Raw genomic sequence first — 57,671 nt, 5'->3', positions numbered from 1 at the left:
CGGCCGAGAAATATCAGGCCTATGTCGTCCTTACCTCGCAAGCAGAATCCGCTTGGGAAGATGCGAAGCATAACTCCGATTGGGCTTCGTTCCAACCATATCTGGAGAAAATCGTTGCTACTACTCAAGAATTTATTGAGCTGTGGGGCTACGAAGGCAATAAATACAACACCTTGTTGGATATGTATGAACCGGGAATGACCGTTGAGAAATTAGACGAAGTTTTCGGTGCGCTGCGTGAAAAAGCGGTTCCCTTACTTCAACGTATTCAAGCTTCAGCCAATCAGCCTAATCGATCCTTTTTGGATCAACAATTTGAAATTAGAAAGCAGAAGAAGTTCTCACTTTCCATTTTGAAGCAAATGCAGTATGACTTTGAAGCGGGCCGATTAGATGAAACGGTGCATCCGTTCGCAACAGCACTGAACCCAGGTGATGTTCGGATCACAACACGCTATTTGCCGAATGATATCACATCTGCTTTGTTCGGAACGATTCATGAAGGTGGACATGCGCTGTATGAGCAAAACATTTCCAAAGACTTAGTTGGTACGAATCTGTGCACAGGCACATCGATGGGGATTCACGAGTCACAGTCCCGCTTCTGGGAAAATGTGATCGGACGCAGTAAAGCGTTCTGGGATCGCTACTATGGCGAGCTGCAAACGACGTTCAGCGGGCAAATTGATGATGTGGACGCGGATTCCTTCTATCGTGCTATAAACCATATCGAGCCGTCATTAATTCGTATAGAAGCCGATGAATTGACTTACAACTTACATATTATGATTCGCTATGAGCTGGAAAAAGGGTTATTCAACGGTACGATTGCCGTAGCTGATCTGCCTAAAGCTTGGAATGCCAAATACGAAGAGTATTTGGGTGTGGTTCCAGCGAATGACGGCGAGGGTGTACTGCAGGATGTGCACTGGTCTGGTGGTGCGTTTGGTTATTTCCCGTCCTATGCACTCGGTAATATGTACGCGGCGCAATTCACGCATACCCTTCGCAAAGAGCTCCCGAATTTCGACAGCTTGATTGCTGAAGGCAATCTGGTACCGATCAAGGAATGGCTAACGGATAAAGTTTACCAGCATGGCAAGCTTTTGACGCCGAATGAAATCATTCGCCAAGTGACTGGTGAAGATTTGAATCCCGACTATCTGGTCCAATACTTGGAAGAGAAGTACCAAACGGTTTACGGTATTTAAAGTGAGTAAAGCAGCATCTTGAGGCAGGAATATTGCCTTGGGGTGCTGTTTTTTTATATAGCTGCACAATTTGCAGGTCATGCTCTCCAAAGCACGTTCGCACATAATTCTGATGCACAAAATGCATATAGTGTGGAATCAAAAAACAATATTAACCGACTTCTGGGCTCCTGCATAGGATACATTACTACTTTTATCGGAGGGACGTCCATGAACAATCGGAAAAGATGGGGATTCACATTATCCGCCGTCCTACTGCTCAGTTTAATCGTTTCGGCGTGCGGAACGAAAAGCGAAGAAACAACAAAGGTTCGTATTGGTGAAGTCACGCGATCTATCTTTTATGCTCCGCAGTATGTGGCTTTATCGCAAGGGTTTTTCAAGGATGAAGGGCTTGATGTTGAATTGACCACCACACCAGGCGGCGACAAAACGATGACAGCCTTATTGTCAAACGCTATTGATGTAGCTTTAGTTGGATCGGAAACTTCGATCTACGTATCGCAACAAGGCTCGGATGATCCGGTTATTAATTTTGCGCAGCTGACCCAAACGGATGGTACCTTCCTGGTTGCTAGGAAGAAAGTAGATAAGTTCGACTGGAACTCGCTCAAAGGCTCTGTTTTCCTCGGCCAACGTAAAGGCGGCATGCCTCAGATGGCTGGCGAATTCACATTGAAGAAACACAACATCAATCCTCAAAAGGATCTCCAGCTTATTCAAAATATTGAATTTGCTAATATCGCGTCCGCGTATGCATCGGGAACAGGGGAATATGTACAGCTCTTCGAACCGCAAGCTTCCATTATTGAAAAAGAAGGCAAGGGCTACGTTATGGCTTCCTTCGGTGTGGAGAGCGGACACCTGCCTTACACGGTATTTATGACCAAACAAAGCTTCTTGAAATCAAATGCAGGAACGGTTCAGAAGTTCACCAATGCGGTACAACGCGCTCAGCTTTGGGTTGCCGCGAAAAGTGTGGATGAAATCACGAATGCGGTTCTGCCTTATTTTAAAGATATCGATGTAGAAATTGTAAAAAGTGTTGTTAAACGCTATAAGGATCAAGGATCATTCGCGACGGACGGCATTGTTGATGAACAAGAATGGAACAATTTGCTAGATGTGATGACTTCCGCAGGTGAGTTGAAAGAAAAGGTAGCTTGGAAAAAGCTAGTGAACAATAGCTTTGCAGAGAAAGCGAAATCGAACGTAAAACCGTAGTAATCAGCATTAGGCATGTCGATGAATCGAACAAGAGGGGGGACGAACATGGATACAGCTGTGACTGTAAAAGACGTGACACAAGTTTATGTGACAGAGGAACGAGCTACACTTGCTGTTGAGCAGATTGATTTTGAAATCCAGCGTGGTGAATTCGTTAGTCTGATCGGCCCAAGTGGCTGTGGGAAGACAACTCTCTTGTCGATCATTGCCGGGCTTATTCGTCCGACAGTGGGTACGGTGACTGTTGCGGGAGGGATCGTAGACGGTCCATCGACAAGGGTGGGGTATATGCTTCAGCAGGATTATTTATTCCCATGGCGGTCGATTGAAGACAATGCTTGTATGGGTTTAGAAATTACAGGAACGTTAACCAAAGAGAAAAAACAGGATGTGCTTCATTTATTGGATGAGATGGGGCTGCTCGGCTTCAAAGATTATTATCCCGCTCAGCTATCCGGGGGCATGCGTCAGCGAGTCGCGTTAGTACGAACATTAGCCACAGAGCCTGAACTGCTTCTGCTGGATGAACCGTTCTCCGCGCTCGATTATCAGACCAAGCTTCAGTTGGAGGATTTGGTTGTAGAGACTCTTCGTGCGAAGAAGAAGACAGCACTCCTTGTGACACATGATATCTCTGAGGCAATAGCGATGAGTGATCGTATTATTGTGCTGAACCCTAATCCGGGACGAATTCGCAAAGAATTTATAATTCCGCAGGAAATTCGGTCCTCCGTGCCTTTCGCAGCGCGGGAATTGCCCGATTTCCATGTGCTTTTTCGATTGATTTGGCAGGAGTTTGGGGGCGTGCATCATGAGTGATGGTAAGCAGCAGGCGCGTCTCAACGAAAAAGCGGACGATATGCTTACACAGCAAGTTCATCAGCAATTTTTGGCTGAAAGGAAAAAGAAAACGAACTATGTAAGGCTTGTTCAACTAGCCATCCTGCTGTTGTTTTTTTCTTTCTGGGAAATGGCGGCCCGTTTAAAGTGGATCGATGTGCTGCTTTTTAGTTATCCAACGAAAGTTTTTAAGCTGCTCTGGGATAAACTCCTTGATGGCAGCCTCCTTCCGCATGTGGGCGTAACGGTCGTTGAAACCATTATCGGTTTTGTGTTAGGCACTTTGTTCGGTACGGCGTTAGCGGTTGTGATTTGGTGGTCGCCGTTTCTCTCCCGCGTGCTTGATCCCTATATTGTTGTGCTGAATAGTATGCCTAAAGTAGCGCTTGGACCATTATTTATCGTAGGTCTGGGTCCAGGCTTGCTTTCGATTATTGCAACTACACTTTCAATAACAGTTATAATCACAACCCTAGTCGTGTACGGGAGCTTCAAAGAGGTGGATAACAACTATGTAAAGGTCGTCACTTTATTTGGGGGTAATCAGCGAAAAGTGTTCTTAAAAGCTATTCTACCCGCTTCATTCCCCGCCATCGTCTCGACTTTGAAAGTGAATGTAGGTCTGGCGTGGATCGGTGTGATCGTAGGCGAATTTCTCGTATCGCAAAGGGGTCTTGGTTATTTGATTATATACGGTTTTCAAGTGTTTAATTTTACACTGGTTATCTCTACATTGTTCGTCATTGCGATTGTGGCTACCGTTATGTATCAAATTGTGTCCAATTTGGAAAAAAGAATGACAAAGCATCGATAAGCCTTGCCACTTTATGCCCAAAATGAAATAATGAGCCCATAGTTAAAACCAACAACGAGGTGAAAAAGCTATGGGCTTTCGTGTGCTCAAAACAGCGCTAGCGGTCGTAATAGCGATGTATCTAGCGCACGTATTCGGAATAAAAACGCCTGCGGCAGCGGGACTTCTTGCTATTCTGGGTATAGAAGTGACGAAGAAAAAAGGGATTCAAAGCGCATTTCATCGGATCTTAGCTTCCATGCTCGCGCTTCTCGCAGGCTCTCTACTTTTTATGGTATTGGGGTTCCATGTGTGGGTTGTCAGTATATTCATCCTCGTCGTGTTTCCCGTCCTTCATAGGCTGCGGATTACGGAGGGGGCGGTGACCGGGGCAGTTGTTATGCTGCATCTCTTCGCCTATGAAACTGCCGGATGGACGGCGGTTCTGAATGAAATGTATCTTCTGCTCATTGGATTGGGTACAGCGACACTCATCAATATCGCCTATATGCCTAAGACGGATAAAGCGATCGAGAGGCATAAGCAAAGAATCGAGGCGCTATTTTCGGATATTTTCGTAAACATGGCTAAGCATTTGAGAGATAATACCGTTGTGTGGGATGGCAAGGAGCTTTTGGAAGTTAGTGAAGAGATTGATCAAGGGGCAGGGCTGGCTAAACGTACGATGGAGAATACACTCATTTTCGGAGGAGACCCCTACTTGCAGGTATATTTCTTTATGAGAGGGGAGCAGTTGGAGTCGATCCACCGAATGATCGATCTGGTTGCCCAAGTGTATCAAACTTTGCCGCAGGGGGAGTGGGTGGCAGCGATTCTTGAAGATATTAGTCAAACCGTTAAGGAAGACTACTATACTGGTGAAGCGGAGAAAGAATTGCAAGTTCTAGATGCTCGTTATAAACAGCTGCCTTTGCCGGAAAGCCGGGAAGAATTCGAGGTGCGATCTGCCATTTTACAGCTTAACAGGGAGCTTATGCAATATTTATCTATAGCCAAAAAGCAAAAAAAACAGCGCCCAGAGGCGGGTTGACTCTTAAAGATATGAGTATTTTTATATCGTAAAAATAATATAAAATAATTGTCACTCTAGACTGCTGTCCTGCATACACTTGTAATGAATGATTGTATGGAGGAGGTTGAAAGGATGTCATTAGATAAAGATTTGCAAAGCAGAGAGATCATTACAAAAGCTGTCTGCGGTAAAGGTCGCAAATTTTCGCATGTAAGTCATACCGTGACTCCGCCCTTTTCTCCGACCAGTATATTGGGCGCTTGGATTATTAATAACCAATTCGAGTCGATCCAATCTGGAGAGGGCGTAGAGGTAGTTGGTACTTATGATATCAACATCTGGTATTCTTACGATCGTAACACCAAAACAGATGTAGCAAAAGAAACCGTTTCTTATGTAGAAATTGTTGGGCTAAGTTATCTGGACAAAAAACATAGGCCAACAACTGCTGAAGTATCTGCTGTCGCAACGCAAGAGCCGAACTGTGTGGAAGCAAGTATCTCTTCTAGCGGCGACAGCGTAGTCATTCGGGTGGAACGGGAGTTCCAAGTTGAGTTGGTCGCTGAAACGAAAGTCTTCGTCATTGTTAGCCCCTACGGCCCCAGTGACTTCGACGACAAGCATGTAGATTTCGATGACAACGGCGATGGAGATTTCGAGGATCTGGACGCCGATCTGCTTGAGGATGATTTGGATTAAGGAATCTTATACACCAGTGTATGCGGGTGAAAGAGGTTCGGCAGAGGGCATTTGCCCTCTTTTTTGTTTTATTTCAATAAATGGGCTTTTTGATCAGATGCACGGACTGTGAGGATGGAATGAGAACGGAGAAGGGGCAAAATGGATGGAAACATTCTTACTGCACGCACAGGAAAAAGAAGCGCTGGAGCTAGCGGATCTCATCCGCATACCCAGTGGTTCAAGGCTGCCGGCCGATTGGCGAGGTCAGGTCATCATCCATTGGGGAACTGCTCATGATGAGTGGCCGTTGAAGCCGGCGCTGCAGCCGATCAGGGCGATTCTTAGGGCTCAGATGCGTTCGAAACGGGAAGAACTGCTTCATTTGCACGGCATCAAGACGGTAGCTTGGCAGAATGGCCGAAGTGCCAAAGATGAGCGATTAGCATTCACACATAAATATAAGGTAGCTGTATTTCATTTACAGACATTGGCTGTTTATGAGAAGAAGGAGACGCTTCTGTTGTCGGAGAAAGCTCTCTATGATCAAAGACAATTAAATGCCAGTTCGGCATACATAGAAGTTACACCAGATCGTGCCAATTTTCATGTTCGAAGGGCTAGCCGTGAGTCTGTAAAAGCTGTCTATGCACTCGGCCTAGACTATGGCCTTGTCACCATAGGTGTATTGCCTAGCGGGCACACCTTGGTATTGGATGTGGATCCCGTTCCTAAGCTGAACGGGAAGCTGGCGCAGTTGTTCGCGCAGGCGATCGATCGCTATGAGATCGCTATCGCGAAGGAGCTGCGGCGCAAGGAGCGGGCGATGCTCGGCAGCGACCCCGAGTTCCTGCTGCTCAGCCCGCAGGGCAAGGTCGTCTTCGCCGACCGCTTCCTGACGCGGGACGGCGAAGTCGGCTGCGATGCCGTCGTGCTCAGCGGACATCGCCTGATCTTGCCGCTGGCGGAGCTGCGCCCGCAGCCGAGCACAGACCCGCGCGAGCTGGCGAGGAACCTGCGATCTACGATGCAGCTCGCCGCGCGGAAGATCGACGACGAGAGCCTCTCGTGGCTCTCGGGCGGCATGCCGGTGGGGGGCTACCCCCTCGGCGGGCATATCCACTTCAGCCGCTGTTGGCTGAATGGGCATTTATTGCGCGCGCTCGATAATTACCTCGCGCTGCCCTTGATCTTGATCGAGGGCGACACGACGCGAGAACGCCGCCCTCGGTACGGCTTCCTTGGCGACTTCCGCAAGAAGTCGCATGGGGGCTTCGAGTACCGTACTCTGCCTAGCTGGCTGCATTCGCCCGATATCACGCGCGGTGTGTTCGCGCTAGCCTCGCTCATTGCTGATAACTACTGGCTGCTGCCTCGGCAGCCCTTGCAGGATCCGGAGATTCAAGCGGCCTACTATCGTGGGGATAAGCAGCGGCTTCAAGCTACAGTTGCGAAGCTTTGGCAGGATCTTGAGCAGCTGAAGGGCTATGACGTATTCGCTGCCGTTCTGGAACGTCTCCGAGAAAGAATCACGTCAATGGAGCCATGGAACGAAAGAGCTGATTTTCGTAAAGCTTGGAAAATTACACCCTACCATCGTAAAGAAGCTTTTGAAGAACAAATCATGTTATAATAGTGTATCTATAAGAGATTTGAAATGGTTTTAATCTGTGCATGGGGACACATTTGGATGGTGCATTTACAGTTGGATAAGAGCCTTCATAAGCTGCTATTTTACATAAAAGTGTTGCTGTTTGATGGATAGCGGTCTTTAGAGGCTCTTATTTCGAGAAATCATTGGAAAATGAAGCGTATCTGATAAGATAAGAGTCTTTAGAAGCTTCTATTTTCGCTAAAGGTAATAAAAGTGGATGGATAGCAGTCTTTAGGGGCTCTTATTCCAGGAGTTCATTGGGAAAAGGTATTGAATAGCAGTCTGTTAGAGGCTCGCCCTCTGACATTCTTTTTGCACACATATGAAAATGAAGTTTGCTAGTTTCATAGATTTTGACAATGAATATAGTGATTGGTTGGAGGAACGCAAGGTGGCCCAATATACGCCGATGATTCAGCAATACTTGGCCGTGAAGGCGCAAGTCCCGGATGCTTTTTTGTTTTTTCGTCTGGGTGATTTCTATGAAATGTTTTTTGATGATGCGATTAATGCTTCACGAGAGTTGGAAATTACGTTAACAGGTAGAGAAGGCGGCGGCGACGAGAAAATCCCGATGTGCGGTGTCCCTCATCATGCGGCGGACAATTACATGTCTCGGTTAATCGAGAAAGGGTATAAAGTCGCCATTTGCGAGCAAGTAGAAGACCCTGCTGAAGCCAAAGGTGTCGTGAGACGTGAGATTGTTCGTATCGTTACGCCGGGGACCGTTATGGATAGCAAGCTTCTAGGCGAATCGAGCAACAATTACATCGTTTCCCTAGTGAGTCAGGAACATGGTTATGCTTTTACGGCATGCGATATTTCAACGGGGGAGTTATATACAACACGGCTTTCTAACTCATGGGAACTCGTCGTTGATGAACTCAATGTGTACAACCCTTCGGAGATTATTACGGATAAAGGTTTATTAACAACAATTCGGGAAACAGGCCTCACTTGGGGACGCAGTACGGTGCTAACGGAATGGACGCAAGTGGATGAAAAACTGCTGGATGAGCATTTTGCTGAGGATGCCGCACTGCCTACTTTATCCGCTTTGAACCGTCAAGGCGTTGCCTTGCTGCTTGCTTATTTGAAAGAAACCCAAAAACGAGCATTGACTCATGTGAAGCATATCCGGGTATATGAGCCCGATCAATTCATGACGATGGATCCTTTTACGCGTAGAAATCTTGAACTCGTTGAAACGGTACGTGAACGCGCGAAAAAAGGTTCTTTGCTTTGGCTGCTCGACAAAACAGTAACAGCGATGGGCGCCCGTATGCTGCGCCGTTGGATCGAAAAGCCGCTCATGAGCGTATCACGCATCGAAGAGCGGCTGGAAGCTGTCAATCTGCTCTACAATCAGCTCATTGTCAGAGAAGATGTGAAGCAAGCGTTGAAGGAAGTCTACGATTTGGAGCGTTTAGTTGCTCGTATTTCCTACGGGAATGCGAATGCTCGCGATATGATCGCTCTCAAGCACTCTTTGCAGCAGGTTCCGCTGCTTCAAGAAGTATGTGCAGCTTCCGGTTCGGAAACGCTTCGCAAACTCGTCGAAAATATGGATGCCTGTGAAGATGTGATGTCGTGGATTGCTAGCGCCATTGAGGACGAGCCGCCTGTATCCATTCGGGATGGCGGAATGATCCGTGAAGGCTACCAGCCATACTTAGATCAACTCCGGGAAGCCAGTAAGAACGGGAAACAGTGGATCGCGGAGCTCGAGCGTCAGGAGCGGGAGGCGACGGGCATCAAGTCGCTCAAAATCGGCTACAACAAAGTGTTCGGTTACTTTATTGAGGTGACCAAAGCGAACATGTCCGCGCTGCAGGAAGGCCGCTATGAACGCAAGCAGACGCTTGCGAATGCCGAGCGCTACGTAACGCCAGAGCTCAAAGAGAAAGAAGCGCTCATTCTGGAAGCGCAGGATAAAATGGTTGATCTGGAGTATGAGCTGTTCACGGAGCTTCGCGACCGGATCTCTGAGCATATCTCCAGATTACAGAAGTTGGCGGAAGTGATCGCTACCGCCGACGTGTATCAGTCGCTGGCCACGGTCAGCGCGGCGCATCACTACCGCAAGCCGGAGATCGGCGAAGGCTTCGATCTCGAGATTGAAGAAGGCCGCCACCCTGTGGTGGAGGCGGTCATTCAAGACGGCTCGTTCATCGCGAACGAAACGAGCCTGCTGCTAGATGAGGGCCGCATTCTGCTTATTACCGGACCGAACATGGCCGGTAAGAGTACCTATATGCGGCAGGTCGCCGTGATCTGCCTGATGGCGCAGATCGGCTGTTTCGTACCTGCCAGATCTGCGCGTATTCCGGTCACCGACCGAATTTTCACGCGGATCGGCGCTGCCGATGATCTGATCGGCGGTCAGAGTACGTTCATGGTTGAGATGATGGACATCCAAGTGATGACCGAGAAGGCGACGAGCAAGAGCCTCGTCATCATCGATGAGCTTGGCCGCGGCACCTCGACCGGGGAAGGGATGGCGATCGCGCAAGCGGTCATCGAGTTCCTGCATGACCGGATCGGCTGCAAGACGCTCGTTTCGACGCATTTCCACGAGCTTGCGCATCTGGAAGAAAGCCTTGGGCATCTGCGCAATCACTGCATGGCTGTGAAAGAGAGCGGCAGGCAGGTGACCTTCCTGCGCAAGCTCATTCCCGGGGCAGCGAGTACGAGTTACGGCATCTACTGTGCCGAAATCGCGGGGCTGCCCGAGGACATCATTCAGCGCTCCTATGAGCTGCTGAATGGGTTTGAAGAGCGGGCTGCGGGCGCTGCGCAGATCGCCGCAACGACAGCTGCCGTCCCGCAGGCGGCAGCTCCCATACAGCAGCTGTCCCTCTTCGAGGAAGACAGCACGGCAAACACGGCTGTCAAGAAGAAGCAGCCGGACGGCAAATCTCAGCTGGTGCTCGACCAGCTGAAAGGGATCGATCTAATCAATATGACGCCGCTGCAGGCGCTCAATTTAGTATACGAATGGAAGCAAAAGCTGCAATAAGCTTGTTGTGTAAGTTTTTATTGTTTCGCAGTTCCATTTTTGCAACATTTCAGCCTAATCATATATTCGAGGAGAGACGCACATGAAACAACCAAGAATGAAAACAATGAAGGTTACACTAGCACTGGCGTCGGCTCTTATGACGGTTCTGCCCTTAAATGCGTTGGCACAAGAAGATTTGCAAACACAGCAAGTCAGAGAAATCATTGGGAAGCTGCATGTAAGTGGTGTAACAGAAGAAGCGCTAGCTAATCAAAGCATTAAGCAAATGGTAGAAGGTCTGAAAGATCCATATACCGTATTTTTCAGCCAAGAAGAATACGGTCAGTTCTCCAGCTCCTTAGAAAATAATTACGTCGGCATGGGCGCTCGAATCGGGATTGATGACAAAGGTGTGTATTTATCCGAGGTTTTTGCAGGTTCATCAGCTGAATCAGCCGGCTTGCAGCGTGATGACTATGTCCGCGCGGTGGATGGCGTCCCAGCTTCTACAACCTCTATCGATGAAGTCAGAAACAAAATTGTTGGTGTAGCGGGGACGAAAGTAAAAGTTACCATACAACGCGGTGACAAAGAATTAACCGTTGAGATTACTCGTAAAGGGATCAATGTACCTGAAGTGTATAGCAAGAGCTTTGCGAATGGTGTTGGTTACATTCAAATTACGGATTTTTCAAGCGATGCGGACGAGGATTTTGGTAAACAGCTTACGGATCTACAGGCAAAAGGTTTGAAATCTTTGATTCTAGATGTTCGTAATAATCCAGGAGGTCTTGTGGATACCGCTCAGAACATTGCCAAGCATTTTGTTAAAGAAGGCGTTCTGATTCATACTAGAGACCGCAATGGCGTGGATGATCCGGTGTTGATCACGGGCGGAACGGAATTGTCTATTCCTTTTTACATTTTAGCCAATGAGTATAGCGCAAGCGCTTCGGAAGTGCTGTCGGGCGCTTTGCAGGACTACAATGTTGCTAAAGTGATCGGCATGCAAACGTATGGCAAAGGCAGTGTACAACAGCTTTATCAATTGGATAACAACAGTGCGTTGAAAGTGACCGTTGAAGAGTACTTAACGCCGAATAAGCGTAAAGTGAACAAAGTCGGAATCACTCCGGACATCAAAGTGGACGGAGCTTCTGCACAATTGATTACCGCTTTACAGACAGTGGGGATTACAGATATTAACGTTGAGATTTCCAAACACAGTGTGACTTATAACGGCGTGGAAATAGGAAGCGGATTCGGTAATTTCCGTGAAAATGGCAAATTATATGCATCAACACGCGGCCTGGCTGCACTTGTTGGAGCTACGATTACATGGAACGAGATGACGCGTACAGTCGATATTTCCGATAATAAAGGAACGCATGCCATTCCTGCCCAGGCAGACAAGCTAATCATTGAAAACGGGACTAGCTACGTCAATGTTGATCTTTTCGATGATTATTTTCCGCAGCTGGAAGTGAAGGATCAAGGGGAGAATGTTTCCATCCGCGCTGTAAAGGGGAACTAAGAATTATGGGTAAAATCCAACTCTTAAGCGAACATATTGCGAACCAAATCGCCGCAGGGGAAGTAGTGGAACGACCTTCATCTGTGGTGAAAGAACTTGTCGAGAACTCGGTGGATGCCGGCAGTACTCGGATTGATGTGACGATTGAAGAGGGCGGTCTTCAGCTGATTCGGGTGTCCGATAACGGCTCCGGTATGGCTTTGGAAGATTGTGAATTAGCCTTTCAGCGTCATGCGACGAGTAAAATCGCGACAAGCAAAGACTTATTCTCGATACGAACATTAGGCTTCCGCGGCGAGGCTTTGCCGAGTATAGCGTCCGTGTCTAGGCTAGAGTGTGTGACTAGCTCTACGAATGATGGACTGGGGCGGAAAATCTCCATTGAAGGCGGCACGATTCGCAGTGTCGAAGAAACGGCTGCTTCACGCGGGACTGAAGTGTCGGTGAGGGAATTATTTTATAACACACCGGCACGGTTGAAATATATGAAAACGATCCAAACCGAGCTTGGCCATATCTCAGATTATTTGTACAGATTAGCGCTGGCTCACCCTGGTATCGCCTTTTCGTTGAAACATAACAGCAATCTCCTGCTGCAAACGTTGGGCAACGGAGACTTGCTTCAGGTCATCGCCGGCATCTACGGCACAGCAATCGGCAAGCAAATGCTTCCTCTCCAAGTGGAAAGCTTGGATTATTCCATCACGGGCTTCGTGGCGAAGCCCGAAATGACCCGCGCGAACCGAGGCGGCATCTCGACCATTGTGAATGGTCGTTACGTGCGCAACTTCGCGCTGAATCAAGCGCTGCTGCAGGGATATCATACCCTGCTGCCGATCAACCGCTATCCAGTGGCTGTGCTGCACATCGGGATGGACCCTGCCTTAGTGGATGTGAATGTGCATCCATCTAAGCTCGAAGTCCGCTTTAGCAAAGAAGCGGAGCTAACCGCATTAATCGAAGCCGAAGTGAAACGGCTATTTGGAAGGCAGGTGCTGATTCCGCAAGGGATGAAGCCAGCCGCACCTAAGGGCGCATACGTACAGGAACAGCTGGATCTTACTAGAACGGTTGAGCCAACAACTGGATCAAGCTCATCCACGCCGGCAGCTTCATCTGCGATACCTACACCGCTTCCTGATTCTACAATACAACGTGTATCCGTGGATTCGGACAGCATGGTTTTGCCGCAAGTGAAGGAGGTCGGTACAGCTTACCGACCAGAATCGGTATCAACTTCCCGGCCACCTATTGTTGAGCCGCTGAGAAGCTCGATAGCTTCCACAGCTTCTGGAACTTCCGGAGCTTCATATTCGAGCCGTCCGACATCACCATCCAACAACAGCTACTCGTCTGCTGCTGGAAGTAATCCCAGAAGTACGTCCATTCAGCAGCAGCGCCGGACGAACGAAGCGTTCATGGACCTACTGCCCTCCAAACAGGAAGGCGAGGCTCCCATGCTTCCCGCTTTTCCAAGATTGGACCCGATCGGTCAAATGCACGGCACTTATTTGGTCGCCCAAAACGAAGAAGGCCTGTTCCTGATTGATCAGCATGCTGCGCATGAACGAATTAATTATGAATATTATTACGAGCGTTTTGGCAATCCTGCTGAGGCAAGCCAAGAATTAATCGTTCCTATTACATTAGAGTTTACACCGTCTGAAGCAGGTATTATTGCCGAGAAACTGTCGCTTTTTGAGCAGGCAGGCGTGTATATGGAGGCTTTCGGAGGGAATACGTTCCTAGTCCGTGCGCATCCACACTGGTTTCCGTCAGGAGAAGAGAAGGGGATCGTCGAAGAAATGTGTGAGTGGGTCCTCAGCGAGAGAAAGGCTGTAGACATCGCCAAACTCAGAGAAAAGGCAGCTATTATGTGCTCTTGCAAAGCATCGATCAAAGCGAATCAAGGACTAAGTGTTCTTGAGATGGAAACGCTGATCGACCGACTCTCAGGCTGCCGTAATCCTTACACGTGCCCGCATGGACGGCCGATTGTCGTTAGCTTTACGACTTATGAACTGGAAAAAATGTTTAAGAGAGTGATGTAAACCCGTGCTAGTGACAACTTCGTATAATCCGTCCAGTGATTTATTGGACAAAGCCGTGCGATTGGCTGCTGCGTATGACGGCCGAGTCGTACCCCGAAGGAAGTATTCTTTGGAACATCTTAGGAATAATTATAAGGATGATTCCCTTCTGCTTGTGACCAGAGATGAGATCAGGTACTATGGAGAAGACCAACCTGCGTACTTTTTTCATCCCAGTATGGCCCTCGTTCGAGTCAAACGTATGCAGCGAGGCGAAGCCGATTTATTAATTGAGGCTTCTGGTGCAGCTTTTGGCGATGATATCTTGGATTGTACAGCAGGTTTAGCGTCGGATTCTATCGTGTTCTCCTTTGCTGTTGGCCCCCAAGGAAGCGTCATGGCACTCGAAAGCGAAAAGATTCCAGCTATGCTGATACAAGAAGGTTTAGCCGTTTATGAATCGGAAATTCCCGAGCTAAACGAGGCTATGAGGCGCATCATGGTTAGAAAGACACATCACCTCGCGTATTTGCAGCAATTAGAACCGCAAAGTGTAGATGTTGTCTATTTTGATCCGATGTTTCGCAGTCCGATTGAGGAATCTCAAGCGATTTCTCATCTTAGACGCAATGCGAACGATGAAGCTATCAGTATGGCATCTATCGAAGAAGCTAAAAGAGTTGCACGCAAGAGCATTGTGCTCAAAGAAAACAGAGACAGTAAAGAATTTGCCCGGCTCGGTTTCGAGCATGTATTACGATCGACGACCAAAACAACGTATGGAGTGATTCGACTGTGTTAGCCCCATCAGCCAAGCCGAAATTACTCGTGCTACTAGGTCCTACGGCAGTTGGTAAGACCAAGCTAAGTTTAGAAATCGCTCAGAAGTTTGGCTGCGAAATTATTTCCGGAGATTCCATGCAGGTGTATCGAGGTATGGATATTGGTACAGCCAAAGCGAGTGAAGCTGAGCAAAAGCTTGTCCCGCATCATTTGATTGATATTCATGATCCTTCCTATCCCTTTTCGGCGGCTGAATTTCAAGAACGTGTAAAGGCTTTGATTCTGGACATTCATTCGCGTGGAAAGCTTCCATTTATTGTAGGAGGTACAGGCCTTTATATCGAGTCTGTATGTTACGATTATCAATTCACAGAAGTCAGTATGGATGAAGCGTTCCGCCAAGAACAGGAAGCCTATGCCACTGAGCATGGGGATGAGGCGCTGCATCAGAAGCTGCGTGATATTGACCCTGAGAGCGCTAATCGACTTCATGCCAATGATCGTAGACGCGTAATACGAGCTCTTGAGATTTACTATATCTCAGGTGAAACGATGACAAACCATTTGGCGTCCCAGAAAAAAGAGTCTCCTTACGAACTATGTATCATTGGATTGACGATGGATCGTGCACTGCTGTACAAGCGTATTGAGGAACGTATCGACGCGATGATGCAGGAGGGACTTATCGAGGAAGTTCAATCGATCCTTGCCGCAGGCTGTCCTAAGCAAGCGATTTCCATGCAGGCTCTCGGTTACAAAGAAATCGTCAGCTATCTGGAGGGTGAGTTGAGTTTAGAGGAAGCGGTAACGCTGCTCAAGCGTGATACGCGCCGATTTGCGAAGCGCCAATTGTCATGGTTTCGGCATATGAAAGACATTCATTGGGTGGATGTGACGGAATCAGCAAATTTTTCTGCCCATTTCCAAATTATTAATGATATACTAGCAGGAAAGTTTGTACATAAAATTGAATATAATTAACAAATACACCAATAGAAAATAGCGCCTTCTGGCGATAGTTTCATTCCATTAAGGGGGACCACTGATGAACAGATCCATTAATATCCAGGACAATTTTCTTAATCAACTACGTAAAGAAAGCATTCCCGTTACCGTATATTTAACCAATGGGTTTCAAATCAGAGGACTAATTCGCGCATTTGACAACTTCACGATCATCATTGACAGTGAAGGCCGTCAACAAATGGTTTACAAACATGCCATCTCCACCTTCACGCCGCAACGAGCTGTTTCTTTGATGGCTGCCGCTGAAGCTTCGGAATAATCCGTACTCGTACGTTTTGTTTTGCAACTTTTCTATGGACTGAATCGTCTAACCGAATAGAAACTTGTGGGAGCAACCTTGTTTAAGGTTGTTCTTTTGTTGGTTACTACTAGAGAAATGAACAGCGAGGGAGTCGATGGATTTGGAGAAACCTACGGGCAAGAAAACAGCTGCGAATGCAAAGACGAAACCACAAGGAAGCAATAAAGGCTCTAAGAAAAAGGGGTTTAATGTTCGCCAATTTATTATGGGTTCAATTATTGCTGCCATTTTGGCTATTATTTGTGCAATGGGTATTTATATCGTCGTTATTATGAACGGCTTTAAGATTCTCGATAACAATATTGATAAGATTGATACGGCGAGTGAATCTACACTCATTTATGCGCAAGAAGAAGGAAAAGACAAGGAAATTGGTAAAATCTATAAAGGTGAGAATCGAGAGAGTGTGAACATCAAAGATGTTCCCGAGCGATTAAGGAATGCATTCATTGCCACGGAAGATCGTCGGTTTAACGAGCATTCGGGTGTTGATTTAAGATCCATTGGCAGAGCGCTTGTCAAAGATATTATTCATATGAGTGCTGTAGAGGGTGGAAGTACCATTACCCAACAGTTAGCTAAAAATGTGTTTCTAAGTTCCGAGAAAACAGCTTTTCGTAAAGGGACGGAAATGTCAATCGCTTTTGCTTTGGATGAACGGTTTAGTAAGGAGGAAATACTTGAAAAATATTTAAATCGTATTTACTTTGGCAGTAATGCTTATGGCATTAAAGCAGCAGCGAAGGTGTATTTCGGTAAATCCAACCTGAATGAATTAGAGGTATGGGAAATTGCGACGCTAGCTGCCTTGCCGAAAGCTCCGTCGAGATATTCGCCACTAACGCATCCGGACTTATCGAAGGAACGTCGTGCTGTCGTTCTTAAGCTAATGACGGACCAAGGCTATATTACAGAGGCCGAGCGTGCGAAAGCAGAAACAGTGGATTATGTACCGCCTGCGGCGTCTAGTCAAAGCACGAAGGATTACGCGAGTTTCTTGGATTATGTTGTAGATGAAGCGGAAAGTATGTATGGCATCGAAGAAGATGAGTTGCTCACCAAAGGTTACCGCATCTATACAACAATGAATAAGAAAGCGCAACAAGTGATGGAGCAGACTTATGCAAATCCAAGCTTTTTCCAGAAGGACGCTTCTGATGGTCAAAAGATTCAAAGTTCAATGGTTATCGTGGATAATAAAACAGGCGGCTTGATGGCGTTGATCGGCGGTCGAGATTACAAACAAAAAGGCTTCAGTCGTGTATATTCCAAAAGACAACCAGGCTCTTCGTTCAAGCCGATAGCGGCTTACGGTCCTGCACTTGAGAGCGGGAATTATACGCCGTATTCCATTCTCGATGATACGCAGACGAGTTTCGGTAACGGGACTTACTCCCCGCGTAACTATGACCGTGTGACGCATGGGCAAGTCACGATGTTTGAGGCAGTTAAAAAATCGTACAATTTGGCTCCTGTTTGGTTATTAGATCAAATTAAAGTGAACTCAGCGATTGATTTTGCCAAAAAAATTGGCGTTCCTCTCAATGAACAAAAGGACAAAAACTTGTCCATTGCGCTGGGCGGACTTACGGATGGCGTTTCTCCATTACAAATGGCTACGGCGTATACAGCTTTTGCTAACCAAGGGCTCCAAAATAAAACGCATGCGATTCTACGCATTACAGATGCGCACGATAAAGAAATAGCCGTTTATAAACCAGAGAAGAAGCAGGTTATTCAACCTAAAACTGCTTATTACATGACGCTGCTGCTTCAGGGGGTTGTAGAAACAGGCGGTACAGGGACCAAAGCGAAGTTCAATCGTCCTGTAGCCGGCAAAACGGGTACAACTGGACTAGACATCAAGGGCATTGAACAATATGATCGTGATGTGTGGTTTGTCGGCTATACGCCGGAGTGGACAGCGGCTGTTTGGGAAGGCTTCGATAAAGTGGATGCGAAGCACTATGTTACAATCGGCAGCGGAAGTCCGTCAGCTATCTTTAAAGAAGTGATGTCAAAGTCGCTGGATGGCCGACCTGTGACGAACTTCGTGAAGCCTGATAGCGTGCCTAATCTTACGGAACCGCCAAAAGGGATTACGGATTTAGCTGCGGTGTATGTACCAGAAACGAAGTTGGTTAAATTAACTTGGTCTTCACTGGGTGAGAAGATTGCTTATCAATTGTATCGCAAAGGTGCTAGTGAAACAGAGCCAAAGATGCTGACTCAAACAGCTTTACCTGGGGTGAATGATACTACAATTAGCAGTGAAGAGACGTATCAATATTACGTTGTACCGATTAATTTGGACTCAAATACAGAAGGCGCCAAATCCAATGTAGCTTCTGTCGAAATACCGAAGGATGGCATACTTCCTGACGGTACCAAGCCGTCACCTTCACCATCGGTCTCGCCGTCTGCATCACCTGGCAAGAATCCGCTAGAGCCAACGCTGTCACCGGGGACGAAGCCTACGCCATCGCCCGGAAGCACCAATAAGCCTGGCACAAGTCCAACGCCAAGCATCAACCCAAGTCCAAGCCCAAGCCCTACCCCATCACCGGCGAATAAGCCGGTTGATGGTTCCGAGGAAAAGCCGAAGGATGGCAAGCAAGACGGGGGACAGATTATTGTGCCGAAGATATAGTAACTTGTTGCTTGACCGGAGGTCTTTTGGACCGAAATGGTCCGAAGCCACAATGGTCGTTAGCGATGATTTTCATGCATATATCGGCAATAGATGCCTATTTTGAAGCTGTAAAGATGATAAACAACCTTATGGAACACGGTTTGATCTTAAGTAGAGATGAACATGCTAGTTAGGGATGAATATCATCCTTAAAGTCCATAGGTCTAGCCTAAAATCCTATTTTAACGATGAAAAGCAGCTTTATGAGGGAACAGCAGACCCGCATTTCGCGGGTCCCACACTAAACCTACATCCTATTGACGGAGGAATTTTCAATGAACTTGCATTTCAACATGCTTAAATCAACTAAGCTATTACCGGTAACGTTGATCGCGTTAACTTTAATCGCGTCGGCCTGCGGCAACAAACCTACCGAATCTGCTGGCGGCACAGCAACGCCTAAGAGCGGCGCAACAGCACCTGCTGCTACTTCAGCAGCATCTCCAGCGGCATCGCCAACTGCAGCTCCTAAACAATGGAGCAAAGCGCCGGATATGACGATTGATCCGAACAAAACCTATCAAGCTGAAGTAACAACGTCCAAAGGAACGTTTACCATAGATCTTTTCGCTAAGGAAGCTCCGAAGACCGTTAACAATTTTGTGTTCTTGTCCAAAGAAGGCTTTTATAACAATGTGACGTTTCATCGTATTATCAAAACGTTCATGATTCAAACAGGAGATCCGCTTGGAACAGGCAGAGGCGGTCCCGGCTACAAGTTTGCGGATGAGCTGAAAACATCGCATACATATGAACCCGGCATTGTCGCAATGGCGAATTCCGGTCCCAATACGAATGGCAGTCAGTTTTTCATTTGTTCAGGAGAAGACTGTGCAAATCTCAATAAAAAGCCTGACTATTCGATTTTCGGCAAAGTAACGGCCGAAGGCATGGCAACAATATCTAAAATTGCTGAAACACCTGTTGAGATGGGTGGCGAGTCCTCACCGAGCAAGCCAAAAGAAAAAGTAACGATTAACGCAATCGTCATTAAAGAAAAATAGATTATCATATTCTAAAAAGTGAAGGATGGATAGGAGAGAAAACCGCGTGAAACAACCATGTTTATTGTTCCATGGATTCACCGGTGGACCTTATGAGGTTGAGCCGTTAGCACGGCATTTACGTGAACGCGGACAGCTATGTGAGGTTCCGCGACTTCCATGGAACGGAGAATCCAGTCATCAATTAAAAGTAGGACATTGGGAAGATTGGGTACGCGAAGCTGAAAAGCATGCTGAGAGAATGACGATCCAGTATGGATCATTTGATATGGTAGGCTTCTCGATGGGAGGTCTGCTGGCCGCTTATTTATCCGTACGATATCCAGTTCGTAGACTGATTCTTTTGAACACGGCAGTCATTTATGTCAGCCCTAGAAGGATGCTGGATGTCATTCGAGATGAGTGGAAATATCAAAGAAAAATCAGCTTTAATAAAGCGAAAACCACGCCGCTGCGAGCTACCTGGCAGTTTACGCGACTTGTACGCCATTTGAAACCAGAACTAAGTCAGGTAAGCATACCAACACTCATCGCTCAGTCTGAAAAAGATCAAGTTATTCATCCGCAAAGTGCGCGATACATCTACAGTAAGCTAAAAGGACAGCGTGAGCTCCATTGGCATTCCAGATCTAATCATTTGATATGTCTGAGTGAGGATGCAGGCACGTTGTTTCGTCAAGTTAGTGCATTTTTGGATAAGGAGTAGCAAGGATGACTGTACAGCCAAACATGAATAAGAAACAACGAGCCATCACTCCAACACCGAAAAAACGCCGACGAACTGGGCAAAAATCTACGTTTAACCGTATGCTTGTGAAAATGTTCCGAATCGTGGTTACCGTGTTCATCTTGCTTGTCGCTTGGATCGTCTACATCCAGTGGAAGGTTCAAATCGCTCCTGATCAAACACTGCCTAAGCAAGTTGACGTGGGTATCGTTCTTGGTGCTTCTTTACGCCAAGATATCCCGAGCCCTGGTCTCCAGGAACGTCTAGATTTGGCTGTTGATCTTTATAAAGAGGGTCGGTTCAAACAACTGATCGTCTCCGGAGGTCTGGATCATAACGGCTCCAAGCTAACGGAGGCAGAGGGAATGCGTAATTATTTAGTTAAAAAAGGGCTTCCTGCCAAAAGCATTTTGTTAGAGCCGCGGGCGACAAGTACCTATGAAAATTTGCTTTACAGTAAGCAAATTATGGACGAGCAAGGTCTTGTAAGTTCGATTATTATGACCCATCAATTTCATGGTTCTCGTTCACTCGATATTGCAGAAACGATCGGCTTGAAGCAGCCTCTCATTTCCTCAACGAAGTCAGAGGTCCTTTTCATGCCTTACCATGAAGCGAGAGAAACGTTAGCTTATACGAAGTGGTATTGGACAAAGCTATTGTTGATGGCAGGCATATGAGATAACAAAGAAGCATGACCTGTAAGCGGGATTTTCCCACTTGCTGGCCATGCTTTTTTTGATTGTTCCTTGGTTATCCGTTTACAATGGCTCCACCGTTCACATGTAAGATTTGACCAGCCATATAGGATGAATCCTCACTTGCGAGAAAAACATAGCTGGCAGCGAGTTCACTTGGCTGACCGGCACGTTTCATTGGTGTAGTTGAACCGAACGTGGCAATTTCCTCTGCGGTGAATGTAGAAGGAATGAGTGGCGTCCAGATCGGACCTGGAGCTACGCCATTCACTCTTATGCCTTTTGCGTTCAGTTGAAGAGATAGGGAGCGTGTGAAGGTGACAATGGCCCCTTTCGTAGCGGAATAATCGAGCAGCTGCTCATGGCCGTGATAAGCCGTAATAGAAGCTGTGTTGATAATTGCGCTTCCGGATTTCAGGTGGGGTAGTGCAGCCTTGGTTAAATAAAAGAAAGAGAAGATATTGGTTCGAAATGTCCGCTCCAACTGCTCCGAAGTGATGTTCTCGATGCTAGGCTGAGGATGCTGTTCTGCTGCATTGTTAACTAAAATATCGAGTTTGCCAAACTTCCCGACAGCTTGCTCAATGATTTGCTTGCAGAAATTCTCGTCTCCAATGTCTCCCGAGACATGCAGACACTTGCGCCCTGCCTTTTCCACATGACGCTGTGTCTCCTCCGCATCGGTATGTTCGTTCAAATATACCAATACAACATCAGCACCCTCTTTGGCATAGGCAATCGCGACCGCGCGGCCAATTCCGCTATCGCCACCTGTAATCAGGGCGACTTTATCCTTTAGTTTGCCGGCTGCTTTATACCCAGCTTGCTCAAAGACAGGAGGAGGATTCATCTGTGACTCAATGCCTGGCTGTTGGTTCTGATGCTGTGGCGGGAAAGCTGGTTTCTTTTCTGTTGCTGTTGCCAAGTGTTATTGCTCCTTTCATCCTAAGCAAATTCTTTGTTAGGATGATACAAGGGGCTGCAAATCATACTTAATTCGGTAATGATAGCCATATCTAGCTTCGTAACCAAGCTTTTCATACAAAGTTACCGCGGGTATATTGGAAGTAACAACCTGCAAATATTGTTTGGTTGCACCGTGCTCCAGACTCCATTCCGTCAGTGCGTGCATGAGGACGTACCCAAGTCCTTTGCCTCGATGGCCTTCATGGATAACGACGTTTACAAAACCTGCCCATTCGCCCTCTACAATAGCTGTACCTAACGCGATGATTTGGTCATTTAGTTTCAGCTGGAGAAACCCTTTCTGAGCTGGCATTCGCTCAAAAAGACCGCTATAGAAACCTCTGCGCTCTTCGGGAAACTGTTCAAGCATAAGGAATGCGTCAAGCCACTCCGCATCTGCTGCCTCTGCCCATTCCAATTGAATGGGAGACTTATTAAGTATCGTCTTATTGCTTGCGCTATCGCAGACTTGCTGACTTGCTGCAGTCATCATCAGACATGGCGTATCAATCGCATATCCTTTTGTTTGAAGAAATCCATCTAAACCTTCAGGAGAAGCATCGCTAATATGAAAAATTGCGGGTAGACCTAATTCTTGATAGAATTGCTCAATCCTTGCAAGCCAATTAGGATCATTTGGATATTCGCCAATGGCAAGCACACTGTTTGCACGTTTAGTAACCCCACGGGAAGTCCGTAGGAGCCAATTGTCCATGGAAGTAGATGACTCGGCAGGCCACGTGTTTGATGCCACCGTATCAATGGTGATATAAAAGTCTGTTTTTTCGTTCATTTCTAGCGATCTCCTCCTCAAGTAAGTTTCCAATATTATAAATAAAATTATAGAGTTATGTATATAAATAATCGCGCTCCGCCAAAGTGGAAAAATATGATCCTTTGATGTAAGCTATGAAACAACAGGAGGAGGATTTTTTCTTGGAACTTATCATTCGTACCGCAAAATTAGAAGATTACGAGGCCGTTAATGCCATCATTCGAGTAGGGCAGGAAGAACATGCGGATGCTTTGCCGGAGCGTTTTGCCAGGTTAGATCATGTTGTGGCTATGGGTTGGTACCGAAGCTTTTCAGACCAACAGAACAAAGTGATTTTAGTCGCGGAGAAAGAGGGCTTGGTCGTTGGGGTAGCTATGCTGGAGATGAAGAAATCTCCTACCTATGAAGCGTTAGTTCCTCGTACTTATGCGTATTTAAATGAACTAGCTGTCTCACCGGACTTTTTGCGTCAGGGCATTGGTACAAAGCTATATGAAGCTTCTATAGCCTGGGCTAGGGAGCGTTCTGCTGCTTCACTAGAATTAAACGTGTGGGAATTTAATGAGCGTGCCATTGCCTTTTATAAATCCTTAGGGATGCTTACCTTAAATCGCACCATGACGACACATATATGATCATTAATGAAGGAGCATGATTATGCTATTTATCGATAATGAAGGAATCACAGATCCCCGGATTAATTTAGCCATGGAGGAATATGCCCTAAGACAACTCCCGAATGATGAGAGTTACTTGCTTTTTTACATCAATGAACCGTCCATTATTATTGGCAAAAATCAAAATACAATCGAAGAAATCAATCCCGAATATGTCAAAGAGAATAACCTTCATGTGGTTCGCAGATTATCGGGCGGCGGAGCCGTGTATCATGATTTGGGAAATCTGAATTTCAGCTTTATTACACGGGATGACGGGAACTCTTTTCACAATTTTCAAAAGTTTACTGAACCCGTTGTTGAAGCACTTCGAAAGCTTGGTGTTGAAGCGGCTTTAACGGGCCGCAATGATATCCAAGTCGGTGTGCGCAAAATTTCGGGCAATGCACAGTTTGCAACTAAAGGCAGGATGTTCAGTCACGGAACACTACTCTTCGATTCAGAAATCGAAAACGTTGTTTCTGCCCTTAAGGTTAATCCCGATAAGATTCAGTCCAAGGGCATTAAATCGATTCGCAGCCGGGTCGCTAACATCATAGAGTTCCTGAGCGAGCCTATTACGATGGAGGAATTCCGAAATAAGCTGCTTGCTTCTATTTTCGGTGCCGAGGAATCCGAAGTTCCTATGTACAAGCTTTCTGAGGAAGACTGGGTTCGTATTCACGAGCTATCTAAGGAGCGCTATCAGAACTGGGACTGGAACTACGGAAAATCCCCCAAAAGTACCGTGCAAAACTCTAAACGCTTTGAAGGCGTTGGTACAATAGATGTGCGATTAGATATTGAAGAAGGCCATATTCATGATCTGAAAATATATGGGGACTTCTTTGGAGCAAGCGATGTAGCAGAACTGGAGGAGACGCTGCGTGGTTTGCGGTATGAGGAGTCTGCAGTACGAGAACGGCTATCAGGTGTGGGATTGCAACGTTACTTTGGCGCGCTGGATTTGGAGTCTTTTGTAGCTTTAATGATGTTAAATTAGTGCAAGGAGGGGGGATTCTGGCTATGACAAAGCTTTATTTAATTCGACATGGGGAAACGATGTGGAATGTGGAGCGCCGAATGCAAGGTCACTTGGATTCACCACTTTCAACTTTAGGGGAGCAGCAAGCCTCCTGGTTGTCAAATGCTTTGAAGGATGTTCATTTTGATGTTCTATATGCGAGCAGCAGCGGTCGTACTTTGCAAACGGCGAATATCTTGAAAGGCTCGCGTGAATTAGAGATACATACCTCGGATGAATGGAAAGAAATGAATCTAGGTGCTTGGGAAGGACGGGTATCTTCAGAAATTGCGGATTTGGATCCTGATAACTTCCATGCCTTCTGGCATGCGCCTGATCTGTATAGACCAACGCAAGGTGAATCCTATGCTGATTTACAGGCTCGCGTCATACCTGCAATTGTGCAGCTGTTAGAGGAACATGAAGGGAAAACAATTGGCTTGATTTCACACACAGTCACGTTGAAAATCATCATGGCTTACTTTGAACGAAGAGCTTTAGCAGACCTGTGGAAACCCCCGTATTTTCACCCTACATGCTTAAGCCTTGTTGAAATGATTGATAACGAGCCTCATATCCGGCTTCACGGAGATACGTCCCATTTTCAAGAGGAAGCATTCGGTTTCTAAAATACGATATCAATAGGAGGAATTATTCATGATCTTAGAAGTAGCCATACTTCCTGTAATTGCAGGAAAAAAAGCGGAGTTCGAAGCGGCGTTCCGCCAAGCGTCATCCATTATTTCGTCGATGAAAGGTTATATTTCTCATGAGCTGCAAACGTGTATCGAGGATAGCAATAAATATTTGCTGCTCGTTCACTGGGAAACACTGGAGAATCACACTATAGGCTTCCGCGGCTCTGAAGAATACCAGGAATGGCGGAAGCTGCTGCACCATTTCTATGACCCATTCCCGGTGGTCGAGCATTATACGCTGTCACAAAAGTATCATTAATGGCTGTTGCGGTCTAAAATGCATCAAACGAGCGTAGGATGGATTGATACGAACCATCAAACCATCCTGTAAACGAGGTGATCCTCATGAGTGGTCGAAGCTTGCCATCCAGACAGATCAACATCGTCTTACGGCAGCCAGAGCCTGGCATGCAAAGGCGAGCCGTTGATGGAGTAGGCAGCCAGAATCACGCTTCGCCGCTAGCCGATGCCGAGCCGCAGCTCACAGGAAAGAAGACGCCTCTCGAGGGTCCGCTTTCGGATGTTTTCAAAGAGCTGAATCAACTGATTGGCCTTGATAATGTCAAAGAGTTGGTGCATGAAATCTATGCGCTCTTACAAATTTCGCAATTTCGCGCAGAAGCCGGCCTGCTCAGCAATGCGCACGTGTACCATATGATTTTCAAAGGAAGTCCTGGAACTGGTAAAACGACAGTGGCTAGACTGATGGGTCGTATGTTTCATGCCATGGGTGTTCTGAGCAAGGGTCATTTTATTGAGGTGGAACGTGCAGATCTGGTAGGAGAATATATTGGACATACTGCTCTTAAGACTCGTGAGTTGATGAAAAAGGCGATGGGCGGCATCCTTTTTATCGATGAAGCCTACAGTCTGGCACGTGGAGGAGATAAGGATTTTGGCAAAGAATCCATTGATGCGCTGGTCAAAGGTATGGAGGATAAGAAGAATGAATTCATCCTTATTCTAGCAGGGTACAGTGACGAAATGGAGCAATTTCTGGCTACGAATCCGGGACTCCCTTCTCGATTTCCTATCCAAATCGATTTCGAGGACTATCCGATTGAACAATTGATTCAAATTACCGAGCTCATGGCTAAGGACAGAGAATATGTTCTTCTTCCGCAAACGATTGTGAAGCTGAAGCAGCATCTAACCGATGAGAAAGCCGCTACATGGCGTGCATTTAGTAATGCGAGGTATGTTCGAAACATTCTGGAGAAAGCGATGCGGCATCAAGCGGTAAGGTTACTTAGTCAATATGTAAACGCACCTTCTAAATTAGAATTGATGTCAATAAGGCCTGAAGATATGAAATTTAAATGAAATTTAAAAAGCCATTTAACTACGAACAGTTAAATGGCTTTTTTTTCTTGAATAAAACAATTGACAGATTGCTTGAACGTAGTAAAATAGACAGAGTGATTAAATGATTGATAATGATTATCAATATTAACTTGGTTGAATTTGGGTTTATTTTTCTATAGGGAGTCGTGATTCATGCGCAAAGTCATCATAGTGAGTTGGATAGTGCTGCTAATGCTGCTATCTCTTCCTTTAACAGTAGGTGCTAAGGCAGAAGATGATCTGGCCAAAGCTGATGAAGGTATTGTTCGCGCCATTCAAGCAGCAGAAAGCGGGCAGTTGGAGGATGCCTCCAAGATGTTCGAAACATTTCAACTAAATTGGTTGTCCTATGAAAGTGGTATTAAAGAGCGCTCATTGGCAGCCTATCAGAAGATTGAGCAAGCGATGGGTGAAGTATCCTTCCAAACGCTCAAGCAGCCAATTGATTCGCAGAAATTGGTTGCTGGATTGAATAATCTTCACAATTTGAACAAGAGTTTTATAGATGGCAACATGGATGCTTTCGGTAAAGTGGTTCAGGGCAGTGGGGATATTACTGTGAGTTCATTGGTTGAGTTGCTGGAGAAAGCGGCGGATCAAATGAAGCAGAATGATATCGAAGGTGCTTCCGCAAGTATCCAAAAGCTTCGAAATTCCTGGTTGCAGATCGAAGGTATTGTGCTTACACAATCCTCATCCGTCTATACGTTGATGGAAAGAGACATGGTTACTGCTTACGCACAGCTGACTGCTGTTCCTGCTCAATCAAGTGAGGCTTCCGCTACAATTGCGCGAATGCACGCTGAATTGCAGCCGTTAGCGGCCAAAACAAGCTACTCTATGCTGGATGCCACAACTATTTTGCTCAGAGAAGGTTTGGAAGCTTTGTTAGTCGTTATTGCTTTACTAGGTTTCCTTAATAAATCGGGTCATGGCGATAAGAAACAATGGATTTGGTATGGCGTACTCGGAGGTTTGCTCGTCAGTATGGCGCTTGGTGTTGTCGTTCAACAGTTGTTTTCTACAAGTGCATTTGGGAACAACAATTTCTTAATTGCTGGATGTACGGGGATTTTCGCCGCTATCATGCTGCTTTATATGAGCTACTGGCTGCACAGCAAATCAAGTGCCTCTAATTGGCAGAAGTACATACGGGACCAGAGCGTAAAAGCTTTGGCTACCGGAAGTCTAGTTTCTCTTAGTTTGCTTGCTTTTCTTGCTGTTTTCCGTGAAGGGACAGAAACCGTTCTTTTCATGATTGGAATGGCATCCTCAATCTCCTTAAGCTCACTGCTTGGAGGTATAGGAATTGGAGTGGCCGTCCTACTCATTGTAGCCTTCTTAATCCTAAAAATTGGCCTGCGTATTCCAATGCGTCCATTCTTTCTAGTTTCAAGCTTCTTCGTATTTTATCTTTGCTTTAAATTTGCGGGGATGGGTGTGCACGGGCTTCAATTGGCAGGTTATTTGCCTGCAACGACAGCTTCCTGGCTGCCAAGCTGGGACTTTATCGCGCTATATCCAACGTTAGAAAGTGCTATACCGCAATTTATTCTCCTGTTATCCGCGTTGTTCGCGGTCATTTGGGACCGTCGTAAAACGATCCAAATGCGAAATATGGCATTATCCAAATAATATTTTTAGAGAAAAGCGGAGGGAACCATCCCATGAAGAAACGTCAAAACCTTATAATTCTAGCAGCTGCTACAACACTTATTCTCGCAGGGTGCGGTAAAACAGAAACAACAGAAACAACGGAAGTAACCAAAGTACCAGTCAAAGAAGGCTCAGCAGCGCTTCTTACAAGTCTTGATCAGTTGAAGGGTCAACTGGACACAAGTAAAGTTAAAGATCCGAAGAAGCAATCCACCCTACTTGAGAATCAGTGGGCCAGCTTCGAAGATGAAGTAAAACCGAAATTTCCAGAGCTGTATTTTAAAGTAGAGAAATTTCTGACGCCATTAGAAGCAGGATTGAAACAAGACAAGCTGGATTATGCGACATTAACTGCACTCAATAATAATTTGAAAGCAGCAATTACGGAGCTCAGCACCTCACTCGCTGATAATAAAGGTGCGGTTAATAAAGATGTCATCACCGCATCCAAAGAGCTGCAAGAGGCTGCTAAAGCTTATAATAAATACGTTCAGGAACAAGGGAAACAATTAGTCGCTGGACTCGAACAGCTGGATGCTGCTGTGAAGAGCGGCGATCTGAAAAAGGCACAAGATTCCTATGGACAATCGCGGATGCCTTATGAGAGAATTGAGCCTATTATTGAGACTTTTAGCGAGCTTGATGGTGTAATGGATGCTCGTGTGGATGATTTTAAGAATGAAAAGGATCCTGAGTTTACAGGGTATCATCGTATAGAGTATTTGTTGTTTGTTAAAAAGAATGTGAAGGAAGCTGAAGCTTTCTCCACACGTTTACTAGAAGACGGCAAGAAGATGCAGCAAGCAATCGCGGCAACTACCATTGAACCTTCTGATTTTATCGCGGGTGTCGGCGAATTGATGGAAGAAGCACAAGCCACCAAAATAACAGGCGAAGAAGAACGCTGGAGTGGAGCTACTATACCTGTTATCCGAGCTAATGTGGAAGGTGCGCAAGCCATCTATGATCTTGTCAAAGGTGAGCTGAAGAAGAAAGACGCGGCGCTAGATGAGAAAATCAGCAAAAGCTTAACTGCGGTAATCGAAACGATGAACTCACTTTCACCTCTTGGTGTTACTTGGAACGATTTCAGCAAAATAGAACAAACCAAACAAATCGATTTGAAAAATAAACTGGAAGCACTTGCTGAGCCATTAGTGAAAATGCCAGGAACGCTAAGTAAATAAGGGAATGGAAAGGAGAACAACGGTATGGGTGATAAAATGAATCGCCGTGCTTTCTTAGGAATGACAGCGGCAGGTGCTGCAGGCGTTATCGTGGGGGATCTGCTTGGGAAAGCACAGAAAGTGATACCTACCGCTTCCAACAATCAACTAGGTACTGCAACAGCAAGTGCAGCAAATGAAACCATCTCATTTTATGGTGCTCATCAGACCGGTGTTGTGACTCCGGCCCAGAACTTTGCGAATGTGGCGGCATTTGATGTAACCACACAGGATGTGAAGGAGCTAAAGGAGCTTCTGCAGCAATGGACCGAGATGGCAGCGTCTCTCATGGAAGGCAAGCCTCTTGCGGCTGAGCCTCAGGAAGGGAAATTTCCGCCATTGGATACAGGGGAGCAAATCGGCCTCGAGACGGGTAAATTAACGATTACCTTCGCTGTTGGTGCGTCTTTGTTCGAAAAAGATGGTGTCGACCGCTTCGGACTTCGTTCTCGTAAACCATCTGGCCTTACAGAAATGCCTATTTTTCATAAAGACTCGCTGCAGGAACAATTGACTCATGGAGACATCATTATTCAGGCTTGTGCGGATGATCCGATCATCTGTTTCCATGCGATTCGTAACTTAGCTAAAGCGGCACGCGGCGTTGCCCATTTGCGTTGGCAGCAAACCGGACAGTTGGGCGTGAAGTCTCAAGGGACAAAGAGAAACTTGTTCGGCTTCAAGGACGGTACGGCTAATCCAGACTTGCAAGATGAACAATTTATGAAAAAAAATGTTTGGGTCGAGGCGGGCGACGGCGCATCTTGGTTTGCTGGAGGCACTTACATGGTTGTTCGCCGTATTCATATGCGAATTGAGACCTGGGATCAACAACCATTTTCGGATCAAGAAGAGATTATCGGGCGCCAGAAGGTTTCAGGAGCTCCAATGGATGGACAAAGTGAATTCGATAAGCCGAATTTTGCCGGGGATGTGAAGGGGGAGGTTACTGCCCTCGATTCTCATATCCGCCTTTCAAATCCGCGTACGGGAGAGAGTTCAGAACGTGAGCGTATTTTGCGCCGCGGGTATAATTTCATGGATAACCTCGATAACGTTGGACGAATCAATGCTGGTCTGTTATTCGTTTGTTTCAATCGGAACATCCAAACGCAGTTTGAATCCATTCAGAAAAGATTGACGAATCCGAAGCTTCCCGACAAAATGCTTTCCTATACGGACACAACAGGTGGCGGTTATTTCGCTGTGCTGCCGGGTGTTCCTTCTAAAGGTTCGTTTTTGGGACAAAGTTTATTTACTTAAAATAGGTGGAAAGCTACCGAGAGGCCTTTGGTCTTTCGGTATTTTTGTGTCTGCAGATGGGAACACCGTTATAATCGAATTATCCGCTCTTGTAAATTGACTTTCCCAAGCATTTCCTACACAATGATGAAGGAATAAGCCCACATGGGGGCTATTTCGATTGTCTGAATGCAGCGTAAAGGAGACACTTATGAAAACAACTTCACATATGGTTGAGAAAGAAATCGATGACCGCGCGGTGCTCGTTAGTCTAGTCACTCAGAAACAGAAGAAAAATGAATTGTTAGCGGAATACTCATTGCAAGAGTTGGTTAAGTTAGCGGAAACAGCAGGTGTGCTTGTTTTGGAGACAATGACACAGAACAAAGAAACAAAGGATTCCAAATGGTTTATTGGTAAAGGGAAAGTTGAAGAGCTAAAGTTGCGTTTAGAGGAGCTTGACGGGAATACGGCCATCTTTGATCAAGAGTTATCGGGTGCACAAGTGCGTAACTTAGAGGCTGCCTTAGATGTGAAAATCATCGACCGGACGCAGCTGATCCTGGATATTTTTGCGCAGCGTGCCAAAACACGGGAAGGTATTATTCAGGTTGAATTGGCGCAGCTTAGCTACTTGCTTCCAAGGCTATCGGGACAAGGTAAGAACTTATCACGTCTGGGTGGCGGTATCGGGACGAGAGGTCCCGGGGAATCGAAGCTGGAGACCGATCGCCGGCACATTCGCGGCCGTATTGACGAGCTGAAAGCGCAGTTAGAAGAGGTTGTTCGTCATCGGACATTGCATCGTGAACGCCGTAAGAAGACAGGTGTATTTCAAGTTGCCCTTGTTGGTTACACGAATGCAGGAAAATCAACCTTATTGAAACAATTGACTCAAGCGGACGTCTATATTGAGAATCAATTGTTTGCAACACTAGATCCGACTTCGCGGACAATGGAATTGCCAAGCGGCAAAGAGATCGTTTTAACCGATACTGTAGGTTTCATTCAGAACCTGCCGCATGATCTTGTTGCATCGTTCCGTGCAACGCTGGAAGAGGCTAATGAGGCTGATTTGATCCTTCATGTTGTAGATAGTTCAACAGATATGAGGAACGAGCAAATGCGCGTTGTCGCTGAAGTTTTGGAAGAACTGGGTGCTCATCAGAAGGAACAGCTAACCATTTTCAATAAAATTGATCTTTGTTCGCAAGAAGATAAGGAGATGCTTTCGACCGAAGGTGAATTTCTGAAAATTAGTGCTTACACCCCTGATGATCTTGAACGTCTGCGGATCGCTATTCAAGAGAAGCTGATGGGTGAGAGCAAAGAGTTTCGCATTCCGGCTGACAAGGGAGACATCATTTCCCTGATGTACCGAATTGGCGACGTTCTGGAGACGGATGTAGACGGAGAAGATATGCTGTTCAAGGTCCGCGTGAATAAGGATGATTACGTCAAATTGGCTTATCAATTGGTCGCTTATGATCAACATGCACAGCAAGAGGCTCAAGATAGTGAGGGAGAGATTTACTAATTATGCAATTCGGGGATAAAGTTATTTCATTAATGGAGAGCGCAGAACGCCAGGTAGAGAGCGCTTTTCGCCAGATTGAGAAAACGATTGATCTTAATCAGTGGAAAGTGATTAGGGCTTTCCAAAAACATAAGGTAAGCGATTACCACTTTGCTTCCTCGACAGGCTATGGCTACAATGATCGTGGCAGAGAGGTGCTCGATCTTGTCTATGCGGATGCGATGGGAGCAGAAGCAGCACTCGTACGCCCGCACTTTGTCTCAGGAACACATACGATAGGCACAGCTTTGTTCGGTGTTCTGCGACCAGGGGAACATCTACTTTACATAACGGGTAAGCCTTATGATACGTTGCATAAGGTCATTGGTAAGCCTGACGACGGTATGGGGTCGCTGCAGGACTTTGGCATCGCGTACAGCGAGGTTGCGCTGACTGAGGAAGGCGCGCCGGACTGGTCGGCCATTGCGGCTGCCATACAGCCGAACACGAAGGTGATCGGCATACAGCGCTCGCGAGGCTACTCGTGGCGGCCTTCGTTCACGGTAGAACAAATCGGAGATATGGTCCGATTCGTCAAGGAAGTGAACCCGGCGCTGATCGTCTTCGTCGATAACTGCTACGGCGAGTTCACCGAGCTGCAGGAGCCGACGCAGGTTGGCGTTGATCTCATGGCCGGCTCGCTCATCAAGAACCCCGGAGGCGGTATCGCCCCATCCGGGGGCTACATTGCCGGGCGGCGCGACCTTGTGGAGCTAGCCGCCTACAGACTGACCGCCCCCGGTATTGGGGGCGAGGTCGGTGCCATGCTCGGCGCCACGCGAGCGATGTTTCAAGGGCTTTTCCTTGCCCCTCACTTGGTGGGGCAAGCTGTCAAGGGCTCGGTCTTCGCCGCCGCGGTGTTCGAAGAGCTGGGCTTCGAGAGCCATCCGCGCTGGCAGACGCCGCGCACGGACTTGATCCAAGCGATCCGCTTCACGTCGGCGGATCACTTGATCACGTTCGTGCAGGGCATCCAGAAGGCGGCTGCCGTGGATTCGCACGTTGTGCCGGAGCCGTGGGATATGCCCGGCTATGAGCATCCCGTCATTATGGCGGCCGGGACGTTCATTCAAGGCGGCAGTCTGGAGCTGTCCGCAGATGCGCCGATTCGTGAGCCCTATATCGCCTATTTGCAGGGCGGGCTTACCTACTCACACTGTAAGTTAGGGGTACTTACAGCAATCCAACATATGGAAGACAAGGGATTGTTGTGAAAAATAAGACTGTGAACAAACCTGACACTCCTTGACACATTCTTGTTACAAAGGTACAATAAGATAGAGGTATTTACTGACCAGGAGTGATTAGCATGAGTGATGAAATACGTAGAAATATGGCGTTATTCCCAATCGGGATCGTCATGAAGCTGACTGATTTAACCGCAAGACAAATTCGTTATTATGAGCAGCATGAACTTATTATTCCAGCTAGAACGGCTGGTAATCAACGACTGTATTCGTTTAATGATGTAGAACGACTTCTTGAAATTAAAGATTTAATTGAAAAAGGTGTAAACATCGCTGGGATCAAGCAGGTTCTTATCCCTGTCGATAAAGATTCTGAAGATGCAACAATACTGAACGAGCACACAGAAGTTAAGCGTAAAGAATTAACCGACTCCCAACTGCACAAAATGCTTAAGCAGCAGTTGATTGGCGGAGGTAAACGCCCTGATCAGGTTTCCCTGATTCAAGGTCAGCTTTCCCGATTTTATAAATAGCATTTCTTAATCGCTCGTAAATTGAGAGGAGACTGCACACATGAGCTACAACAACAATTTTTCCAAAGAAGATATCTTACGCATTGCCAAAGAAGAAAATGTTCGGTTCATTCGTTTGCAATTTACGGACTTGATGGGAAGCATCAAGAACGTAGAAATTCCTTACAGCCAACTCGAAAAAGCACTCGACAACAAGATGATGTTCGATGGTTCTTCCATTGAGGGTTATGTGCGTATTGAAGAGTCTGATATGTATTTGTATCCTGATTTGGATACATGGGTTATTTTCCCATGGGTTACCGAAAGCAAAGTAGCACGCTTAATCTGCGATATTTATATGCCAGACGGCAGACCTTTCGCAGGAGATCCGCGTGCTATCTTGAAAAATGCATTGAAACAAGCTGAAGAAATGGGCTTTACGGCCATGAACGTAGGTCCTGAACCAGAATTCTTCTTGTTCAAAACGGATGAAAAAGGCAATCCAACAACGGAACTAAATGACCAAGGCGGTTATTTCGATTTGGCTCCGATGGATTTGGGCGAAAACTGCCGCCGCGATATCGTGTTGACGCTTGAAGAGATGGGCTTTGAAATTGAAGCATCCCACCACGAAGTGGCGCCAGGTCAACATGAAATCGACTTTAAATACGCAGATGCGATTAAAGCGGCTGACCAAATTCAAACCTTCAAGCTCGTCGTCAAAACCGTTGCTAGACAACATGGTTTGCATGCGACCTTTATGCCTAAACCTTTGTTCGGTATGAACGGTTCTGGTATGCACTGTCACCAATCCTTATTCAAAGGTGATGTAAATGCCTTTTATGAAGAGAACGATAAATTAGGTTTAAGTAATGTAGCTAGACATTATATGGCGGGTGTTCTTCGTCATGCACGTTCTTTTGCTGCGATTACAAACCCTACTGTTAACTCTTACAAACGTCTTGTGCCTGGTTATGAAGCGCCTGTATATGTAGCATGGTCCGCAAGTAACCGTAGTCCAATGATCCGTATTCCAGCATCCCGCGGGTTAAGCACTCGAGTTGAAGTACGTAACCCGGATCCGGCTGCTAATCCTTACTTGGCTCTTGCTGTTATGCTTGCTGCCGGACTGGATGGCATTAAGAACAAAATGCAGCTTCCTCCTCCTACTGATCGTAACATCTATGTGATGACTGAAGAGGAAAGAGAGAGCGATGGTATTCCTACTTTACCATTGAACTTGAAACAAGCGTTGGACGAGCTGCTTCGCAATGATGTGATTTGCGATACACTTGGCGAACATGCTCTGGCTCATTTCTATGAACTTAAAGAAATTGAGTGGGATATGTACCGCACACAAGTTCACCAATGGGAAAGAGATCAATATCTGTCCCTTTATTAATCGCCTAGCAAGTTGATATTAAGCAACAATTAGATATGAAAAGCCCGTCAGCCTTCAGGAACGATTCTGAACTGATGGGCTTTTTCACGCGAAGGAGATCATAAGTATGTTGGACAACTTTCAAATTAATTTGGAGAAGTACGCTGAGCTTGTAGTTAAGGTTGGGGTTAACCTCCATAAAGGCCAGGATCTGATGATAGAGTCGCCGATAGAATCCTTAGATTTAACTAGACTTATCGTGAAAAAAGCCTATGAGGAAGGGGCAAATTTTGTCCAAGTGCACTGGCAGGATGATGTGATAACTCGCAGCAGATTTGAATATGCCAATGATGAAGCTTTTGATTATTATCCAGAGTGGTATACGAGTATGTTAGAACGCTTTGTAGAAAATGGTGGAGCTTTACTGAATATCAAAGTACCGGATCCTGATTTGTACGCAGGTATTGATGCAAGCATGATTTCTAGAGCATCCAAATCGATGGCTACGGCTAGAGCAAAGTATCAACACTATGTGAGAACAAGTAAGTTCAGTTGGTGCTTAATCAAAGCGCCTACGGTAGCGTGGGCATCCAAAGTGTATGCCGATTTGCCTGAAGAACAGAGGGTAGATGCGATGTGGGAGGCAATTTTCCGGATAAATCGCGTTTATGAAGAGGATCCGGTAGCTGCTTGGCGAGTTCATATGGATCAATTGAAGCGCGTTCGCAGCGTGTTAAATGAGAAGCAATACGAGGCGCTTCAATATCGAGCGGCAGGTACAGATTTACGTGTCGAATTGCCGGAGGGTCACATTTGGCTTGGCGGTGATGCGGAGAACGCAAGTGGAATACGATTCGTGGCGAATATGCCAACCGAGGAAGTTTTCACGATGCCTAAGCGAACAGGTGTTCATGGGACGGTGTCGAGCACCAAGCCATTAAATGTGAATGGGGCGCTTGTGGATCGGTTTTCGTTCAAATTCGAGGACGGGAAAGTTGTGGATTATCAGGCAGAAGTCGGCTATGAGCATCTAGCAAGGTTGCTGGATATGGATGAGGGCGCACGCTATTTGGGAGAAGTTGCGCTCGTACCTTTTGATTCGCCGATCTCTAATCTTGACCGCATTTTCTACAATACGGGCATCGATGAGAATGCATCCTGCCATCTGGCCTTAGGCAGCTGCTACCCGATCAATTTGCAGGATGGCGTATCTTTATCAAGTGAAGAGCTGAAAGCTCGAGGTGGGAACACCAGTTTGATTCATGTGGATTTCATGATTGGGACGGCTGATCTTGAGATCGATGGTGTTCTTGGTGATGGTACAATTGAGCCTATTTTCCGTCGTGGAAATTGGGCGCTTGCATTTTAGTTGTATTTATCTGATTTGTTAGCTTAATTCCAAAGGTGTGAGTACTCCTGGGTTTATCAAGGGGTTAGATAGCAGATAGCAGATAGCAGATAGCTGATGAAGACCGCAGAAGGAAAAAGGAAGCTAGAAGCTAGAAAATAGAAAATAGAAAATAGAAAATAGAAGTCTCTAGAGACCGCTAATTTGTTCAAAAGTGTGGAAATATTAAGAATAGAAGTCTTTAAAGACTCCTATTCCTTAAAGTTGAATCAAATAGGGCCAAATATTACCGAATAGAAGTCTCAAGAAGCTTCTATTTCCGCAAAATTTGATCATAATGACGTAATAGCAGTCTCTAAAGGCTCTTATCTGAATCCACAGTTCAGCCTTTTTGGCTATGACGGGATTAAAGCCCATTTCATTAACTTTGAAATATCTATACTTGGATCGATTGCCTCACTATCTTTTAAGTTCCTCAATTTGCCCCATTGCTCCATGTAATTTAAGGCTGTTTACATCCAAAAGAACCGAGGGACTATTGTCCTCTCGGTTCTTTATCATTGGCATTGTATGTAGAATAAGGGCTGTAGTGCTATTACATATCCCGGAACAAACCAATGACACGGCCAAGAATCGTAACATGTTTCAAAAGGATTGGCTGCAAAGCCGAGTTCTCCGGTTGAAGACGAATATGATCCTTCTCCTTGTAAAAGCGTTTCACCGTTGCTTCATCATCTTCCGTCATTGCTACAACAATGTCCCCGTTATTAGCGGTTTGCTGCTGCTTTACGATGACATAATCGCCATTATGAATACCGGCTTCGATCATACTGTCACCCATGACGCTAAGCATGAACACATTATTATCTCCTACCATGCTGACAGGAAGAGGGAAGTAGTCTTCGATGTTCTCTGTTGCTGTAATAGGCACACCGGCTGTAACTTTACCAACGAGAGGTACACGAGCTACAGAAACTGCAAAATGCGTTTCCGCACCGTCAAGTCCTAGAATTTCAATAGCACGCGGCTTTGTAGGATCTCGACGAATCATACCTTTCTTCTCAAGACGCTCCAAATGTCCATGAACTGTAGAACTAGAAGCTAGTCCAACTGCCTCGCCGATTTCTCTAACGGAAGGTGGGTACCCCTTATCTTTCACTTCATTCTTAATGAATTCCAATATAGCTTGTTGACGCTGCGAAATCTTACTCAATAGTTATCACTCCAATACTGGGAATCATTACCCAAAGTATAACATAGAACCCGAGTTCGTACAAACATAAGTTCGAGAGAAAGGGTTGACTCAAACATGTGTTCGTGTTATTCTAATACCAGAACAAATGTTTGGGAGATGATTATTCATGTATATGGCTTATACAAACACTAACACAACAAACGCACCTCATAGATCTGCTAGCACATCCAAAGGGATGACATTTCATTCTAGTTATACAAAAGCAATTGTTCGCTTCATTTTATTAGCAGTTATTCTTGGTACTGTGTTTTCATTTGGTGCTATGGTTCAAGCCTATGCAGGGGATGGGGCTGCAACTGCAAAGACCGCAGTTTCCATGACACCTATTAACATCACTCCGAAAGCTGTCGTACAAGATCAAGTCGTTATTCAACGTGGAGACACACTCTGGGATATTGCTTCCACACATAAAAAAAGCGATGAGAACGTTCGTTCCTACACACATAAATTAAAGACAATCAATCATTTATCCACCAGCTCCTTGAAAGAAGGACAGGTTTTATTGCTTCCTTAAATTCACTCTGCTATTTTTAATAGACTCTAAATATGATGAGGCTTGGACACATGTTCCTATGCCTCTTTTTGTTGTCTCTTGACATTCCTTAATAGGGATGGCAAAGTAGTACTCATATTGAATTTTTGACTGGGAGGATCATTATGAGTGACAACATGGAAGAGAATATCGAACGTATTAATGAGCTTGCTCGTAAAGCGAAAACTGTTGGCTTAACAGATGCGGAAATCGATGAACGCAACGAACTCAGAAAGAAATATATTGAAGCATTCCGCGGCAATCTTAAAGTTCAACTTGATTCCATCAAGTTTACGGACGAAGAGTAATCGCTGCTCATATAGATACAACATTCAAAAGGGGAAATGAATGATGACGTTGAAAGCTGTGCTTTTTGATTTAGATGACACGCTTCTGTGGGATGATCGCAGTGTGCAGGAAGCATTCGAAGCGACATGTGCTGAAGCTGCAAAGCACGTTGCGGTGAATCCCGCGGAATTGGAAGCCTCTGTTCGCAAGGAAGCGCGTTCTTTATATGAATCTTTTGAAACCTTTGCGTTTACGAAGATGATTGGGATTAATCCCTTTGAAGGCTTATGGGCTAATTTCACACAAGGTGAGAATGAGAATTTTCGTAAGCTTGAGAAACTAGCGCCAGGATATCGTACGGAGTCTTGGACAAGAGGGCTTGCGGCGTTGGGGATAGAGGATCGTGAGCTCGGGTATAAGCTTGGAGAACTATTTCCAGCAGAACGCCGACGCCGTCCTTACGTATATGAGGAAACGTTTCGAGTATTGGACGCTTTGAAAGGCAGCTATCAATTACTGTTATTAACGAATGGCTCGCCAGATCTGCAAAAGGAAAAATTAGCAGGTGTCCCAAATATCGCACCATACTTTGATCATATTGTGATCTCGGGTGAATTTGGCGTAGGTAAGCCAGCGACATCGATTTTTAACCATGCTCTGGGACTACTTGGGATAGAAGCTGAGGAAGGAATCATGATCGGAGATAAATTGACAACCGATATCCTTGGTTCTAGCAGCGTAGGTATGCGCAATATTTGGATTAATCACCATGGGCTTCAAAGTGGAGATGAGATCGTTCCTGTATATGAGGTTTCCCGTCTTCAAGATATTTTGCCGGTTATTGCTAACGGATAACACAGAATAAATAAAAACCCAACGGCTGCATAGGAGGTTAAGTCCAGCGCTGTTGGGTTTTTGTTTCATATAATAGAATTAGGCTTTGCTAAATTCTGGATCATCAATGTTATAAGCCACCCAGCCATCTTTTTCGATGAAGAGACGAACGGCAACGATTTCACGATTATCCATAAGTGTGAAGAAATGGTTCGTGTTCTCAGGAACTGAGATCACATCGCCTGGTTCAAGTTCAACATCAAAATAGCCAACTTCGCTTTCGGATTTGATAATGAAAATTCCTCGTCCAGAAACGATTGCACGAATTTCATCTTCCGTATGTGTGTGTATTTGTTCGAATTTCTTCAGAAGCTCTTCGATGTTAGGCGTTGAATCGGAAAGCGCGATTACATCCCAAATTTCATAACCGCGTCTAGCAGCCAAATCACGAATTTCTTCTTCATAAGTACTAATAATTTCAGCTTTCTCTTCATCACTTAGAATGAATTTCTCACGTAGTGCTACCGGAAGCTTGTTAGCATCCCAGTGTTCATATACAACATTTTGACTATCCAAGAAGGCTTTGACCTGCTCTTCGCCTTCAATACGTTCATTCGTATTGCGAATTCTAATTTGTGCCAAGCTGCATCCCTCTTTCTGAGTAAATATAATATAGGGATCTTTGACTTACGATCAAAGTCTCTCCTTTGAATTATAGTGGAAATACAGTTAGCTGTCGATGGTTGAACATAAGTATTTCCGATAAAACCTATAGGTAATTGTGATAATTCAAATTCTTTTCATAGAAGCCGGATTCTGTTACACTAAAGCATAACATAATTTGTCGTTTTTTTTATTCTCAATTGCTTTAGGATAAGTTGAAAGGGAGTCATGCAATGACCAAAACACCAATACAAGAGCAGCTTAAAAAGAAAATCATGATCCTAGATGGTGCCATGGGTACAATGATTCAGCAAGAGAACTTAACAGCTGAAGATTTCGGGAGCGATGATCTGGACGGTTGTAATGAAATTCTTTGCGTTACACGGCCAGATGTTATTCGCAAAATTCATGAAGCTTACTTCGCCGCTGGCGCTGATATGATAGAAACAAATACATTCGGGACCACGAGCGTGGTACTAGCGGAGTATGATTTGCAAGATCGTCATCGTGAATTAAATCTTGCGGCAGCCAAACTGGCTATCGAAGCAGCGAATAAATATTCGACACCGGAGTGGCCTCGTTATGTTATCGGAGCCATGGGTCCAACAACCAAAACGTTGTCGGTAACCGGTGGAGTCACATTCGCTCAGCTAGAGGAGAGTTATTATGAGCAAGCATTAGCTCTGGTTGAAGCGGGCGTGGATGCACTACTATTGGAAACTTCTCAAGATACTCTGAATGTAAAAGCAGGCAGTATCGGAATTCGCAGAGCTTATGAAACATTGGGTGTTGAACTTCCAATAATGATCTCGGGTACGATTGAGCCGATGGGCACAACATTAGCAGGTCAAAATATTGAATCCTTCTATATTTCTTTAGAACATTTGAAGCCTATTTCAATGGGTTTGAACTGTGCTACAGGACCTGAATTTATGAGGGATCATATCCGAACATTGTCTGATATTGCTGAAACAGCAATTAGTTGTTATCCGAATGCCGGTTTGCCGGATGAGAACGGACATTACCACGAGTCTCCTGAATCTTTGGCTAAAAAGATGGCCGGATTTGCAGAGCAAGGCTGGCTCAATATTGCCGGTGGGTGCTGTGGGACAACGCCGGATCACATTCGTGCAATGGCGGAGACACTTTCTCAGTATAAGCCAAGAACGCAATATGGTTCGCATTTACCTGCTGTCTCCGGGATTGAAACGTTATTTATCGAGCCAGAAAATCGTCCGATCATGGTTGGCGAACGGACCAATATTTCAGGTTCCCGAAAATTCAAACGCCTGATTAAAGAAGGGAAGTTTGAAGAGGGCTCTGAGATTGCGCGTAATCAAGTTAAGAACGGCGCTCACGTTATTGATATTAATCTGCAGGATACAGACATTGACGAAGCTTATGCCGTTGAAGAGTTCATGCAACAGGTTGTGAAGAAAGTCAAAGTTCCGTTAATGATTGACTCGACATATGACCATATCATTGAGCTAGGACTTAAGTACTCACAAGGTAAGGCGATCATTAACTCCATTAACTTGGAGGATGGCGAAACGAAGTTCGAAGGAATTTTACCTTTAATCAAACGTTATGGGGCTGCGGTTGTTTGTATTCTCATTGATGAACGAGGCCAGGCTGTTTCGCGAGAAGCGAAGATCGAAGTGGCGACGCGGTCTTACGAGCTTTTGACACAGAAGTATGGCATGAATCCTGAGGATATTATATTTGATCCCAATATGTTCCCAGTAGGCTCCGGAGATCCGCAGTACATCGGTTCCGCCGTAGAGACGATTGAGGGCATCAAGCTGATTAAAGAAAAGTTTCCTAAAGCCAAAACAATTCTAGGATTAAGTAATATCTCCTTCGGTTTACCGGATGCTGGGCGTGAAGTGCTGAATTCCGTATATCTGTACCATTGTACGAAGGCAGGCCTAGATTATGCCATTGTGAATACAGAAAAATTGGAGCGTTATGCTTCCATCCCGGATACAGAGCGTCAATTAGCTGAAGAACTTATTTACAATACGAATGATGAGACACTGGCACAATTTGTTGCTCATTTCCGTGAGAAAAAAGTGGAAAAGAAAGAGAAGATTTCGAATCTGACTCTAGAAGAAAGACTTGGCTCTTATGTCGTGGAAGGGACCAAGGAAGGGCTGATCCCTGATTTGGAAATTGCTTTACAGACTTATTCGCCGCTTGAAGTCATCAATGGGCCGCTCATGAAGGGGATGGAGGAAGTTGGACGCCTTTTTAATGGGAATGAACTGATTGTGGCTGAGGTTTTACAAAGTGCGGAAGTCATGAAGGCTTCAGTTAATTACTTGGAACCATTCATGGAGAAATCCGAAACAGCGGTTAAGGGGAAAATTATTCTAGCAACCGTCAAAGGTGATGTACATGATATCGGTAAAAATCTGGTCGAAATTATCCTATCGAACAATGGTTATAAGATCATTAATCTTGGGATTAAAGTACCGCCGGAGCAAATCATTGAAGCCTATCGAAGGGAGCTTCCGGACGCGATTGGTTTATCTGGATTGCTTGTGAAATCGGCTCAGCAAATGGTTATCACGGCCCAAGATTTACGTACAGCAGGTGTGGATGTACCGATTCTGGTTGGCGGTGCTGCTCTAACACGTAAATTTACCAAAACACGTATTCAGCCTGAATATGAAGGTGTTGTTCTTTATGCAAAGGACGCGATGGATGGGCTGGATATTGCAAACAGACTGAGTGACCCTGAACAACGCCAACGTCTCATTCAGGAGCTAAGAGAGAGCTTGGAATCTGATGTGATGGATACCGGTAAGAAGGAAGAGAAACTGCCACAGCTCACACGTGTGAGTTCGTCTGCTGTATCCAAGGATCTTCCTGTGCAAGTGCCGCAGGATACAGAACGCCATATTATGAGGGATTACCCGATAAGCCATCTAATGCCTTATGTCAACATGCAGATGCTGCTTGGTCATCATCTTGGTTTGAAAGGTAAAGTAGAGCAGCTGCTTAGCGACAAAGATACGAAAGCCCTTCAATTGAAGGATACAGTGGATTCAATTCTATATGCTGCACAGCATAATGGGATTATCAAAGCCCACGGGATGTACCGTTTCTTCCCAGCACAATCCAGCGGTAACGATGTCATCGTGTATGACCCGCAGGATCACAGTAAAGTGCTTGAAACCTTCACATTCCCGCGTCAAGATAAAGAGCCTTATCTTTGCTTATCCGACTACCTGAAGTCAGTAGAAAGCGGGCAAATGGATTACGTTGGTTTCTTACTTGTTACGGCGGGGCATGATATTAATGAATTGGCTAAAGAATGGCGGGATAAAGGGGATTATTTGAAATCCCATGCCCTTCAGGCTACAGCACTGGAAATGGCTGAAGGCTTTGCCGAGCGGATTCATCACATCATGCGCGATGTATGGGGGATAGCCGATCGTGTAGATATGACCATGCAGGAGAGATTTGGGGCCAAATATGTCGGACAAAGGTTCTCTTTCGGTTACCCGGCATGTCCGAATCTCGAGGACCAAGCGAAGTTATTCAACTTGCTGAAGCCAGAGGATATTGGCGTAGAGCTAACGGAGTCGTTCATGATGGAGCCGGAAGCATCGGTTTCTGCGATCGTATTTGCCCATAAGGAAGCTCGTTACTTCAACGTAGGATAGAAAGTTTATGTATAAAGCGAGGCAGCTTGTGCGAACTACATGGTTCGTCGGCGTCCTCGCTTTACATTTTGGCATTGTGATTTTAGATAGAATGGAGTTTAGATCGTGGACTTATATTTTTTGGGCACGGGGGCGGGTATGCCTTCCAAACAACGAAATGTCACCTCAATCGCTTTAAACCTGCTGGATGAACGCGGAACCTACTGGCTGTTCGACTGCGGGGAAGGGACGCAACAGCAGATTCTGAACTCTCCAGTGAAATTGGGACGAACGGAGATGCTTTTCATCACGCATCTACATGGGGATCATTTGTACGGTCTTCCTGGTTTGTTAACGAGTCGTTCCTATTTAGGAGGGGAAACACCTCTTACGCTATATGGACCGCGGGGTCTTAAGAGTTTTGTTGAGACGGCTCTCTCCGTTAGCGGGGCTCATTTAACGTATACGCTTCAGATTGTGGAAATCGAGGAAGAAGGTTTGATTTTCGAAGATGAAAGCTTCCAAGTCGAGACGGCACGATTAGAGCATCGTATCGAATGCTTCGGTTACAGGATCGTAGAGAAGGATCAACCTGGCAAGCTTATGCAGGAAAAACTAATGGAACTCGGCATCCCGGCAGGTCCGCTTTATGGTAAATTGAAGCAAGGCCAATCCGTCCAGCTGGAGGATGGTCGTACGCTTCATGGGACTGATTTTCTAGGTGCGCCGATACCCGGACGCATTGTCGTTATACTTGGTGACACGCGCTACTGCAGCGGAGCTCAGCACTTGGCACGAGGCGCTGATGTGCTTGTGCACGAGGCTACATTCGCCATGGATAAGCAGGAGCTTGCGTATTCGTTTGATCATGCCACTTCAATTGATGCGGCAAGAACTGCTCAGGAAGCGGGAGCGAATGCGCTGATCATGACACATATTAGCTCGCGATATCAGGGTGATGCCGTAATGGAGCTTTTGCAAGAGGCTCAGAAGATTCACAGCAATAGCTACATAGCTAAGGATTTCTGGAGCTTTGAAGTATCGCGTAAAGGGTAATAAAGAAAAGCCACCCCCCGATTTTTGGAAGTGGCTTCTCGCTTTTCTTATCTGTTCGATTCGTCTTTTTTCTCTTCGATGAAGCCGCTGATGCTTTCTTTGCGGCGTTCATTCTTGGATTCGATGCTTTGTTTTTCCTCGGCAGTTATTTCATCAGCATGTTCATCCAAGTAGTCCTCAGCTTCGTGCAGATTGGCTATCGTATGATCGATGGCGTTCTGCAAACGGGCTGGATTATCTTCGCGATTATCTGGCTTTGCCATAGTATTTCTTCCCTCCCTTTGAGGCGATAGATTGACATCCTGTTATACGATTCCACAAGGTCAATAAGATTATTCACTGTTTAAGAAGTCAATTTCCCGGATTTCCTTCATACAATAAACATAATCCCACGTTAACCGAGGTGATCATATGGAAATTTCACTTGCCGAAGTGCTGCTTTCTATTTTTATGTCCTCGATTTTTTGTGTTATGTTTAGGGAAATACGAAATTATTACAGAGACTCAGGATAGTGCTGCTCGCAGCTGAAATGGAGAATATTTATGCTCGGTTTTGCTATATTACTAGGCTTTAATTTCTTAGGTTATGTGATTCAGTTGAGCCTGCACCTGCCGCTACCCGGCAACGTGATCGGGCTCATTCTTTTTACCGCGGCGTTGTTTACTAAGCTCGTAAAGCTAACTTGGGTGGAAGAAGCGGCTTCACTGTTGACGAGGCATATGATGCTCTTTTTTATCCCTTTTACGGTTGGCGTTCTAGCATTTATTCCGATCATTGGAGCTAATTGGCTTGCTATTTGCGGAGGGACTGTCGGTGCAACGGTGGCTGTTCTTGTAGTAACAGGTTGGGTATCGTCAAAGCTAGGGCAGGAGAGTGCCGAACATGGCGAATAGCATACTGCAGCATCCATTGTTTGGTCTTTCTCTAAGTGTGATCAGCTATGCGTTAGCCAATTTGTTGTACCAAAGATGGCGGTTTATGCATCCTCTGTTTAGTTGTACGGGTTTCATTATCATTGTACTAGTAAGTTTGCGTATTCCTTATGAGGACTTTAAACGAGGGGCTGACGTGCTAACGCTTTTATTAGGGCCTGCAACAGTTGCGTTAGGCGTACCTCTTTACAAATATAGAGAATTGATACGTAGAAATATGGCGCGTGTCTTGATAAGTGTTTTAGCGGGTTCAATTACGGGTATTGCAGCTAGTGCAGCCATTGTGGGGTTATTGGGAGGAAGTCAGTCCATTATCCTAAGTATGCTTCCCAAATCAGTAAGCTCGGCCATCTCCATTGAAATAGCCGCGCATTTAGGCGCGATTCCTGAATTAACAGCGGTATTAACCACTTTAACTGGGCTGCTGGGCAGTATGTTTGGTACTCGAATCTTGAGTTGGTTTCGAATTAGAGATGATATCTCGATCGGCATTGCAATTGGAACAGCGGCACATGGCATTGGAACAGCCAGAGTATTCAAGGATTCTGAACAACAGGGTGGATTTGCTGGATTATCCATGGGGATTTGTGGGATTATGACTTCGATTTTATTTATACCCATTTACATGTGGTTAAAATAGTGCCGTGTATGTTGAAGAGCAGAGCTCGCAATAAGAGCTCTGTTCTTTTTTGCATCCCAAATATGGAAAATGCTGAAAGAAGAATGATAGTCTGCAGGGAATCATCCTACGTTAATTAGGTAATTTCACCACATACGTAAGACTATCTGCCTTGAGAATAACAGGAACGTCATGTCTTGAAATATCCAGACGCATCGGCGTATCCGAGAGATGAAGCTGTTCCCAGCCCTCGTAATTTGATTGAAGGATTGTCAGGGCATTCTCTTTCGGCATGACAACTTCGATGAGCGTTTCACGCTTTCTGCCAGTTTGACGGTTGAATTCTTCAATATTCGTATTCATCATAATAAAGTTAATGCCACCTGGCTTGGTGCCCGCGGCCATCCTTCGGAGTACTTGTTTGAAAGCTGTGTCGGATTTCACGTGCTCCAGGCTAGAGGCAGCAACGATATAATCGTAGCTATTTGGCGGGATCTCATACGTACTAATATCTGCTTGTTCAGTACTGATCAGATGCTCTACGCTAAACTCCTTGCTATAAGTATGCAGTTTCTCTAAAGCCATATCAAGCAAATCTACACCATGAATATGGCCTAAAGATGACTTGAGCCATTGCGCGAGAGGAATACTATTACGCCCTACCCCGCAGCCCAAGTCCAGTATGGAAAGCGGGTGGTCATGATCAATCTGCTTAACGAGTTCCATGATCAGCGGAATGGGTTTGTCCAGCCACGACCCCTTGGTATAAAGGCGATGCTGCTCGAAGCAATCTTCATGATATTGCTTTTCTTCTTCACGAATTCGTTGTAAACGGGCTGTGTTCATCAGGATACCTCCACTTTTGTAATAGAAAGGTTTGTATACGTTTATATACCTCAAGTTATCGATGTCTAAACAATGATGATGACGTTTTTAGTGCGAAATTCACGAAATATTACAAATTCTTAATAACACGAAAACGAACACTTAATAATTCTCTGCTAATCTTGAGTTATTAGACTCCAGTTGAAAGGCGTGAGGAAGATGAGTGGACCACTTCTGAATACGGCGCCCCAGCATGCCAAGCTGTCTGTTAGGCTTGCAAGCAGCGCACAAGAGATTGAGCAGGCTATGCGACTTAGGTATCAAGTTTTCGTCGAGGAAGAGAAGAACATGAAGATGCTGAATGAGCAAGGGCTTGAGAAAGACGTCTACGATGCTTACTGTGATCATCTCATTGTGAAAGATATCGAAACCGAGCAGGTCATTGGTACTTATCGGTTGCTGCCTGGGGATCGAGCATTGAATGGGATCGGATTTTATTCCGAAACTGAATTTGATCTTACTGCCTATTCAGATTTGAAAAGCCAAACGCTGGAGCTTGGACGGAGCTGTATTGCTCCCGAATATCGGGGTGGCAAAGCGATTCAACTCCTTTGGGAAGGAATTGCTGGTTATATTAGTGAGCGAAATTATACGCATTTAATTGGTTGTGCGAGTGTGCATGTGGGCAATTTGGAGGAGCTAAATTTGATCTACTCGATGCTGCGCCAAAAGCAGGTGATAACGGACCGATTCGGCATTGAACCGCTTGCCACGCATCGAATCCCTGGCCTTACTCAAATAGAAGTCGATTGCAATGAGAAAGAGCTATTCCGAAAACTTCCGCCTCTGATGAAAGGCTATCAATGGCTCGGAGCAGAGATTGGCGGAGACCCGGCATATGATGAGCTATTCGAGACCGTTGATTTCTTTATTATTTTACAAAAAGACCGGGTTACACGTCGTTATAAACGCCATTTTCTGACTACTTAAGTAGGTAAGGAGGACTTACCTTGTATGAATGGATTGCCAAGCTGACATTGAATGAATGTAGGCTGCATCGCATCGAGAGAGTGCTCCGCGTTTTTCCCATGTGGATGATGTCAGTTGCTTGTACTATGTTGGCGTTTGCGCTTTATCGGGTATTCCAAAATGGGTTTCTAAAGCGAGTGGAACACAATTTAATAGACTTGCTAGGTGCAATGCCTAAGAGTTCATTAAAGGCTATCTCCAAGCATTATGTTCAAAATGTCGTGTATACGCTATATGAAATTCTCTTCCTTTCTGTTCGGTTGAAAAAGCTTTATGCAAGTCACTTTGACGTGCAAGGTGAGGAATATCTACAAGAAGCACAGCGTCAAGCGAAGGGTAAGGGATTCATTGTCTATGCACCGCATGTTGGCAATTTCTTCAATTATTATTGGTATTTGACTCAGAAATTCGATTGCTTAACGGTGGCTTCAGCGGGAAGTCCCGAACTTAAACCTCTGTATATGAAGTTTGCCGCTATGGGCTGTAACGGCTTAGATTACGATAATGTCCCCCCATTGGAGCTATATCGTACATTGAAAAAGCATGTGCAGAGCGGCGGGGTCATTTTCATCCTCGGCGACTTCTGGAGACCGACATTTCCTTTATCCAGGTTATTTGGCCGACTAACTCGTACACCTGAAGGTGCAGCCATGTTAGCGCTTGAGCATCATGTGCCAGTTGTGCCGTTCTATGGGTATCGTCTCAAAGGGTTTAAACATCGGTTAGTTTTTGGATCACCTATTCATTTACACGAACAATTTGAGCGTTCAGGACGTTCAGAACGTGCAGAGGCAAACTTACTTTTGAATGCGTTCATGGAGCGGGTTATCCGTGAGCAGCCTTCGGCGTGGTTTTATTGGTTTAATGTTCATGAACGGTGGGAGAGGGTCTCGTCAGCAACAGCCGTTACTACAAGGGACGATGTGATCGGAAGTATAGATTTAACTACGGAAGCAGCAGGATGACTCACACAACGACCAAAAGGATTGGTGATCGACACATGGACACAGGAAGCCACTTATTGTTCGGCGTCACATTAGCGGGATTGGCATGTTTGGAACCGGCCGTTGCTCAGGAGCCTGCGCTGGCCCATGCCATACTTGCAGGAACACTCATAGGTTCGCATGCCCCTGATTTTGATACCATTGCACGTCTGAGAGGATATGCGAACTATGTTCGCGTTCATCGAGGGATCACACATTCGTTGCCGGCTTTGTTCATTTGGCCCATCCTTCTAAGTCTGCCCCTCGCTGCCATGTTTGGTGTATGGGAGCATCTGATTAGCTTGTATCTATGGACATTTGCAGCTGTTGTGTTCCACGTATTTCTGGATATGTTCAATGTGTATGGCGTCCAGTGCTTCCGTCCGTTTTCTCAGAAATGGTTCCATCTCGACACTCTCTGTCTCTATGAACCCTTCTTATTTGGTCTTCATGGCCTTGGTGTCCTGCTATGGTTGTTCGTTTGGCATGGAAGTGGCGGCAGCCATATCGGAGAGATGTTCGCTTTGATCTATGCGGCAACCTTTCTCTATATTGCTATAAGAGCCTCGCAGCGCAATCGATTCGTTAAGCTAGTAAAAAGTGAATTGAACCTCGCAGATGGCATCTGTCATCTCATTCCGAGCCTAAGCTGGTTTCAATGGCAATTCGTTCTTGAGGGTGACACATGCTTCTATCTAGGAGAGATCCGACATGGTCGCGTATTGATTCAAGAGGAGTACAGCAAAGCTGATTACAATCAGAACGAATCGCATCCTATTGTTCAGGCTACTATGGCTACGGATGGCGTTCGCGCCTTCTTGCACTTCGCGCAACGGATTCACGTGTGTTGGAAAGAGAAGAACGACGGTTATGAAGTGCAGTGGCGTGATGTGCGCTTCTGGCACAAACGCAAGCTGCCTTTCGGTGTCAATGTGCTGCTGGACCGGGACATGAACGTGGTTAGTGATACGCTCGGTTGGGATAAGAAGGCTTGGGACCCGCCGTATGTTTGATAGATTAGAAATGAATTGAAACAGTTATATATTCATATACAAAAAGAACACCTCAATTCACGATTAAATCGTGAATTGAGGTGTTCTTTTTTACAATTTTAAAGTGTCTGTCCAAATTCTCCGCTAAATAAAAGCTCGCTTAACTCACGTCTTCCTGATGGGATTTCACGTTCTTGGAACTTCTCATCAAGTGCGTTGACGGGGCCGCGGTAACCAATCGCAATCACGGCATGAATATCATACTCTTCAGGGATTTGAAGGGCTTCACGGGCTTGATTCCGGTCGAATCCGCCCATAGCGTGAGTGACTAGACCTTGATTGTTGGCTTCTAAAGCGAGGTAGCCCCAAGCAGTACCAGCATCGAACGCGTGACTTGGGTTATCGCCGCCTTTTGGCGTTTTGGTATGTGAAATGACGAGAGTGAGGACGGGAGCTTTTTCGCACCATTCTCGGTTGCCCGGCATAATGAAGTTGTGAAATTTGGCTCTTTGTTCGGGTGTACGGGCAATAATGAAGCGCCATGGCTGCAGGTTGCTTCCTGATGGTGCCCACCTAGCGGCTTCAAATAGACTTAGGAGAACATCTTCAGTCACTTCTTGATCGGTAAAGGAACGTGGCGACCAACGTGTTAGGAATTGAGGATTGATTTCGTGGTCAGGTTGACGATTGGATTCGACTTCAGCAGGTAAAGAAGTTGTCACTATGAATTCCTCCTTATTTTGTAATCTTCCTAATATTACCTGATTTCAATGCGGATTACGAGTTTCTGAAAATTCCCTTGAACTGTATGGTTTTTCATGATTATGGAAAAACTAGTTGTTATGAAATGAAGGACCAAGAAGAGGTGCGAGAAACCGTGAATTTTACTAGTCATGATGTTATTATAATTGAAAGAGCGCTAAGAACAGCGATGAAACATGATAGGGAAGAGCATCGTTCAAGAGATTATCATGAGGTTTTGCTCAAAATGCAAGAGAATGTGGAGCAGGCTCTCACCGTCAATGCTCAGCTGGCAACTATAGAACACGAAGGAATTCGGTATGATTATGATGATTCATCCGATCTCATGTAGACATACGAACGTATATTCTGTAAAATAGAAGAAACGATAATGGTAAGGAGATTCGACTCATGAATCCTTTAACTGGTAAGGTTTCTTCCATGATAGAAATGATTGATTGGTTGCGCAAAGCACCAGAAATCATGTCACAGGTAACATATTGGCACACCATACCCCCACGCGATCCCAAGCTGGCTGAATTTCCAGATGGTTTGCATGAGGGTATTCGTGCTGCACTTCAACATAAAAACATTCAGCGGCTATATACACACCAAGCGGAGTCGTTCCGTCAGGTGACAGCAGGTCACCATGTGGTCACTGTGACACCAACGGCTTCAGGCAAGACTCTTTGTTACAATCTTCCAGTTTTACAGAAAATACTCGAGAACGATGCGTCTCGTGCACTATATTTATTCCCAACGAAAGCGCTAGCGCAGGATCAAGTCGCGGAGCTCCAGGAAATGGTCGACTTCATGGAGGTCGATATTAAGACGCATACCTATGATGGAGACACGCCGCCGACGGTGAGACAGGCCATTCGTAATGCTGGACATATTGTTGTCACGAATCCGGATATGCTTCATTCCGCCATTCTTCCCCATCATACGAAGTGGGTAAAGCTTTTTGAGAACTTGAATTATATCGTTATTGACGAGGTGCATTCGTATCGTGGGGTTTTCGGCAGTCATGTCGCAAATGTGATTCGCAGGTTGAAGCGAATTTGTCGCTTCTACGGCTCAAACCCGCAATTTATTTGCGCATCGGCGACGATCGATAATCCGAAGGAGCATGCGGAGCGACTTATTGGCGAAAGCGTGACGCTGATAGACAATAACGGAGCGCCGGCAGGCGAGAAGCACTTTGTATTCTATAATCCGCCAGTGGTGAACCAGCAGCTGGGGATTCGTAAAAGCTCCGTCTTGGAGACGCGCAAGCTAGCGGGAACGCTGCTGCGGAGCGGGATCCAGACGATTGTTTTTGCTCGGAGCCGCGTGCGCGTGGAGATTTTGCTGACCTATCTGCAGGAGCTCGTGACTCACGAACTGGGCAGCAAATCGATCCGCGGCTACCGTGGCGGGTATCTCCCGAAGCTTCGCCGGGAGATCGAAAGAGGCTTACGCAGCGGGGAAATACGCGGCGTTGTCAGCACGAACGCGCTGGAGCTGGGCATCGACATTGGCCAGCTGCAAGCGTGCGTGCTAAATGGCTATCCGGGCACGATAGCCAGCACTTGGCAGCAGTCCGGGCGTGCCGGACGACGGCAGGAGACCTCGCTGACGATACTCGTCGCGAGCAGTAATCCGCTGGATCAGTACTTGATCCAGAACCCGAGGTATTTCTTTGAGCGGCCGCCAGAGCAAGCACGCATTCATCCTGACAATCTGATCATTCTCGTAGATCATGTGAAGTGTGCGGCTTATGAGCTGCCCTTTGAAGCGAATGAGAAGTTCGGTGATGAATCTCTCACCGATGTCCTCGAATATTTGACGGAGGAGCAAGTGCTTCATCAGGTGAATGATCGTTGGTACTGGATGGAGCAGTCTTTTCCAGCTCACAACATTTCTTTGCGCTCTGCAGCGCAAGAGAATTTCATTATTATTGATATGACGAATGCAAATAGAGTCATTGGTGAATGTGATCGTTTCAGTGCGCCAACTCTCATTCACGAAGAGGCTATTTATATCCATGAAGGCGTCCAATTCCAAGTGGAGAAGTTGGATTATGAAGAGAAGAAAGCCTATGTTCGGCAAGTGAATGTGGACTATTTTACCGATGCAAGTATGGCTGTGCAGCTCAAGGTGCTGCATGTGAATCGAGAGGGTCGTGTAGGAGGGCTGCTGCGCCAATTGGGTGAGGTCACAGTGAATGCTCAGCCAACGATATTCAAGAAAATTCGTTTGAGAACGCATGAGAACATAGGTTCCGGTCCTATTCGGTTGCCTGAAGAAGAGCTGCATACGAGCTCTTATTGGTTTACGTTCGACGAGGAGATGTCGGCGGGGCGTTCGACCAATGATATGCAGCATGCGCTGCTCGGCATCGCGAACGTCCTATCGCATCTGGCTCCTCTGTACTTGATGTGCGATCCGATGGACATTCGGGTCGTTCCGCAGGTGCGTGCGGTGCATAACAAACTGCCGACGGTGTTTTTCTACGACCGCTACCCAGGCGGTGTAGGTCTAAGTGACCGGCTGTACGATGTACACGGTCAGCTCATGGATCAGGCGCGCAGCCTGATTGAGCGCTGCGGCTGCATCAGCGGCTGCCCGGCCTGCGTTGGGCCGATCGAAGAAGTCGGCCTGCTCGGCAAGAAGCTGGCCCTGGAGCTGCTTGCGCAGCTCGAAGGCGGTGCCCGATGAGCGGGCTCCGCGAGAGACTCGGCCGCCTACGGGGACCTTCGGCGGCTCAGGCGACACCGCCGACCTTGCCTGCGGCAGACGGCGAGTGGGCGCAGCTCGGCGCCCATGTAGAAACGAGCCCGGCGGGCTCGTTCGTCATGCGGCGTCGTGTGTACGGCGCGGACAGCGTGCACGGCAAGTATCGGCTGCGGGAGCTGGCCGATGTTGCGCAGCAGCTGTCCTGCTTTCACGAACGTGACGCCGTCGTCCGGGTCGAAGAGCTGCTCTTCTTCGACACCGAAACGACCGGACTCGGCGTCGGTGCAGGTAACGTGCCGTTCATGGTCGGCATCGGCTTTTATACCGGTGAGCTGTTCACGGTAGAACAGCTTTTGATTCGCAATCCAGCGGAAGAGCATGCTATGCTTCTTTATTTGCAAGTACTGTTCGCACGCTTTACGCATATTATTTCCTACAATGGCCGTACATTCGATTGGCCTATTCTTAAGAATCGCTATGTTCTTAATCGACTCACATTGGACGATGCAAAACTGCTGCAGCTTGATCTCCTTTACCCTTCGCGAAGCCTGTGGCGAAACACACTGCCATCTTGTCGACTTAGCAAAGTTGAAGAGAGCCGCCTTGGCTTTGAACGAGTAGACGATGTACCAGGATCAATGGCACCCGCTTTATATTTTCAATATCTGGCGGAAAAAAATCCATCCGTACTTGAAGGTGTATTCGTTCATAATGAACACGATATCGTTACTTTAGCTGCACTTGCCATACATTTCGGCAAACTGTTGAGTGGGGGTAGTGAAGTTAAAGGAAGAATACCGGGTTCATACCGTTTTGAACAGGAGCAAATGAAGGGATTGCCGTCGAATGGAGAGCAAGAGATTGAAACTGATCCCGGTCTTGGATTCGGCCAAGAACAAGAACAAGAACAAGAACAAGAACAAGAACAAGAACAAGAACAAGAACAAGAATCCGAACTCGAACTTGATCCCGAGCTCGAACTCGAAGAATTGTTCCGAACAGGTATATGGCTAGACAAAATGGGTCGAACTGTATTAGCTGAGAATTATTTCGATGAATTATTTGCTAGGTTAATGAATGATCCAAGATCAGCTGAACCAGCTGATCAAGAATCTGCCATTCTTCTATTAGCTGCCTTTTACAAGAAGAATGGTGAATATCATCGAGCGGTTGAACTATGGAAGCGATGGATTGCCATCAAAAACGCGAGCATTGCGCTTCATTTGGAGCCTTATTTGGAGCTAGCGATGTATTACGAACATCGAGAGAAGAACTTTGCTCAGGCGATATTTTTCGCTGAGGAGGCTTGGGCGAAGCTTTGGCGTCGGCGTTCGCTTCACCGTGGGGATAAACGTCAAAACGAAGTCGAGGAAGCACTGGAGAAACGTATCCGTCGATTGAAAGGAAAGTTGAGGAAAACCGAAAGTCATTCGTTTGAAATGACATCTCCTGTTGTGAAGGGTAAGAATACATCGAAGGAGAAAAGTAAGACTCGCAAAATAAAGCCGATTTACGTCAGTGAAGGGCTAATTTAATGCGGATGTACGCCATTCCTCAGAATCCTTGAGAGTAGCCCATTTTCGTGGAGACTGGTCCGTTACTATGTTAATTCTATACATTTTAACATATTAGATAAGAGCTTCTAGAGACTGCTAAATTTCATTTTTCATCAATGAATCAAGAAATAGAAGCTCCTAGAGGCTCCTAATTTAATCATTTTCACCATTTTTGCTAACATTTCATAGTAATAGAAGTCTCTAAAGATTGCTATTAGTCATTTTAATACCTTTATGGTTGAAACAAGAGTCTCTAGGGGCTCTTATTTTTGAATTTCAAGACGAAGAGATTATCTCGTTTGTTAAAAGAGAATCAGGGGAGCACCAAGAAACACTAAGAAGCACTAGAAGCACTAGAAGCACTAGAAGCACTAGAAGCACTAGAAGCACTAAGAAGCACCAATAAACACTAATAAGCATTAAGAAGCACCAAGAATCACTAAGAAGCACTAAAAAGCTTAAGAAGCACCAAGATGCACTAAGAAGAGCTAAGAAGTAGCTAAGGAGCAATAAGAAGAACTAAGAAGCATTAAGAAGCACTAAGTAGCACCAAGGAGCACTAAGAAAAACTAAGAAGCACCAAGGAGCACTAAGAAAAACTAAGAAGCACCAAGAGCACCAAGAGCACCAAGAGCACCAAGAGCACCAAGAGCACCAAGAACACTAAAAAGCATTAAGGAGCATTATAAAGCACTGTGAGTACTAGAGCTAATAAACACTAACGAGCACATAGAAGCACATAGAGCACTAAGAACTCTCCAGAACCATCCAGAAGTTGTGTTAGGTAGTTCCGTTTACTTTCCCAGTCATTTGGCTATACAAGGAAGAAAAGGCAAAGAGAGTGTGCCATGCCCGAACTACCAGAGATGGAAACATATCGCCAGCAGTTGACGCGGTTGATCCAAGGTGCGCCAATCACAGGGTCGGAAGTTATGCGTCCGAAATCATTGAATGTGGAGCCGGATAGTTTCATTCGTACGCTAACCGGGAACCGTATTGTACGGATAGATCGCAGAGCTAAGCATTTGCTGTTTCATTTGGTATCAGGTGAAGTTTTGTTATTGCATTTAATGCTTGGTGGTTGGATGTTCTATGGCACGGAGGAAGAGAAGCCAGATCGGACAACGCAAGTTGTGATCCATTTTGGAACGAAGCACTTATATTTCATCGGATTGCGGTTAGGATATTTGCACATGCATACACTGCCTGAGGTTGATCTGCTATTAGGCAAGCTTGGGCCTGAGCCACTGGAATCCAGTTTTACTTTTACACAATTCCAAAGGGTGTTGAAAAGTAAGAAAAGCAACTTGAAATTATCCTTTGTTGACCAATCGTTTCTCTCAGGTATTGGGAACTGCTATTCCGATGAGATATGCTTTTATGCGGGCATTCTCCCTCTTCGTAAACTGTCCTCACTGACAGAAGAAGAGCAGAATCGCTTATTTCAAGCCATGCGCTCGGTTCTTCTCGAAGCTATTCAATTCGGGGGATATATAGACGAGCCTCTGTTTGTTGGTGACCGTTTGACGGGGCAGTTCGATGCTATGTGTCGTGTATATGATCGAGAAGGGGAGCCTTGTTTGCGCTGTGGACATCCACTAATCAAGACAGAAGTTTCGAGTCGCAAATGCTTCTATTGTGCTAATTGTCAAGCGTGAAAGGGCTGATTCATGATGTTTATTGGCGCTCATGTTAGTACGCGTGGCGGCTATTTGGGTGCGGCCAAAACCGCTCTGTCTATAGGGGCAAATGCGTTTCAATACTTTCCCATGAATCCGCGCAGTCTTTCTACCAAGTTGGTTAATCAAAGAGATACAAGCGCATGTGCGCAATTTTGCCTGGAACACGGCATTTTATCAATTGGGCACGCGCCATATCCTCTGAACCCTGCGGCTGATGAGGCTGAACGCGATCATATGATAAAGCTTTTGAGGAATGGGTTGGAAATTACGGATGCCTGCGGTTCGGTAGGATTAGTGGTGCACTTTGGAAAATATATTGGAAAAGACCCGTTACAAGGCTATAAAAATATAATACAATGTTTGAATAGTGCTGCTCAAGGATATGAGGGTTCTTCTTTGATTTTGCTTGAGAATCAAGCTGGGGAAGGTGCTCAGCTGGGGCTAACCATGGAAGAAATGGTTCAAGTGCGCAAACTAAGTGAAGCTCCAGAG

Annotated in this window: 52 protein-coding genes (2 of these 52 only partly in view); 45 read left to right on the top strand and 7 right to left on the bottom strand. The window is 45.9% G+C overall.

Annotated elements, in window-relative coordinates; all coding sequences use genetic code 11:
* The 17 genes from AC58U0_RS04925 to AC58U0_RS04845 all read left to right on the top strand — a co-directional run.
* A protein-coding gene (locus tag AC58U0_RS04925) for a carboxypeptidase M32 (protein WP_497377910.1) crosses the window boundary here: on the top strand, positions 1-1,211 show its 3' portion. The gene continues 310 nt to the left of window position 1, outside the view; only the last 1,211 of its 1,521 coding nucleotides appear in the window; its start codon lies off the left edge, out of view; it ends in the stop codon at positions 1,209-1,211.
* Between the two features lie 210 nt (positions 1,212-1,421).
* Positions 1,422-2,435, top strand: coding sequence for an ABC transporter substrate-binding protein (locus AC58U0_RS04920; RefSeq protein ID WP_057302331.1), 1,014 nt, complete (start codon positions 1,422-1,424; stop codon positions 2,433-2,435).
* A gap of 48 nt (positions 2,436-2,483) precedes the next feature.
* Positions 2,484-3,257 carry an ABC transporter ATP-binding protein gene (locus AC58U0_RS04915; protein WP_497377908.1) on the top strand — a complete coding sequence of 258 codons (774 nt, stop codon included), beginning with the start codon at positions 2,484-2,486 and terminating at the stop codon, positions 3,255-3,257.
* A gap of 40 nt (positions 3,258-3,297) precedes the next feature.
* Positions 3,298-4,092 carry an ABC transporter permease gene (locus AC58U0_RS04910; RefSeq protein ID WP_497378250.1) on the top strand — a complete coding sequence of 265 codons (795 nt, stop codon included), beginning with the start codon at positions 3,298-3,300 and terminating at the stop codon, positions 4,090-4,092.
* 70 nt (positions 4,093-4,162) lie between these two features.
* The gene (locus AC58U0_RS04905; protein WP_497377907.1) at positions 4,163-5,122 is read left to right on the top strand and encodes an aromatic acid exporter family protein; all 960 of its coding nucleotides are present in this window, start codon (positions 4,163-4,165) and stop codon (positions 5,120-5,122) included.
* A gap of 114 nt (positions 5,123-5,236) precedes the next feature.
* Positions 5,237-5,803: an outer spore coat protein CotE gene (gene cotE / locus AC58U0_RS04900; protein ID WP_057302335.1), complete on the top strand. Its 567-nt coding sequence runs from the start codon at positions 5,237-5,239 to the stop codon at positions 5,801-5,803.
* A gap of 145 nt (positions 5,804-5,948) precedes the next feature.
* Positions 5,949-7,415, top strand: a complete 1,467-nt coding sequence (locus tag AC58U0_RS04895; protein WP_497377906.1) for a putative amidoligase domain-containing protein — start codon at positions 5,949-5,951, stop codon at positions 7,413-7,415.
* A 412-nt stretch (positions 7,416-7,827) separates the two neighbouring features.
* Positions 7,828-10,455 (top strand): DNA mismatch repair protein MutS, encoded by a 2,628-nt coding sequence (gene mutS, locus AC58U0_RS04890; protein ID WP_497377905.1) that lies wholly within the window; start codon positions 7,828-7,830, stop codon positions 10,453-10,455.
* An 82-nt stretch (positions 10,456-10,537) separates the two neighbouring features.
* Positions 10,538-11,971, top strand: a complete 1,434-nt coding sequence (locus tag AC58U0_RS04885) for a S41 family peptidase (protein ID WP_497377904.1) — start codon at positions 10,538-10,540, stop codon at positions 11,969-11,971.
* 5 nt (positions 11,972-11,976) lie between these two features.
* A complete protein-coding gene (mutL, locus tag AC58U0_RS04880) occupies positions 11,977-14,022 on the top strand; it encodes a DNA mismatch repair endonuclease MutL (protein ID WP_497377903.1) in 2,046 nt (681 codons plus the stop codon).
* Between the two features lie 4 nt (positions 14,023-14,026).
* Positions 14,027-14,803, top strand: a complete 777-nt coding sequence (locus AC58U0_RS04875; RefSeq protein WP_497377902.1) for a class I SAM-dependent methyltransferase — start codon at positions 14,027-14,029, stop codon at positions 14,801-14,803.
* The gene (miaA, locus tag AC58U0_RS04870) at positions 14,797-15,765 is read left to right on the top strand and encodes a tRNA (adenosine(37)-N6)-dimethylallyltransferase MiaA (protein ID WP_497377901.1); all 969 of its coding nucleotides are present in this window, start codon (positions 14,797-14,799) and stop codon (positions 15,763-15,765) included. The genes AC58U0_RS04875 and miaA overlap by 7 nt, the downstream gene beginning before the upstream one ends.
* Positions 15,766-15,829: 64 nt before the next feature.
* Positions 15,830-16,069, top strand: a complete 240-nt coding sequence (hfq, locus tag AC58U0_RS04865) for an RNA chaperone Hfq (RefSeq protein WP_029193229.1) — start codon at positions 15,830-15,832, stop codon at positions 16,067-16,069.
* A 142-nt stretch (positions 16,070-16,211) separates the two neighbouring features.
* Positions 16,212-18,761, top strand: coding sequence for a transglycosylase domain-containing protein (locus AC58U0_RS04860; RefSeq protein WP_497377900.1), 2,550 nt, complete (start codon positions 16,212-16,214; stop codon positions 18,759-18,761).
* 317 nt (positions 18,762-19,078) lie between these two features.
* Positions 19,079-19,807 carry a peptidylprolyl isomerase gene (locus AC58U0_RS04855; protein ID WP_497377899.1) on the top strand — a complete coding sequence of 243 codons (729 nt, stop codon included), beginning with the start codon at positions 19,079-19,081 and terminating at the stop codon, positions 19,805-19,807.
* A 46-nt stretch (positions 19,808-19,853) separates the two neighbouring features.
* Complete coding sequence (locus AC58U0_RS04850; RefSeq protein ID WP_497377898.1) at positions 19,854-20,513, top strand: alpha/beta hydrolase; 660 nt, start codon at positions 19,854-19,856, stop codon at positions 20,511-20,513.
* Positions 20,514-20,518: 5 nt separating this feature from the next.
* Complete coding sequence (locus tag AC58U0_RS04845) at positions 20,519-21,214, top strand: YdcF family protein (protein WP_497377897.1); 696 nt, start codon at positions 20,519-20,521, stop codon at positions 21,212-21,214.
* Positions 21,215-21,287: 73 nt separating this feature from the next.
* On the opposite strand, the gene AC58U0_RS04840 is transcribed toward AC58U0_RS04845, so the two are convergent.
* Positions 21,288-22,157 carry an SDR family oxidoreductase gene (locus AC58U0_RS04840; protein WP_497377896.1) on the bottom strand — a complete coding sequence of 290 codons (870 nt, stop codon included), beginning with the start codon at positions 22,155-22,157 and terminating at the stop codon, positions 21,288-21,290.
* A gap of 36 nt (positions 22,158-22,193) precedes the next feature.
* The gene (locus tag AC58U0_RS04835) at positions 22,194-22,991 is read right to left on the bottom strand and encodes a GNAT family N-acetyltransferase (RefSeq protein WP_497377895.1); all 798 of its coding nucleotides are present in this window, start codon (positions 22,989-22,991) and stop codon (positions 22,194-22,196) included.
* Positions 22,992-23,134: 143 nt separating this feature from the next.
* Between AC58U0_RS04835 and AC58U0_RS04830 the strand changes: the two genes are divergently transcribed.
* The 13 genes from AC58U0_RS04830 to AC58U0_RS04770 all read left to right on the top strand — a co-directional run bounded on the left by AC58U0_RS04830 (position 23,135) and on the right by AC58U0_RS04770 (position 36,844).
* The gene (locus AC58U0_RS04830; protein ID WP_497377894.1) at positions 23,135-23,608 is read left to right on the top strand and encodes a GNAT family N-acetyltransferase; all 474 of its coding nucleotides are present in this window, start codon (positions 23,135-23,137) and stop codon (positions 23,606-23,608) included.
* Between the two features lie 22 nt (positions 23,609-23,630).
* Complete coding sequence (gene lplA / locus AC58U0_RS04825) at positions 23,631-24,632, top strand: lipoate--protein ligase (protein WP_497377893.1); 1,002 nt, start codon at positions 23,631-23,633, stop codon at positions 24,630-24,632.
* Positions 24,633-24,655: 23 nt separating this feature from the next.
* Positions 24,656-25,282 (top strand): histidine phosphatase family protein, encoded by a 627-nt coding sequence (locus AC58U0_RS04820; RefSeq protein WP_497377892.1) that lies wholly within the window; start codon positions 24,656-24,658, stop codon positions 25,280-25,282.
* Between the two features lie 28 nt (positions 25,283-25,310).
* Positions 25,311-25,610, top strand: a complete 300-nt coding sequence (locus tag AC58U0_RS04815) for an antibiotic biosynthesis monooxygenase family protein (protein ID WP_497377891.1) — start codon at positions 25,311-25,313, stop codon at positions 25,608-25,610.
* 86 nt (positions 25,611-25,696) lie between these two features.
* Positions 25,697-26,674 carry an AAA family ATPase gene (locus tag AC58U0_RS04810; RefSeq protein ID WP_497377890.1) on the top strand — a complete coding sequence of 326 codons (978 nt, stop codon included), beginning with the start codon at positions 25,697-25,699 and terminating at the stop codon, positions 26,672-26,674.
* A gap of 174 nt (positions 26,675-26,848) precedes the next feature.
* A complete protein-coding gene (locus AC58U0_RS04805) occupies positions 26,849-28,330 on the top strand; it encodes an FTR1 family iron permease (RefSeq protein WP_497377889.1) in 1,482 nt (493 codons plus the stop codon).
* A gap of 32 nt (positions 28,331-28,362) precedes the next feature.
* Positions 28,363-29,538, top strand: a complete 1,176-nt coding sequence (locus tag AC58U0_RS04800) for an EfeM/EfeO family lipoprotein (RefSeq protein ID WP_497377888.1) — start codon at positions 28,363-28,365, stop codon at positions 29,536-29,538.
* Between the two features lie 24 nt (positions 29,539-29,562).
* Positions 29,563-30,840 (top strand): iron uptake transporter deferrochelatase/peroxidase subunit, encoded by a 1,278-nt coding sequence (efeB, locus tag AC58U0_RS04795; protein WP_497377887.1) that lies wholly within the window; start codon positions 29,563-29,565, stop codon positions 30,838-30,840.
* Between the two features lie 190 nt (positions 30,841-31,030).
* A complete protein-coding gene (hflX, locus tag AC58U0_RS04790) occupies positions 31,031-32,356 on the top strand; it encodes a GTPase HflX (protein WP_497377886.1) in 1,326 nt (441 codons plus the stop codon).
* A gap of 32 nt (positions 32,357-32,388) precedes the next feature.
* The gene (locus AC58U0_RS04785; RefSeq protein ID WP_497378248.1) at positions 32,389-33,609 is read left to right on the top strand and encodes a methionine gamma-lyase family protein; all 1,221 of its coding nucleotides are present in this window, start codon (positions 32,389-32,391) and stop codon (positions 33,607-33,609) included.
* Between the two features lie 95 nt (positions 33,610-33,704).
* Positions 33,705-34,115: a MerR family transcriptional regulator gene (locus tag AC58U0_RS04780; RefSeq protein WP_047676992.1), complete on the top strand. Its 411-nt coding sequence runs from the start codon at positions 33,705-33,707 to the stop codon at positions 34,113-34,115.
* Between the two features lie 40 nt (positions 34,116-34,155).
* Complete coding sequence (gene glnA / locus AC58U0_RS04775; protein WP_057302355.1) at positions 34,156-35,496, top strand: type I glutamate--ammonia ligase; 1,341 nt, start codon at positions 34,156-34,158, stop codon at positions 35,494-35,496.
* 109 nt (positions 35,497-35,605) lie between these two features.
* Positions 35,606-36,844, top strand: a complete 1,239-nt coding sequence (locus AC58U0_RS04770; protein ID WP_497378247.1) for an aminopeptidase — start codon at positions 35,606-35,608, stop codon at positions 36,842-36,844.
* A gap of 574 nt (positions 36,845-37,418) precedes the next feature.
* Here the strand turns inward: AC58U0_RS04770 and lexA are convergent.
* Positions 37,419-38,036, bottom strand: a complete 618-nt coding sequence (gene lexA, locus AC58U0_RS04765) for a transcriptional repressor LexA (RefSeq protein WP_047676998.1) — start codon at positions 38,034-38,036, stop codon at positions 37,419-37,421.
* Positions 38,037-38,184: 148 nt separating this feature from the next.
* Here lexA and AC58U0_RS04760 point away from each other — a divergent pair, with 148 nt between their 5' ends.
* The 3 genes from AC58U0_RS04760 (at position 38,185) to AC58U0_RS04750 (ending at position 39,753) form a co-directional block, all read left to right on the top strand.
* Positions 38,185-38,592 (top strand): LysM peptidoglycan-binding domain-containing protein, encoded by a 408-nt coding sequence (locus AC58U0_RS04760; RefSeq protein WP_497377885.1) that lies wholly within the window; start codon positions 38,185-38,187, stop codon positions 38,590-38,592.
* Between the two features lie 143 nt (positions 38,593-38,735).
* Complete coding sequence (locus AC58U0_RS04755) at positions 38,736-38,918, top strand: DUF896 domain-containing protein (RefSeq protein ID WP_497377884.1); 183 nt, start codon at positions 38,736-38,738, stop codon at positions 38,916-38,918.
* A gap of 43 nt (positions 38,919-38,961) precedes the next feature.
* The gene (locus AC58U0_RS04750) at positions 38,962-39,753 is read left to right on the top strand and encodes an HAD family hydrolase (protein WP_497378246.1); all 792 of its coding nucleotides are present in this window, start codon (positions 38,962-38,964) and stop codon (positions 39,751-39,753) included.
* A gap of 78 nt (positions 39,754-39,831) precedes the next feature.
* Here AC58U0_RS04750 and AC58U0_RS04745 read toward each other — a convergent pair whose 3' ends face one another.
* Positions 39,832-40,374, bottom strand: a complete 543-nt coding sequence (locus tag AC58U0_RS04745) for a 1,2-dihydroxy-3-keto-5-methylthiopentene dioxygenase (RefSeq protein WP_497377883.1) — start codon at positions 40,372-40,374, stop codon at positions 39,832-39,834.
* A 254-nt stretch (positions 40,375-40,628) separates the two neighbouring features.
* Between AC58U0_RS04745 and metH the strand changes: the two genes are divergently transcribed.
* Together metH and rnz are read left to right on the top strand one after the other, a co-directional pair.
* The gene (metH, locus tag AC58U0_RS04740) at positions 40,629-44,066 is read left to right on the top strand and encodes a methionine synthase (protein WP_497377882.1); all 3,438 of its coding nucleotides are present in this window, start codon (positions 40,629-40,631) and stop codon (positions 44,064-44,066) included.
* A gap of 105 nt (positions 44,067-44,171) precedes the next feature.
* Entirely contained in the window at positions 44,172-45,101 is a 930-nt protein-coding gene (rnz, locus tag AC58U0_RS04735) for a ribonuclease Z (protein ID WP_497377881.1), read from the top strand.
* 47 nt (positions 45,102-45,148) lie between these two features.
* Here the strand turns inward: rnz and tlp are convergent, their stop codons facing one another.
* Positions 45,149-45,364 (bottom strand): small acid-soluble spore protein Tlp, encoded by a 216-nt coding sequence (tlp, locus tag AC58U0_RS04730; RefSeq protein ID WP_057302361.1) that lies wholly within the window; start codon positions 45,362-45,364, stop codon positions 45,149-45,151.
* A 280-nt stretch (positions 45,365-45,644) separates the two neighbouring features.
* On the opposite strand from tlp, the gene AC58U0_RS04725 reads away from it, so the two are divergent.
* The gene (locus tag AC58U0_RS04725; RefSeq protein ID WP_057302362.1) at positions 45,645-45,995 is read left to right on the top strand and encodes a CidA/LrgA family protein; all 351 of its coding nucleotides are present in this window, start codon (positions 45,645-45,647) and stop codon (positions 45,993-45,995) included.
* Positions 45,985-46,674, top strand: coding sequence for an LrgB family protein (locus tag AC58U0_RS04720; protein ID WP_057302363.1), 690 nt, complete (start codon positions 45,985-45,987; stop codon positions 46,672-46,674). The genes AC58U0_RS04725 and AC58U0_RS04720 overlap by 11 nt, the downstream gene beginning before the upstream one ends.
* A 111-nt stretch (positions 46,675-46,785) precedes the next feature.
* Here AC58U0_RS04720 and AC58U0_RS04715 read toward each other — a convergent pair whose 3' ends face one another.
* Positions 46,786-47,499 (bottom strand): class I SAM-dependent methyltransferase, encoded by a 714-nt coding sequence (locus tag AC58U0_RS04715; RefSeq protein WP_497377880.1) that lies wholly within the window; start codon positions 47,497-47,499, stop codon positions 46,786-46,788.
* Positions 47,500-47,697: 198 nt separating this feature from the next.
* On the opposite strand from AC58U0_RS04715, the gene AC58U0_RS04710 reads away from it, so the two are divergent.
* The 3 genes from AC58U0_RS04710 to AC58U0_RS04700 are packed head-to-tail and all read left to right on the top strand — an operon-like array spanning position 47,698 to position 50,503.
* Positions 47,698-48,468, top strand: coding sequence for a GNAT family N-acetyltransferase (locus AC58U0_RS04710; RefSeq protein WP_497377879.1), 771 nt, complete (start codon positions 47,698-47,700; stop codon positions 48,466-48,468).
* A gap of 20 nt (positions 48,469-48,488) precedes the next feature.
* Positions 48,489-49,472, top strand: a complete 984-nt coding sequence (locus AC58U0_RS04705) for a lysophospholipid acyltransferase family protein (protein WP_497377878.1) — start codon at positions 48,489-48,491, stop codon at positions 49,470-49,472.
* A gap of 35 nt (positions 49,473-49,507) precedes the next feature.
* A complete protein-coding gene (locus AC58U0_RS04700) occupies positions 49,508-50,503 on the top strand; it encodes a metal-dependent hydrolase (protein ID WP_497377877.1) in 996 nt (331 codons plus the stop codon).
* Between the two features lie 98 nt (positions 50,504-50,601).
* On the opposite strand, the gene AC58U0_RS04695 is transcribed toward AC58U0_RS04700, so the two are convergent.
* A complete protein-coding gene (locus tag AC58U0_RS04695) occupies positions 50,602-51,204 on the bottom strand; it encodes a nitroreductase family protein (protein WP_497377876.1) in 603 nt (200 codons plus the stop codon).
* A gap of 155 nt (positions 51,205-51,359) precedes the next feature.
* On the opposite strand from AC58U0_RS04695, the gene AC58U0_RS04690 reads away from it, so the two are divergent.
* The 5 genes from AC58U0_RS04690 to AC58U0_RS04670 all read left to right on the top strand — a co-directional run.
* On the top strand, positions 51,360-51,575 hold the full coding sequence (locus tag AC58U0_RS04690; RefSeq protein WP_063860253.1) for a hypothetical protein: 216 nt from the start codon (positions 51,360-51,362) through the stop codon (positions 51,573-51,575).
* A gap of 59 nt (positions 51,576-51,634) precedes the next feature.
* Complete coding sequence (locus AC58U0_RS04685) at positions 51,635-53,923, top strand: DEAD/DEAH box helicase (RefSeq protein ID WP_497377874.1); 2,289 nt, start codon at positions 51,635-51,637, stop codon at positions 53,921-53,923.
* Positions 53,920-55,476 (top strand): ribonuclease H-like domain-containing protein, encoded by a 1,557-nt coding sequence (locus tag AC58U0_RS04680; protein ID WP_497377873.1) that lies wholly within the window; start codon positions 53,920-53,922, stop codon positions 55,474-55,476. The genes AC58U0_RS04685 and AC58U0_RS04680 overlap by 4 nt, the downstream gene beginning before the upstream one ends.
* 869 nt (positions 55,477-56,345) lie before the next feature.
* Positions 56,346-57,155, top strand: a complete 810-nt coding sequence (locus AC58U0_RS04675; protein WP_497377872.1) for an Fpg/Nei family DNA glycosylase — start codon at positions 56,346-56,348, stop codon at positions 57,153-57,155.
* Positions 57,156-57,170: 15 nt separating this feature from the next.
* Positions 57,171-57,671 carry the 5' portion of a deoxyribonuclease IV gene (locus AC58U0_RS04670; protein ID WP_497378245.1) on the top strand. It continues 327 nt past the right edge of the window, so only the first 501 of its 828 coding nucleotides appear in the window; it begins with the start codon at positions 57,171-57,173; its stop codon lies beyond the right edge, outside the window.

The organism is Paenibacillus sp. J31P190 (assembly GCF_059692075.1).
The sequence above is the reverse complement of the archived record's forward strand: the minus strand, read 5'-3'. Positions and strand labels throughout refer to the sequence as shown.

Bases quoted from the DNA above. Each gene is read 5' to 3' on its own strand.
- AC58U0_RS04885 (WP_497377904.1), top strand. From the start codon at position 10,538: ATGAAACAACCAAGAATGAAAACAATGAAGGTTACACTAGCACTGGCG.
- AC58U0_RS04815 (WP_497377891.1), top strand. From the start codon at position 25,311: ATGATCTTAGAAGTAGCCATACTTCCTGTAATTGCAGGAAAAAAAGCG.
- AC58U0_RS04895 (WP_497377906.1), top strand. From the start codon at position 5,949: ATGGAAACATTCTTACTGCACGCACAGGAAAAAGAAGCGCTGGAGCTA.
- AC58U0_RS04805 (WP_497377889.1), top strand. From the start codon at position 26,849: ATGCGCAAAGTCATCATAGTGAGTTGGATAGTGCTGCTAATGCTGCTA.
- AC58U0_RS04800 (WP_497377888.1), top strand. From the start codon at position 28,363: ATGAAGAAACGTCAAAACCTTATAATTCTAGCAGCTGCTACAACACTT.
- AC58U0_RS04915 (WP_497377908.1), top strand. From the start codon at position 2,484: ATGGATACAGCTGTGACTGTAAAAGACGTGACACAAGTTTATGTGACA.
- AC58U0_RS04675 (WP_497377872.1), top strand. From the start codon at position 56,346: ATGCCCGAACTACCAGAGATGGAAACATATCGCCAGCAGTTGACGCGG.
- cotE (WP_057302335.1), top strand. From the start codon at position 5,237: ATGTCATTAGATAAAGATTTGCAAAGCAGAGAGATCATTACAAAAGCT.
- AC58U0_RS04785 (WP_497378248.1), top strand. From the start codon at position 32,389: ATGGAGAGCGCAGAACGCCAGGTAGAGAGCGCTTTTCGCCAGATTGAG.
- AC58U0_RS04755 (WP_497377884.1), top strand. From the start codon at position 38,736: ATGAGTGACAACATGGAAGAGAATATCGAACGTATTAATGAGCTTGCT.
- AC58U0_RS04680 (WP_497377873.1), top strand. From the start codon at position 53,920: ATGAGCGGGCTCCGCGAGAGACTCGGCCGCCTACGGGGACCTTCGGCG.
- AC58U0_RS04715 (WP_497377880.1), bottom strand. From the start codon at position 47,499: ATGAACACAGCCCGTTTACAACGAATTCGTGAAGAAGAAAAGCAATAT.
- AC58U0_RS04725 (WP_057302362.1), top strand. From the start codon at position 45,645: ATGCTCGGTTTTGCTATATTACTAGGCTTTAATTTCTTAGGTTATGTG.
- AC58U0_RS04835 (WP_497377895.1), bottom strand. From the start codon at position 22,991: ATGAACGAAAAAACAGACTTTTATATCACCATTGATACGGTGGCATCA.
- AC58U0_RS04905 (WP_497377907.1), top strand. From the start codon at position 4,163: ATGGGCTTTCGTGTGCTCAAAACAGCGCTAGCGGTCGTAATAGCGATG.
- AC58U0_RS04760 (WP_497377885.1), top strand. From the start codon at position 38,185: ATGTATATGGCTTATACAAACACTAACACAACAAACGCACCTCATAGA.
- tlp (WP_057302361.1), bottom strand. From the start codon at position 45,364: ATGGCAAAGCCAGATAATCGCGAAGATAATCCAGCCCGTTTGCAGAAC.
- AC58U0_RS04710 (WP_497377879.1), top strand. From the start codon at position 47,698: ATGAGTGGACCACTTCTGAATACGGCGCCCCAGCATGCCAAGCTGTCT.
- AC58U0_RS04845 (WP_497377897.1), top strand. From the start codon at position 20,519: ATGACTGTACAGCCAAACATGAATAAGAAACAACGAGCCATCACTCCA.
- AC58U0_RS04920 (WP_057302331.1), top strand. From the start codon at position 1,422: ATGAACAATCGGAAAAGATGGGGATTCACATTATCCGCCGTCCTACTG.
- hfq (WP_029193229.1), top strand. From the start codon at position 15,830: ATGAACAGATCCATTAATATCCAGGACAATTTTCTTAATCAACTACGT.
- AC58U0_RS04720 (WP_057302363.1), top strand. From the start codon at position 45,985: ATGGCGAATAGCATACTGCAGCATCCATTGTTTGGTCTTTCTCTAAGT.
- glnA (WP_057302355.1), top strand. From the start codon at position 34,156: ATGAGCTACAACAACAATTTTTCCAAAGAAGATATCTTACGCATTGCC.
- AC58U0_RS04820 (WP_497377892.1), top strand. From the start codon at position 24,656: ATGACAAAGCTTTATTTAATTCGACATGGGGAAACGATGTGGAATGTG.
- AC58U0_RS04780 (WP_047676992.1), top strand. From the start codon at position 33,705: ATGAGTGATGAAATACGTAGAAATATGGCGTTATTCCCAATCGGGATC.
- AC58U0_RS04810 (WP_497377890.1), top strand. From the start codon at position 25,697: ATGAGTGGTCGAAGCTTGCCATCCAGACAGATCAACATCGTCTTACGG.
- hflX (WP_497377886.1), top strand. From the start codon at position 31,031: ATGAAAACAACTTCACATATGGTTGAGAAAGAAATCGATGACCGCGCG.
- efeB (WP_497377887.1), top strand. From the start codon at position 29,563: ATGGGTGATAAAATGAATCGCCGTGCTTTCTTAGGAATGACAGCGGCA.
- mutL (WP_497377903.1), top strand. From the start codon at position 11,977: ATGGGTAAAATCCAACTCTTAAGCGAACATATTGCGAACCAAATCGCC.
- AC58U0_RS04685 (WP_497377874.1), top strand. From the start codon at position 51,635: ATGAATCCTTTAACTGGTAAGGTTTCTTCCATGATAGAAATGATTGAT.
- lplA (WP_497377893.1), top strand. From the start codon at position 23,631: ATGCTATTTATCGATAATGAAGGAATCACAGATCCCCGGATTAATTTA.
- AC58U0_RS04855 (WP_497377899.1), top strand. From the start codon at position 19,079: ATGAACTTGCATTTCAACATGCTTAAATCAACTAAGCTATTACCGGTA.
- AC58U0_RS04750 (WP_497378246.1), top strand. From the start codon at position 38,962: ATGACGTTGAAAGCTGTGCTTTTTGATTTAGATGACACGCTTCTGTGG.
- AC58U0_RS04910 (WP_497378250.1), top strand. From the start codon at position 3,298: ATGCTTACACAGCAAGTTCATCAGCAATTTTTGGCTGAAAGGAAAAAG.
- metH (WP_497377882.1), top strand. From the start codon at position 40,629: ATGACCAAAACACCAATACAAGAGCAGCTTAAAAAGAAAATCATGATC.
- AC58U0_RS04700 (WP_497377877.1), top strand. From the start codon at position 49,508: ATGGACACAGGAAGCCACTTATTGTTCGGCGTCACATTAGCGGGATTG.